This is a genomic window from Robbsia andropogonis (assembly GCF_034047095.1).
GTDB classification, from domain to species: Bacteria; Pseudomonadota; Gammaproteobacteria; order Burkholderiales; family Burkholderiaceae; genus Robbsia; species Robbsia andropogonis.
In genome coordinates, this window is record NZ_CP139170.1 from 288,358 (window position 1) to 346,028 (window position 57,671).

Here is a 57,671-nt window from a genome sequence, read left to right on the forward strand (position 1 = left end):
GATCGCCGTTGCTTTTCAACTGATTGACGATCGATTTGACGTGCTGCACATGCTGCTTGTCCGCAACCAGGATGGCGTCCGGCGTTTCGACCACGATCGTGTCGGTCAGGCCGACGCAGGCAATCAGGCGTCCATCGGAATGAGCAAAAGTGGACGTCGTGCCCTCGAACATCACGCGACCCCGGGCGACGTTGCCGTTCGTGTCCTTTTCCGATATGTCCCAGACCGCGTCCCAGGAACCAACGTCAGACCATCCGGCGTTCAACGGCACGACCACCGCCTTGATATCAGTCAGGCCGCTATCGTCGCCTAGCCGTTCCATCACTGCGTAATCGATCGAATCCGTCGGACACGCCGTAAAGGCGGTTTTATTCAAGCGATAGAAGTCGCCATCGTCCTTGCCGCGTGCGAACGCGTCCGACACCGCTGCATGAATTTCCGGCTGATAGGCGGCAATCGCGCGCAGCCATGTGGAGGCACGAACAATAAAGATGCCGCTGTTCCACCAATATTCACCGGAGGCCAGGTACTGCTCGGCCAATTCACGGTGTGGCTTTTCGACAAAGCGTTCGAGCGCATGGCCGCCGTGCTCGCCGACGTTCGCGCCGGCCTTGATGTAGCCATAGCCCGTTTCCGCACGATTCGGCACGATGCCCAGCGCCACTACTGCTCCTTCCTGTGCGTATACCGCTGCACGGGCAACCGCTTTTTCAAATGCGTCCTGGTCCGCCACGGCATGATCCGCCGGCATCACAACCATGACCGGATCATTGTTATCGGTCGTCGCGGCAAGCGCCGCAACGGTCAATGCGGGGGCCGTATTGCGCCCGATGGGTTCGAGGATGATGCGCGCCGCGCGACCGTTCGCCCGAAGTTGTTCCGCGGTCAGAAACCGATGATCCTCTCCGCACACCAGCAATGTCTCGGCTGCGACGCGATTTGTCGTGCGAAGACCGTCGATCCGGCCCAATGTCGATTCGAGCAGCGACTGCTCTCCTAACAAACCGATCAATTGCTTCGGGTAATGCTCGCGCGACAGGGGCCATAAGCGCGACCCGGAACCGCCAGCGAGGATGACCTGCTGAATGCTGGTCGTATCCCCGACAGCCGGAGCGGTCACGGAGACGGAATCGATAATCTGGTTCATGAATGCTCCAAAGCCGTTGCGCCGCCGAACACCATACGGTGCGGATCGTGCCCGCACCGGTCCCGATGATCCGGCGCGCATGCGGGCGAGGCGGCAAATAATGTATTAGACGCGACCCATCATGCTATCAGATGGATATTGTCGCGGCTGGGGAAGAAAACAACTTTTACGAATTGGTCATCCGGGCGCGCATCGCTCTTTATTTTTGGTTGGCGACCAACTGCGTGTCGATTGGGTATTTCAATGCTATCACCGTGATCATTATGGCAGCGATATTGGCACCATGACCATTGTCTTGTCAGAGGATTCCTACGTTAGCGATGTCTGCCATTTAATGACGCATGCGCCGGTTTCGGTTGTTTGCGCGGGGCAGGCGTACGCGTTCACCCAGAGCATGCTTTAATGTTTTAGCGTCATGTCGCGATGGCAGGACCCGGCACCGTATGTTCGACGCTTAGCCCATTGTCCGGCGCGGCTTTCGAACCAGGGCGATGACGTTGCCAGCCTTCGGTCCGGTGATGTATGGCGAGGGATGTGGGCGATATTCGACAGATGCCAAGGCCGGTATTTGGATGAAATGGGATACGGTGTGACGCGTACGTATGACAGGGTGATGTCGACTTTCAATATGGGGCATCGAAACGGCGCACGTACTGGTCTCGCGGATTTCAAAATGGCGTGCGATATTGAATGGTAAAAACGGTCAATCGAGGGCGAGGTAATAATCGGAAAGTGGGATTTCGAAACGTCTGGATACAAGCTGGGTGTTGAGACGACGATTTTTCGCCACTAGAATGTGTTCGGTCCTCACGCTGCGCGGCAACGATTGCCGCTGATGTTGCCGATCGCAGACCGTCTTTCGGTCATGTCGGGGTAGCAGGCAGCGGTAACGAGGCCTGAGCAACGTTGTGAGCGGTCAGTTGGACCGAACGGCGTTGTCTATCGACGCGACGGTAGCGCATTACGCCGTCGTGACATGACTGAACCGCGATGTGCCGCCAAGCGCGCCGTTTTCCAGCGGTATCGATTCCGTATGCTGTCCGTAGCGAGATGCCGGCGAGCTGACTTGGCGTTGCGGCAGCCCGGCTTTTGCCGAGTAGAAGGGGCGTGCGGGGTAAGGATCACGTTTTGTCTGCACTGCAAATCGCATGAAGACAAGGTTGTCTCCTTCATGCTCGGGTATGGCGGCAATACGTCCGCATCGCATGCCTTGACCGTCCGGTATCGCGAGGAGGGCATGCCGTGCGAGGCGAAATCGCCGCGTCGGTTTGAAAGTTTTTTGAGATGTCATGGGCTCCTCGCGTTGTCTGCGTGGGAGCCTTTGTTATCAGTGCATGCGGCACATCGTGCGTGGGCAGGGAGCTCGCGCAGCAGGATTCTCGGGGCGTTGAAAAACAAGCTATGCAGATTGCGCGTCTTCTCGTTTGTGCGACCGTGTTGTTGGGTGCCTGTTCGGCGCCGGTGACCGCTGTCTCGGATTACATCAAGTTCAAGCGCAGTTCTTCGCAGGCCTCGGTGGCGCGTACGCCCTTGACCAAAGGGTATGCCTACCTGCTGGTGACGGTGCAGGGCAAGTCGTTCCTGATGGCGCGCGGTGCGCAGGAGTCGGCGCCGGGCGGTACGGTGGATGTGTGGTACAGCGGTGCGGGCGAAGTGTTGCGTTTGCAGAATGGCCGTGTATTGGCGGCAAGTGGGACGCCGGTGGAATGGACCGACGTGCGGCTTTCCGCGCAGCCCGACTGGCAGTCGATAGGCGCGGACGCAACGCTGCAGCGCCGGCGGGATGAGTCGCCCGGTTATCACTTCGGCTTGATGGACCAGTTGACGGTTACGCCCATTGCTGCACCACATCGTAGCGGCTTCTACGGTGTGCCGGACCCGTCGCTGCATTGGTTCCGTGAAACATCGTCGGGAGAAAACGCGTTGCCCGCGTCGCGCTATGCGGTGCGTTTTGATGGACAAACCAGCGAAGTGGTTTATGGGGAGCAGTGTCTGTCGAGGAGCCTGTGCTTCTCCTGGCAGCGCTGGCCGAATTGAACATAAGGGCAAGCGTCGATGCATAAATGGGGGGCGCGGGGAGCGCATGGAGCACGTGGCGTGCGACGTACACGTGGCCAAAGCGCACGGTATCTATTGTCGTGTCTGTTGCTTTGCGGTGTGCCGATGCGGGCATGGTCGCAAGTATCGGCGACGATTGATCAGTCCACATATCTGGGTGATTGGCTCGTGCAACGTCATATTGAAGAGGCGGGGTTGGACAGCAATGGCGCGGGCGGTTCCGCACCGGCGCCGCTGTACACGCACGCCCTGATTTGGACGCGTCCGCTAGACCGATTGATCCAGGAGGCGCGCTGGCGCGCGTTGCTCACGCAGATTCGTTATCGTCCCGGCACGCGTCGCATCAAGGCAGCTACCCGTGACGGCCTGTACGCGCGATTGTCCGGCATGCAGCCTACCGGCCGACTGCCGGTGCCTTCCGGCGATGGCCGCTGGCTGCAAGTCAATCCGCCGCTCGACCCGATGCTGTCGCCGGGTGACACGGTGACGATTCCGTTACGGCCCGATACTGTTAGCGTGATCCTGGAAAATGGTGACGTTTGCACGGTGCCCTATCACCCGGATTCGGAAGCCAGCTACTACATACGTGCCTGCACGCCGCGAATCCGCGCCGAAATCGCCTGGGTAGCCCAGCCTGACGGGACCGTTGCAAAGGCCGGCATCGCGATCTGGAACGAACAAAAACAAGTTACCGTCGCGCCCGGTGCGTGGATCTGGGCACCCAGCCGCCGTAGTGGCTGGCCCGAAAGCGTGTCTGACAAGATTGCTGAATTCCTCGCGACACAGCCGCCGTCCGGCATACGTACGCCTGCCGCCGCCACGTCGTCGACAGTAGACCCGGTCATTGGCTCGGAGAACGCGACGGCGCTGAACGGCGCATCGATCCAGGCGGATACGGTGAATTCGGCGAGTGGCAATGACCGCCGTACGGCGCCCGTGGCGGTGACGACGGTTGCTCAGAATGCGGTGCCCAAAGCCGATAACGCGCGTGCCGCTGCTCCGATGACGTCGTCTGAGGCGTCCGTCACGGCGAATAGCATGGCGTTGAAGCAGTCGGCGACGCCGGACGAACTGATCAAGCCAAACGTCAGCGCAGCGAATCTGGCGGCGGCTAGCCGATGGGCCGACGACCGCGGGACCGACCTGCAAATCACCGCCAATGATTGGGGCAGCGAAGGGTTGTTGCAGACACCGTCCGCACGGATGGGACGTGCCGGTGAAGCGTCGATCAGTTTCACCGAAGTGAATCCGTATCAGCGTGTAAATGTGATGCTGCACCCCCTCGACTGGTTCGAATTCGGGTTCCGCTACACCAGCATCATGAATCACTTGTACGGCGCGGAGGCTTTGAGCGGAGACCAGTCATACAAGGACAAATCGATCGATGTGAAGGTCCGGCTGTGGAAGGAATCCGCGTATATCCCGGAATTTTCCGTCGGGGCGATGGATATTGGGGGTACCGGCCTTTTCTCTGGTGAGTATCTGGTGGCCAGCAAGCGTACTGGTGGTTTTGACTGGTCGCTGGGACTCGGGTGGGGCTATATCGGCGGACGCGGCAACCTGAGCAATCCATTGTCGATATTCAGCAGTAAATTCAACACCCGTCCGGATGGGTCCGGTTCGGGTTCATCGGAAGCGGGTGGTCTCGGTGACTCATTCTTCCGTGGCCGTACCTCTTTGTTCGGTGGCGTTCAGTACCAGCTGTCGAGCATTCCGTTGGTGTTGAAGCTGGAGTACGACGGCAATGACTATAAGCAGGAACCGTTCGGATATAACGCACACGCCAAACTGCCGATCAATGTTGGTTTTACGTATCGCTTGAATCGCAACCTCGACTTAAGCGCGGGTTTCGAGCGCGGCAATCGTTTGATGTTCGGCGCGACGCTACACGGCAACCTGTCGAACCTTGGTACCCGCAAGCTGAGCGAGGTGCCGTCGCTGCCGGTGCAGCCACAACGCCCGGCCGCCGATGCGCCACCGCCGGATTGGAAAAAGACCGCGGCGGACGTCCAGGCCCAGACCGGTTGGAAAGTGCTGGATATCCAGTCGCATGGTCATGTACTCGTCATTGTATTCGACAGTCCGCAGGCCTTCTATCGCCGCCGTTTGCTGGATCAGATCTCGGCGGTGCTGCATCGCGATGCGCCGGCCGATATCGATACGTTCCGGATCGTTACCGTTGTGCACGGACAGACGATGCGCTCCTACACAGTCCGTCGTACGGCATGGGTGCAAAGCAAGACACAGGCGGTGCCGGTCACGGATCAGACGCCGGTGATTCTCGAAGGCGCGCCGCCACCGAACGCGCAGGTGGACGAAGGCCCAACGCTTTACAAGGCCCCGATCCAGCGCTTCTATTACGCGTTCGGTCCGGGCTATTCCCAATCCCTGGGCGGTCCGAATGGCTTTGTGTTGTACAGCATTTCCGCGACGATGAATGCGGCCTTCCGGCTGCGATCGGACACGTGGATCGCGGGCGGGCTCAGCTACCGCCTGTTCGACAACTATTCGAACTTCACGTATGACGCACCCAGTTCGCTGCCACGGGTCCGCACGTATGCGCGGGAGTACATGACGACGTCCCGGTTGACGATCCCCTACCTGCAGATGACGCATGTCGGCAAGTTGACGGCGAACCAGTACTACAGCGTCTATGGCGGCCTGCTGGAGCCGATGTATGCGGGGGTCGGCGCCGAATGGCTCTATCGTCCGTCGAATAGCCCGTTGGCGGTGGGCGTGGACGTCAATGAGGTCAGGCAGCGCGCATTCAATCAGGACTTCAGCATGCGCGATTACAAAGCTTTCACCGGTCATCTGACGGCTTATTGGGATACAGGTTGGCACGACGTGCTAGTCAAGGCCAGCGTCGGCCAGTACTTGGCGAAGGATAAAGGCGTGACGCTGGATGTATCGCGACGCTTCCGTAATGGTGTGTTGATGGGCGCCTATGCAACAAAGACGAACGTCTCATCGGCGCAATTTGGAGAAGGTAGTTTTGACAAGGGTATTTATGTGCAAATCCCGTTCGATGCATTGCTCAGTCGATCGACCGGTGGTGTGGCGAACCTGAATTGGGAACCGCTGACACGGGATGGTGGTGCGAAGCTTGATCGACAGTTCCAGTTGTATGACCTGACGGATGAGCGGAGTCCGAAGAGCCTTTGGTATCAACCCGGCGTGGATGCCAATGGCCGGTGATGGTGGTCCGGCGACGGTGCGGGCGGCAATGCGATCCATCGGGAACGACATTCACGTCTGCGTTGGATTGCTCTTAGCCCCTGGGAGGAGAAAGAAAAGATGCTTCCATTAATGGCCAGGCTGATCGATATACTCGTTGTCGCGTTGAGCGGCATCGGGACGCATTTCGTTTTTGGTGGGGGGGCGCACCACCGGTGGTCGGACGTCGACTACTTCATGGTGGTCTTCAACAGTTTGGGCGTGGTACTGCTGTTTCCTGGGCTGAATATTTATCAGTCCTGGCGCGGCAAGCAAATAGGCGAGTTGCTGGTTCGCGTTATCTGTGCGTGGCTTGTAGTGATGGTGTTTGCCCTTGCAGTGGTCTTCGGCCTGCAACGGACGCATTCGCTATCCCGGGAATGGGTGGGCGCGTGGGTAGTGACGTGCGGCATCCTGCTTGTGCTGTCGAAGTCCTTCTTCTATGCGTTACTGAAGAACATCCGGCGCCAGGGCTTGAACCAGCGTGCGGTGGTAATCGTCGGTTCGGGCGGTTATTGCCGGGCTGTGTTGTCGCGCATTCGCACAGCGCCGCAGGCAGGCTTCCGCGCGGTGTGTGTGCTGGAGGAAGATCCCTCACGCGATATCTATAGTGCGGAGTTCACGCCGATCGATGCCACATATGCGACCGTGCCGGAGGCATTGCAACCACCGCAACAGATCGCGGGCGTGCCGGTGCTGTCGAGCTTCGACGAACTGGTGCGCATGGTGCGGCAGCGTCGGGTGCACGAAATCTGGCTGGCATTGCCGCTTTCGGAGGAGCGCAACATCATGCGGTACATGCGAGAGTTTCGGAATGACTTCGTCAATATCCGATTCATCCCCGATGTCCGCAGTCTCAGCTTGTTCAATCATTCGATCATCGATCTGCTTGGTCTGCCTGCCATCAACCTGACCGGCAATGAAGTGGCGGAACTACAGGTCTTGCCGAAGCTGGTCTTCGACCGCCTTTTCGCCGCGGTAGTGCTGTTGATGCTGTCGCCGCTGCTGATTTCGATTGCTATTGCAGTCAAGGTATCGTCGCGTGGGCCGGTTTTCTTCAAGCAGTGGCGCAAGGGCGTTGACGGGCGTGAGTTCGAAATATATAAGTTCCGTTCGATGAAGGTGCATACCGAGGCGGCCGGGGTCATCACGCAGGCGAAAAAGGTGGACCCTCGGATTACGAAGGTGGGCGCGTTCCTGCGTCGAACGAGCCTGGACGAACTGCCGCAGTTCATCAATGTGCTGCGCGGCGAAATGTCCGTGGTGGGGCCGCGCCCGCATGCGATCGCCCATGACGATCTCTATAAGGACCAGGTGGATGGATATATGTACCGGTATCGGATCAAACCCGGTATTACGGGGTGGGCGCAGGTCAACGGCTTTCGCGGTGAAACGGATCGCGTGGAGAAGATGGAGGCACGTGTCAAATTCGACCTGTACTATATTCAGCACTGGAGCTTTTGGTTCGATATGAAGATTGTCCTGCTGACAATCGTCAAGGGCTTTATCGGCAGCAACGCGTACTGATGTAGAACGGAGGGTCGTTGTCTTTCATGGCGCACCCTGAAAGCGTTCAACGGCCCATCCGGGTGACGTTGGCGAAGCGCCTTGCTGCCTGTGCAGCTTCGTCGAATGCACTTGCCTGATAACCGCAACACGATAGATAAAACATTATGAAAATCACCATTATTGGCACTGGTTACGTAGGCTTGGTCACGGGCGCCTGCCTGGCGGAGATCGGCAATGACGTCTTCTGCCTTGACGTGGACCCGCGCAAGATCGCGATCCTGAACGATGGTGGTGTCCCGATCCATGAGCCGGGACTGAAGGAAATCATCGCGCGCAATCGTGCCGCGGGTCGTCTGCAGTTCTCAACCGATGTCGCGGCGAGCGTGGCACATGGTGACGTGCAGTTCATCGCGGTAGGTACGCCGCCGGATGAAGATGGCTCGGCGGATTTGAAATATGTGCTGGCCGCGGCCAAGAAGATCGGCGAACACATGGAAGGCTTCAAGGTCATCGTCGACAAGTCGACGGTGCCGGTGGGCACCGCAAGCCGGGTGGCCGATACCATTCGGGCGGCATTGGCCGCGCGCGGTGTCGACAGCGAAGGCGGCAAATACGGCTTTTCCGTTGTTTCGAATCCTGAGTTCCTGAAGGAAGGCGCTGCGGTGGAGGACTTCATGCGTCCCGACCGGATCGTGCTGGGCGTCGACGATGACGCAACGGGCGAGCGCGCGCGAGAAATGATGAAGAACCTGTATGCGCCGTTCAATCGAAACCACGAACGCACCCGTTATATGGATGTGCGTTCCGCGGAGTTCACGAAGTATGCAGCGAACGCGATGTTGGCCACGCGCATTTCTTTCATGAACGAAATGGCGAACCTGGCGGATAGAGTCGGTGCGGACATCGAGGCGGTTCGTCGTGGAATCGGTTCTGATCCGCGTATCGGTTATAGCTTTCTGTATGCGGGTACCGGATACGGCGGCTCGTGTTTTCCGAAGGATGTGCAGGCGCTGATTCGCACCGGTTCCGAATACGGACATGATCTGAAGATCCTGAACGCGGTGGAGTCCGTCAACAACGCGCAAAAGAGCGTGCTGGTGGACAAGGTGACCAAACACTTCGGCGAGGACTTGGGCGGCAGGACGTTCGCGGTCTGGGGCTTGGCATTCAAGCCGAACACCGATGACATGCGCGAGGCGCCAAGCCGCCCGCTGGTGGCCGAGCTGCTGTCGCGTGGCGCGAAGGTGAAAGCGTATGATCCGGTCGCGCAGACAGAAGCCAAACGCGTGTTCGCGCTTGATTTCGAAGGCAATGCCGATGCGCAGGCCCGCCTCGAATTCGTGGATGCGCAATACGATGCGACCGAAGGCGCCGACGCGTTAATCATTGTTACAGAGTGGACCGCATTCAAAAGTCCGGACTTTGGTAAGCTGATCAAGCAACTGCACGCGCGCGCGATTTTCGACGGACGCAATTTATACGAGCCGGCGTCAATGGCGGAACTGGGCTTTCGCTATGAAGCGATCGGACGCCCTTTCATACCGGCATCTGGTGTGAAGGGTCAGTCCTCGCCAAAGACGGCCTGAACTTCAGACGATCCGACGATGTTTAATAAGATACTGATCGTTTGCCATGCGAACATTTGCCGAAGCCCCATGGCGGAGGCGCTCTTTCAAGCGAGCGAGCAGGTCCGGACGCGAGGGATCGTCGTGCATTCGGCGGGGCTGCATGCCCGTGATGGCCAGGAGGCCGATCACGTGGTGGCCCGCTTGCTCGCCGAGCGAGACATCGATGTGAGCGCGCACCGCTCACGCCGCATTACCACGGAAATGGTGCAGGACGCCCAATTGGTGCTCGTGATGGAAGAGCGGCAGATTCGGGAAGTGTCAGATCTGGACCCCTCCTCCCGTGGGAAGGTGCACTTGCTGGGCAAGTGGCTCAACGTTGAAATCTACGACCCGTACAGACAAGCAGAGTCGGTATATCGCGGCAGTGCCGAACTTGTGGAGCAGTCAGTCGAAAACTGGATCAAAAAAATATGCTAAGTCGCGCAGTGCTTATTTCTTGTCTCGGAATGGCTACGTTAGGTGGCTGCATGTGGGCGCCAGGTAGCTACCTGGACACGTCCAGCATGACGAAGGCGAACGTCGTCAACACGGAAGACGAGTCCTATCTGGTGCAGCCCATCACTCCTGAAGTGGTATTGCGGCAAGGACTGGCACAGAAACAGGCGGCAAAGGCCGCTGATGCGACGTTGGGTGTTCCCGTCGGCGTGCCCAAGCATTACGAATATAAAATCGAGCCACAGGACATTCTGGCGGTCACGGTCTGGGATCACCCTGAATTGTCGATGTCCGGCGGTAGCTCGCTGGGTTCGACGATGAGCAGTCCGACCGGGGGCACGAGCTTGGCGACACCGTTCTCGCAAACGGCGAGTGGCGGCATGCAGAACGATCCGACCGGCTATACCGTGCAGCCGAACGGCACGATCTTCTTCCCTTACGCGGGCACGGTGATGGTAGGTGACAAGACCACCGACCAGGTACAGAGAGCGCTGGAAGGCGCGCTGTCGCGCTATATCAATCATCCGCAGGTGACTGTCCGCATTCTGGCGTACCGCAGCCAGCAAGTGCAGTTGACAGGCCAGTTCAAGGCCAACGGCACGCTGCCGATCACTGACCGTCCATTGACGTTGGCCGACGCCATCGCGCGTTCCGGCGGTGCCAGCGACACGGGCGACTTGCAACGCGTGCGGTTGATTCGTGACGGCAAGACGACGATCATCAACGCCTATGCACTGCTCGACAAGGGCGATGTGTCCCAGAACGTGCTGTTGCAAGGCGGTGATGTATTGAACGTGCCGGACCAGATCGACAGTCGCGTCTTCGTGCTTGGTGAAGTCATCAAACCGACAACGCTGTATATGAACAAAGGACGCCTGACATTGGCCGACGCCGTCACCGGCGCTCAGGGCGTGGACAATACCGCGGCCAACGTGCGCGAGGTGTTCGTGTTCCGCGGCGGCCGGGACAACCCGACCGAGCCGCAGATCTACCAGTTGGACATGACGCAGCCGGGTTCGTTGTTGCTGGCGTCGCAGTTCCAGATGGATCCGCTGGACGTTGTCTATGTGGGCACGGCGAAGGGCGTACGTTTCAACCGCGTCTTGAGTCTCGTGACGCCGACCTTGTCGTCACTGTTCTACCTGAAGCAGTTGTCGAAGTAATGTCTGGCAGACTGGCACCAGTGGTTTCGGTGCCGGTTCCGTGGCACTACTTTGCGTAATGCCCATATCATGCCTCGCGCATTTTCTTGCCACCGGCTGGAGAATGCGCGCTTCGGGGCCCGTTGCAATGCAGGACGGGCGGAATGTTGAATCGACCGGCAGAGAGAATTTGAATACCCCAGCTAATAATGTCGGGCCGACGGCCCAGGGTGGCGAGCAGGAGGGTCTCGTACTAGGAGACCTGATCCGTCTGTTCATCGAGCAGATTTGGTGGATCGTTGGCATCACCGTCGTTGTCGTCGTCGCGGCCTTGGTCTATGTCGAGATCGCCACGCCGATCTATTCGGTGGACGCCCTGGTGCAGGTCGAGCAACCGGACAACACCTCGTCGCCGCTCGCGCAGCAAGCCAATGCCCTGAGCAGCCTGTCCGGCACGACGCTGCCGACGGCGGCCGAGATACAGGTGATCGAGAGCCGTGACGTGCTCGGGCCGGTCGTGCATCAGTTCAAGATGCAATTCGGCGTTGAACCAAAGACGTTCCCGGTGCTCGGCTCGCTGGCGCACCTGCTTGGCGGGAAAGGCCATCTGTCGCGTCCCTGGTTCGGCCTGAAAGGGTATGCCTGGGGCGGTGAGAGTGTCGACATCGATGACATCACGGTGCCGCAGCAGCTGGAGAACGTGCCGCTGTTGCTGACGGTGGGTGAGAACGATACGTATGAACTGCGGGACCCGAATGGCAATCTGTTGCTGAAAGGCGCGGTCGGTCAGACGGCGCATGGCAATGGCGTAACGATGTTGATCAAGCAACTGGTTGCGAATCCGGGTTGCCGTTTCACCGTGACGCGCCAGAACGAACTGGAAACGATCGAGGGATTTGGTGCCGGTGTGGCGGTTGCGGAGCAAGGCAAGCAAACCGGCGTCATTCAGATTTCGATGACCGGTGCCAGTCCGGACCGTATCACGGCACTGACGAACGCCGTGGCGGACTCGTACCTGAAGCAGCACATACAGCGCAAGCAGGAAGATGCCAGCCTGATGCTGAACTTCCTGAACGAAGAACTGCCGGGCCGCAAGGCAGAGCTGCAGGCGGCCGAGCAGCGGTTGAGCGCCTTCCAGCAAAAGTCGGGTACGTTCAAGCCGTCCGAGGAAGCGAATGTCTACTTGCAGGGGGCGATCGACTATGAACGCCAGATCGACACGCTGAAGTTGCAGGAAGCCGACCTGTTGCAGCGCTACACGCGCGAACATCCGGTCGTAAAGTCGATCGAGGAACAGATCGCGCAGATCACCGCGGCACGCGACAAGTTCCAGGAACGCTTCAAGAGCATGCCGATCGATGAGGCCAATGCATTGAGCCTGCAACGGGATGCGAAGGTTTCAGAAGACATTTATGTGCTGCTGTTGAACCGCGTTCAGGAATTGCAGATCCAGCGCGCGGGTACGACGGGGAATGTGCGGATACTGGATCGCGCCATGCCTCCGGCAACGCCGATCAAACCGAAGAAGGGGATGATTGTTGCCGCATCGGTGTTCCTCGGGATCATTCTGGGGGCCTTGTTCGTATTCGGTCGCAAGCAGATGTCTAGCGGTATCGAGGATCCGGATGTCATCGAACGGTCGATGGGATTGCCGGTCATGGGTGCAGTGCCCCTGAACGCGGTGCAGGTGCGCTGGGACGAGAGCTACAAGCGCGCTCGCGACGGCCGCCGCGCGATTCTGGCGAAGTCGCTGCCGAAGGATCCGTCGGTGGAATCGTTGCGCAGCTTCCGCACCTCGTTGCAGTTCGCGCTCGCCGATGCGCCGAACAACTTGCTGGCGATGTCGGGTCCCGTGCCGGGTACCGGCAAGAGCTTTGTCTCGGTCAACATCGCAACGCTACTTGCCGAAGCCGGCAAGCGCGTGCTGCTGGTGGACGCCGACATGCGCCGTGGTCATTTGAACGAGTACTTCAATCAGCCTCGCTTCCCAGGTTTGTCCGAAGCGTTGACAGGGACGCTGCCGGTCGAGCAGGTCGTGAACCAGACGGATATCGCCGGCCTGAGCACGATCTGGACAGGTGCGATTCCGGACAACCCTGCCGAGTTGCTGATGTCGCCGGAAACGCGCAATGTTTTTGAGACGTTGAGCAACGCATACGATATCGTCATTATCGACACGCCACCGGTGCTGGCGGTGACCGATGCCACGATCATCGGCAGCTTTGCCGGCAGTTCCTTCCTCGTGTTCCGCCATGGCATGCATGCCGAGCGCGAGGTGTCCGGTTCCATCAAGAAGCTGACGCAGTCCGGTGGCCGTGTCGTGGGCGCCATCTTCAATGCGATCCCGAGCCGCGTTGCAAAGTACGGCAAGTACGGCGGCGGCAATTACCACTACGTCTATCAGTACGATAGCGAATCGCATTGAGTGCGCCGATGAGTTCGCTCAGTTCTCCCTCCTCCCTGCCTCCGCGCCCCGCGGCCGGTTCCGCGCAAGCGGCCGGCACTGTCACGCGGCAGGGGGGCGCGCGCCGCACCAGTTCGAAGGAGTTCTGGGCGCTCCCGGTCGCGCAGATCGTCATCACGCTGTTGCTGATCGTCGCGCATCAGGGAACGCTGCTCGAATTCGCCTTTCCCGTGATGTCGGTGGGGATAGGCGCCTGGTTTCTGAAGCGCTATCCGGTCTACTACATCGGTTATTCCTTGTGGTTGTGGTTCGTCTCGTCCGAAATACGCCGATTGACCGACTTCTTCCATGGCACCTTCAATCCCACCAGTCCGATCCAGGTCGCGCCGCTGGCGGTGGCGATGCTGTCACTGTTTAGCCTGATGCGGCACGGTCGTTTCCTGGGTACGAAGAGCGGCTTGCCGTATTTACTGATGCTCGCCGGCACGATTTACAGTTTCCTGGTGGGTATTGTCACCAATGGTTTATTTTCGGCGACGTATGCTTTTTCAGGATGGCTATATCCCATCTTGATGGCCTTGCACGCGTATTCGTTATCCGAACGTTTTCCGCAGTTCCAGCGGATGATGATGCGTACATGGTTATCGGGCACGATCTTCATGGGTATCTACGGCGTGATCCAGTACGCGATCATGCCGCCATGGGATGCGCTGTGGATGACATTGTCCGGTCTGACCAGTTCGCTGGGCGATCCGGCGCCGTTCGCGTCACGGATGTTCGGACCGTTGAATTCGACCGGCCCATTCGCCGGCATGATCTCGGCGGGATTGTTGCTGTCACTGGTGCCCGGCTACAAGTGGCGCTGGCTGACCGCGTCGCTTGGCGTGATTTGCCTGGGTTTGACACTGGTGCGCTCGGCCTGGGGGGGCATGGTGTTGTCGATCCTGCTGTTGCTGACGGTGCTCGACGCAAAGACCAAGATTCGCGTGATTTTCGGTGTACTGATCGTGGCGATGTTGTCGGTTCCGGTCTTCACCAGTAGTCTGGTTTCCGATCAGTTGAGCAAGCGGGTGAACACCGTCGGCGACATCAGCAGCGACAACAGCTTTGAGGCCCGGACACAGTTTTATTCGAGTTTTCTTTCCACGGCGCTCGGCGACGTGGCCGGACAAGGAATGGGCGCGGTGGGCACCGGCGCCCGGCTGAGCGGCGGCAGTGATGGGAATGCCGCGCTGACCGCATCGTTCGACAGCGGCGTGATGGAGTTGCCCTACACGCTGGGTTGGCCCGGTGTGTTGCTGTTCCTGATCGGCCTGTTCAGTTCGCTGGCGCGGGCCACGCGGCTCGCCATCAAGTATCGGCAAGACCGTTTCGTGATGGTGTGGTACGCGATTGCCATCGGCGTGTTGGCGCAGCTCGTCTTCGTTAATACACTGGTTGCGTTGGACGGCCTGTTGTACATGACAGGCGTGACGATCCCGCTGATGGCGGCACGGTATTACGAGCGTCGTCGGGCATTGCCGCAGGTTGGCGTCCAAGGCGGTACGCCAACGCCCGACGCAAGCCGTCGCACGCGTGCTTCGGCGGAGCGCGCGGCGCCACCGCCTTCTGCTAACCCGGCACCGCGCGCGGTTACGACGCGGCGTAGCGAACCGACGCCGCCCGCAGAACCGGTGCGGCGTACCGGTACCGGGGTGATCGTCAATCGCGGTTCACGACCAATCGGCGGTGTGCATCAACGCATTATCGGGAAAAAGGGGGCGATATGAGATTAGCGGTCGTCCAGCATGTCATCCGGGAAAACGACGGACAGGGGCGCGTGAACCTCGAAGTGATCCGGGCCGCGCTGGCACGCGGCTGGAAGGTGTTGCTGTTCGCCGCGGAATTGAAGACCGATTTCGCGGATCATCCGAACCTGACCTGGATCAAGATCGACTACGGCACATTACCGACCTATATGTTGCGCTACCAGGTGTTCGCGTGGCGCAGCTTGCAGGCCATCCGAAAGCACCGAGGTGAATTCGATATCCTGCACGTGAATGGCTTCATCACGTGGGCCGCCGCGGATGTCAACGCGGTGCACTTCGTGCATCGCGGCTGGTATCGCAGCGGCTTCTATCCGTTTTCACCATTCGGTGGCCTGCGCTCGGCCTATCAGTATTTCTATACGCGCTTGAACATGTGCCTCGAACGGGTTGCATTGAAACGTGCACGGACGATCATCGCCGTGTCGAAGCGCGTTGGCGATGAGTTGAAGCAGGCCGGTATCGAAGGGGGCGCGGATGTTATCTTCAATGGCGGATCGGTGGAGAGCTTTACGGACGTGCCACGTGACCGCGCCCGGTTCAAGCTGCCGGAGGACAAGTTTCTGCTGCTGTTTGTCGGCGATATCCGGAATTCACGCAAGAACCTGGATACGGTGCTGAAGGCGTTGGCGAAACTGCCACCGGAGATCGAACTCGCGGTGGGCGGAGAGGCGCGGGGCAGCGTGCATCCGAAGATGGCGCAGGATCTCGGCATCGCCGATCGTGTCCACTTCCTGGGTCATGTAAAGGCCACGCCGCAGTTGATGGCCTCCTGTGACGCGTTTGTCTTTCCGTCGCGCTATGACCCATGGGCGTTGGTGATTCCAGAGGCGATGGCCGCGGGCCTGCCGGTGATCGCCTCGGCGCGTGCCGGTGCATCGGAATTGCTCGGCAATGCCGGCGTGGTACTGCAGGACCCCGACGACGTCGACGGCATGGTTCGGGCAGTGAAGACGATACAAGCCGACCCGTCGCTGCGCGAAGCCATGCGGGTGAGAGGCCGTGAAGCCGTCAAGCGAAATTCCTGGCAGGCGATGGCCGAGCGCTATTTGGCCGTCTATGAACGCACGCTGGCGGAGAAGCAGCGCGGCGAGCCTCAGCCCGCTCGCTGAGTAGCGATTGCAAGCAGGCGAATCAACCAGTGTCCGTGTGAGCGGGTACGTCCCCGTAGGGGCCACGGCTGGCTGAATTCGTGGACTGAACGGTCGGTCTTGACCCAAGGCTGACGTGTAACGAATCGAGAGTCCAGATGAAATCACTTCAACTTGGCATGCACTGGTTCCCGGAAAGACCGGGTGGCCTGGATCGCATGTACTACACGTTGTTCAACGCCCTGCCGGACGCGGGAGTCACCGTGCATGGCCTAGTGGCCGGCAATGGCCAGGCGGAACGCGATACCGGTGGCCGTGTTCGCAGCTTCGCCGGTAAGGACGAGTCGCTGGCGCGACGTCTGCTTGCGAGCCGTACCGCCATTCGTGAGGAAGTACGGGCATTCAAGCCGGATAACGTTGCTATCCATTTTGCGTTGTATGCGATGCCTGGCATGAAGGCGCTGGCGGACACGCCCACGGTGATGCACTTTCACGGCCCCTGGGCCAGCGAAAGTGGCTTCGAAAACCCGACCGGCCTGACGCACGGCATCAAGGCGCATCTCGAAAAATCCGTCTACAAGCGCACGCAACGGCAGATCGTGCTGTCGCGGGCGTTTGCGAAGGTGTTGGAGGAACAGTACGGGATGGCGCGCGACAAGATCGAAATCGTGCCGGGTTGCATCCATACGCAGTCGTACGAAACGGGACTGACGCAGCGGCAGGCGCGCGAGAAGCTGGGGCTGCCGACCGATCGTCCGATCATCGTCGCGGTCCGGCGCCTGGTCCGGCGCATGGGGCTGGAGGATCTCGTCGATGCCGTGGCGCAATTGCGGGAGAAATGGCCCGACCTCTTGCTGGTGATTGCCGGCAAGGGTCCCTTGTCCGACGAACTGAAGGCGCGGGCGGAGTCGAAAGGGATCGGCGCACAATTGAAACTGCTCGGCTATGTGCCCGATGCAGATCTGCCGCTGGTGTATCAATCGGCGAATTTGAGCATCGTGCCGACCGTGGCGCTGGAGGGCTTCGGCCTCATCACCATCGAGTCCCTGGCGTGCGGTACACCGGTAATGGTAACGCCCGTGGGGGGATTGCCCGATGCGGTCAGTGGTTTGTCCCCGGATCTCGTTCTGCCATCCACCGGAAGCAGCGCCATCGCCACGGCCATCGACGATGTGATGAGCGGTCGAATGACGCTTCCGGACAGTGAAGCATGTCGTACCTATGCCCGTACGCATTTCGACGTACAAGTGATTGCCCGGCGCACGCGCGAAGTATATGAACGCGCGGCTGCGTAAGCGGTGCACGCCGGCAACGGCGTCCGCGCAAGAATGAGAGAACCCTTTATGAAAGTCACGGTCCTAGTTCCCAGTTATCGCCGTCCGGCAGACCTGTTGAAGTGCCTGAATGCTTTACAGGCACAACAACGACCGGCGGACGAGGTGCTCGTGGTAGCGCGTACCGACGATCACGAGACCCGAGATGCAGTGGCCCGCACCGCATTCCCCGAGTCCTTCCCGTTGCGCATCGTCGATGTGCACGTGGGAGGCCAGGTAGCGGCGCTGAATGCCGGTCTTGCAGCCAGCCAGTTCGACATCACCTGCATCACCGACGACGATGCTACCCCGCATCCTGATTGGATTGCGCGCATTGTCGGGCATTTCACCGCGGATTCGAAGGTCGGGGGGGTGGGCGGACGGGATTGGGTCCACCATCGAGGCCAGCCGATGACCGGTACGCGTGAGCGCGTGGGGGTGGTGGAGCCCACCGGACGCGTGATCGGCAATCATCATTTGGGTGCCGGTGCCGCACGCGAGGTGGACGTGCTCAAAGGCGCGAATATGAGTTATCGCACCGCGATCATCAAGGAGATCGGTTTCGACCGTCGTCTGCGTGGCACTGGCGCGCAGGTGCATAACGACCTCGCGATGAGCCTGGCGGTGCGTCGCGCCGGATGGAAGCTGATTTACGATCCGCAGGTACAAGTCAATCACTACCCGGCCGAACGCTTCGATGAAGACGGACGGAACGCCCCCAGCGTTGTCGCGTTGACCAATGCGGCGTACAACCTGCATCGGATCATGCTAGATCATTTCGGCCCCCGTGGACCGCAAGTGTGCCAGTGGTATCGCCTGGTAGGCACGCGTGACGTGCCTGGATATGTTCAACTGGTGCGGCAGTGGCTGCGTGGAGACAAGCACATCATGACGCGCTTCCGCGCGACGCGCCAGGGCGCGGCCGATGCGATGCGCGACAACGTATCGGGGCCGACCAATCCGCCTCATGCGACGCAACAGCCGGAGGTGCCGCGTTGAAGATCGCGATCATTCATGACTGGCTGGTGGTATATGCCGGCGCCGAGAAAGTGCTGGAGCAGATGATCAACTGCTTTCCGGACGCCGATATTTTCAGTACCGTCGATCACCTTGACGACGAGAAGCGCGGTTTCCTCAAGGGAAAACGTGCGACCACGACATTCGTGCAGAATCTACCGATGTCGAAGTCGAAGTACCGCGCATACCTGCCGTTGATGCCCCTTGCCATCGAGCAATTGGATCTGTCCTCGTACGATGTCATCGTATCGAGCAGCTATGCGGTTGCCAAAGGCGTCATCACCGGGCCGGATCAGGTGCACCTGAGCTATGTGCATTCGCCGATTCGCTATGCGTGGGATCTGCAGCATCAATACCTGCGCGAGAGTGGACTCGATAAAAAGAAGAGCGGCTGGATCGCGCGTGCAATCCTGCACTACATGCGCAACTGGGATGTCCGTACCGCCAATGGCGTCGACTACTTCCTCTGCAACTCCGATTTCATTCGCCGGCGTATCTGGAAAGTGTATCGCCGAGAAGCCGACGTGCTTTATCCCCCTGTCGATGTCGATGCATTCTCGCTGCAGACGGACAAGGAACCGTTCTACCTGACGGCGTCGCGAATGGTCCCGTACAAGAAGATGGATCTGATCGTCGCTGCATTCTCGGCGATGCCGCAACGCAAGCTGAAAGTCATTGGTGATGGTCCCGATCTCGAAAAAATACGGGCACAGGCCGGACCGAATGTCGAAGTCATGGGATATCAACCGTTTAGCGAATTAAAGCGTCAGATGGGCAGTGCGCAAGCATTTGTCTTCGCGGCGGAAGAGGACTTTGGTATCACGCCGGTGGAAGCGCAGGCGTCAGGCACGCCCGTGATCGCTTTCGGCAAGGGCGGCGCGTTGGAGACCGTGGTCGATCTGGATGCGCCCGCGCCACGATTGCCTACCGGCGTGTTCTTCGATGAGCAATCGGTCGAAAGCATCGTGGCCGCGGTCGAGCGTTTCGAGACCAATCGAGAACGATTCGATCCGAACGTGTGCCGCGACAACGCGTTGCGGTTCTCGAACGATGCCTTCCGTACGCAGTTCACTGCCGCGGTGGAAGAGGCCTGGGCCGCACGGCGCGCGGCGGCCACGGCATTACGCCAGGGTGTGCCGGTGGTGTTGCAACGTTCCGCCGTGCAGGGCCATGGCGCTCCCGAGGGCAGCGCCATGATGCGCGCGGCAACCTCGACACCGGACGCGCCGGAGATCGACGCGGCGTCGACGCGGGCATCCGTCTCGAAGGAAGCATCATTGATTGCGGGACAGGAGCCGAACCACGGTGGAGGGGGCGGTAGATCCGCGACCAGCCATCCGTCGGATGCATTGGTATGAAAATCCTGATGTCGATCCATCACACGCTGGACAAGCATGCGGGTGCTGCCGGCGTCACCTGGAAGCTCGCGGAGGCGTTTCGCGAACAAGGTCACGAGGTCGACCTCTTCACGTTCGATAGCCTGGGAAAACATGCTTCGCGATTCGGTGCGATTTTATTTCCCTGGCATGTCCTGTTTCATGTGATGCGGCATCCGGAATACGAGGTGCTGGACCTCTCGTCCGGTGATGGCTGGATCGTCAATATGCTGAAGCGTTTCGGCTGGCGCAAACACACCGTCAGCGTCACGCGCAGTCACGGTCTGGAGCATGTGGTACACGAGCAATTTGTTGAAAATTGTAAAAAGGGCGAACAGAAAAAATCCTGGAAGTATCCTATCTATCATGGAGGATATCGCTTATGGGAAGTCGCGATGTCGTTCCGTCATGCGGATGCGGGGCTGTTTCTGAATCAGGCCGATCGCGAGTATGCCGTCACGAAACTGGGCGTGCGGCGCGACCGTGCGATTCTGGTGGAAAATGGCGTGGACACGGTGTTCGTGCAACGCGCCGCTGCAACGCTTACCGCATTGCAGACGAAAGCGGCGGTAACTTCGACCGCCATGCACGTGGATAGCGCCGCGTCGTCCACCGATCCGGCAATGAAGGACGTGGCACCGCGCCATATCGCCTTCATCGGCAGTAATATTTTTCGTAAAGGCATCACGTATTTCAAAGCGGCAACCTTGCAGGTGATGCAACGTTATCCAGACATACGTATTGCTTTTATCGGCACCGGTGACAAGACCGGCATCGACGGCATACTGAAAGATTACCCCGCTGCCCTTCATGCGCGAATAGCGGTTATCCCGAGGTATCAGAATCATGCGTTGCCGGAGTTATTGGATGGTTATGGCATTCTGGGACTGACGTCGATCAGCGAGGGCTTTTCCCTCGTGGGCGTGGAGGCAATGGCAAGTGGTCTGGTGCCGGTCTGCTCGCGAATACCGGGGCCTACCGAATACATCTCCGATGAACGGAATGGCTTGCTGGTGGAGGCGCGTAACGCGGCGCAGCTCGTGGCGGCATTCACCCGGCTTATAGAGGACGATGCGCTCTGGCAACGTCTCCATCTTGCAGCCCTGCAGACATGCGAGCGTTTCTCTTGGCAGCGTATAGCGGTGCAGCAGCTATCGCTGTTTGCATCATTGGCAAAAGGATTGGGACGATGAAAGACAAGCATAACGAACAGATCTTGTTGTTGACCGCGACGATCAATCCGCTGCGTGGCATCGACAACCTGCGGCACATCGATCCCGAGGCGCGCCTGCGCGAATATGCGAAGGCATTGTCGTTCTACTTGTCGCAGATGAAGTCGAACGAGCGCCTGGTGTTCTGCGAGAACTCGGGGTCCGACTTGACCGAGTTGCAGAAAGTGGTTGCCGAGCACGGCGCGCAGGACAATGTCGAGTTTCTGAGTTTCTTCGGCAACGACTTTCCACCCTCCAATGGCCGCGGCTATGGCGAGTTCAAGCTTATCCAGTACGCTATGGAGAATTCACGCTTCATTCGCGGTACCTCGCCAACGCAAACCGCCATATGGAAAATCACCGGGCGCTATATCGTCGCGAATCTGCGTCAGATCATCGACAGTGCACCGAATGAGTTCAAGGTCTATTGCAACTATCGCGACTATCCGAAGAAGGGTTGGATGGATCTGTATCTCGTGGCCTGGACGCCGCAGGGCTGGGACCAGTATCTTGATCAGGTTTATCACGAACTGATCGATAGCCCCGATGGGTTGGTGGTGGCCGAGCATCTTGTCCGCCGCCGCCTGGATGCCCGCGGCTTCAAGGGACCGTGCCGTTTGCGTGCGACCCCGGAATTGATCGGGGTACGCGGCGCCGACGCGAAGGGATATCACTCGGGCAAGAACCGCTACAAATTCATGTTGCGCAAGACGCTGCGTGTTGTGACACCGTGGTGGTGGATTTGAAGAAACCGGCGACTCGGCGACCGGCTGATGCGTCGTCGAATCACCGCGCCAGCCTGCATGGAGAAGAACCGTCTATGACGTTGCCGACACCGAAACACACGACCACGCTTCGCCGGAGCGCGTCGACGACGCGCTTTGTCGTGCCTACCCTGCTGTCCATGGCCTTGGCCACCGTCTTCGGGGTCAGCGGCATGCCGAACGCGTTTTCGCAATCCGCGGCGGGTGATGGCGCGGGCGGGACGTTGAAGGTAAAGACATCGTGGATCGGCAATACGTTTCCGGGGCGCGACGGTTGGGTGCAAAACAATATCGCCTCGATCTATGTCTCGCCGGATGGCACGGTCTATTCCAATACGATCTGGGATGAGGGTGGCAGAGAGGTGACCGCTTATCGCGATGGCCGCGTCGTGATGAGTGGGGACCATACCCATGGATCGGGTAATGCGGGCGGTATCGCGATTGCCGGAAACAGCCGCTATCTCTACACCGGCGCCGGCATCGGCAGTCCGGGGTCGGGGCCGACGCTGGGCAACTTTCCGCAGAAGGGACATTTCTGGTACGGCGTCACGCGTCGTCCGCTAAGGCAATTGAACACCGGTGCGGCGTTTGCCACTGGTCGTGGCAATCGGCTCAGCGCAATGCAGAACAGTTTTGCCTTGATCAGCGAGACGACGGATCAGAGCGGCAACGTCACCGGTCTTGCCGCAACGGAATCAACGCTGTTTGTCTCGGATGCAACCGACAACAAGATTATCGCGCTGGATGCCGAGACAATGGCGAAGCAGCGCGAGTGGCATGTCGATAGTCCGGGGCGCATTGCCGTTGATCCGTCGGACAACAGTGTCTGGGTTATCACCGAGGCTGGCAAGCAGTGGACCGGCTCGAATCCGCCACACGTGCGCCGTCCACGGATGATGGCGCTGGCGGCACGACAAAGGACGGCAGGTGATGGCGAGTCGGGTGGTGTAGCGCCGAACGCGACATCGCCGACACCGGAAGTGCTGGGTGATCCCACGGTGCTGCATTTCACTGCCGACGGGAAACCGTTGCCAACCATCCCGTCGCTGGCCGATGACGTCGAGCCGGTGGATCTGCACGTGGACCAGCAGCATCGCTTGCTGTTGGCCGACAACGGCCCGGCCCAGCAGATTCTTGTCTATGGGAAGGGAGACGACGGCAAGTATGAGGCGATGGCACCGGTCGGCGTGAAGGGCGGCATGCTGTCCGCCCCGGCCGGGCAGGCCGGCCCGTTGCGGTTCAATGGTTTGACCGGTGTATCGACTGATGCGAAAGGCAATCTCTATGTGTCGATGAACGGCCGGGGACCGGACGGTGCGGCAACGCTGGGGTCGCAACTCCAAAGCTATGCGCCATCGGGTAATGGGTGGCAGAAGCAGAACTGGCAGGTGCAAGGGCTTACCTTCGCCGACGTGGCGGTAGCCGATCCAAACGATCAGACGCACGTCTACACGCAGTCCGGGCGTTACGAGATGGACTATGACCGGCCGTCCGGGAAGGAAGGGCGCTTCGACGGCATCACCGTCGACCGTTTCAAGTACACCGATGACCCGCGCTTGCAGGCAAAGCATCCGTTCATGACCGCAATGGAAGTGGTGCGCCTCGGCGGTAAGCCCTTCCTCGCGCTGACGGACATGTACTCGTCGCAATTGTCGGTGTATCGATTGGGTCAGGACGGTGGCATCATCGCGACGCCCGCCACGGTCATTTCCCGTGGGCATGCCAACAACGGTGCGCCACCGGGTCAGCCGGCCAAGGGCTCGGGCGGCAAGAGCGGCGGCTGGATCTGGCGCGACGCGAACGGTGACGGGCATTTCAGCGCCGACGAATATCAGAGTGACCCCGGCAATGACCGCGCCGGCTGTGCCGGATGGTGGATCGACGAAAAAGGGGACGTCTGGGCGGCGATGGGGCCCGATGGTGTCCGGCGCTATGCCTACGGCGGCCTGGATGCCCATGGCGCGCCGATCTATCAATACGATCACGCGCAGAACGTGGCTGTCCCCGCACCGTTCACGCGGATTCAGCGGGTGCAGTACGACGCCGTCGGTGACACGCTGTATGTGACCGGCTACACGGCGGACAAGCCAGCCGATCCGAAGTTGTGGAAGGAAGCGGGAACCGTGTTCGCCCGGTACGACAACTGGTCGAAAGGAAATCGCAAGGCGCGTTTCACCATCGACTTGCCGTGGAGCCCCGCGGCCAAGCCGCTGGTCTCCACCATCGCGATGTCGGTGGCGGGCGATTACCTGTTCACCGCGGAATCGGTGACGGCGAAGGTGCATGTGTTCGATCTGCGCAGCGGCAAGGAAGTGGGAACGATGGGACCTGGCGCGGACGTGGGGAACGTCTCCGGCTGGGTCGACCTGACACAAGGGATCAGCGCGACGAAGCGGGCGAACGGCGAGTATGTGGTGTTTGTCGAGGAAGACGCGCGTAGCAAGGTAATGATGTATCGCTGGCACCCCTGACGCCCCTGACGGGGACGCGCGCCCGGCGCAGCAATGAGGAAACAGGACTGACGTGCGCCGCACGCGGGCATCCGGAGAATACAGAGCATGGCAGGGAATCTGAGACGCAACTCGCTGTACAACTTGATGGGAAGCGTGCTCCCCATCGCGGTCTCGTTGATCACGGTCCCAATGTATCTGCACCATGTGGGCAGCGCCCGCTATGGCTTGCTGACTATCGTCTGGATGTTGCAGGGCTATTTCGGGTTCTTTGATTTTGGCTTGTCGCGGGCAACGGCGAACCAGGTCGCGAAGCTGGGTGACGCGACCGACAAGGAGCGCGAATCGGTCTTCTGGACGGCCCTGCTGTTGAACACGCTGTTCGGATTGGTGGGGGCGGTCGTCCTTTATATCCTCGGCGAGACCTTGATGGTGCGGTTTTTCAAGATAGACCCGGAGTTGAAGAGCGAAGTGATGGCGGTGATGCCGTGGATCGCGGCATCGGTGCCGGTCACGACGATCAGCGGTGCCTTGACCGGTTGCCTGGAGGGCCGCGAACGATTCGGAGTGTTGAACGGGGTGCAGGTGTTCAATACCTTCCTGTTCCAGACCTTGCCGCTGGCGGCGTCGTTTGCCTTCGGCGTCAAGATGAACTATATGATTCCGGCGACAATCATTGCCGGGTCGACAGCCATCGTGCTGTTGTTCATCACGAACATCTTTCAATTTCCGCTGCGGTTGCGCGGTCGGCCGAGCATGAAGCTCGGGCGTGAACTGTTCGGGTATGGCGCGTGGGTGACGTTGACCAACCTGGCCAGTCCGCTGCTGGAGTCGTCTGATCGCTTCCTGATCGGCAGTTTGCTCGGCACGAAATCCGTTGCCTATTACAACGTGCCATACACGTTGGCGATTCGTTTGCGGATCATTCCCGGGGTTGTCGCACGAACGATTTTCCCGCGAATGTCGGCGCTGCAGCAGACGGATTCGGCGCGCTTTTTCGTGCAGACGGCGCAAGCCTTGTCGGCGTTCATGACGCCTTGCGTCGTGTTCGGACTGTTCGTGCTGGAGCCGTTCATGTCGGTATGGGTCAACCCGGATTTCGCGATGGCGTCGGCCCCGATCGGTCGGATCATCATGTTGGGTGTCTGGATCAACAGCCTGGCATTTATCCCGTCCACCTATCTGCAGGCAGTGGGCAGGCCGAATGTGATCGCGATTTTTCACGTGGTCGAGTTGTTGCCGTTCCTCGGTATTCTGTATGCGTTCACGCACTACTTCGGCCTGACGGGTGCCGCGACTGCATGGAGCCTGCGCGTGCTGATTGATGGGATGCTGCTGTTCTGGGCGGCAAAAACCAGTTGGGAAATGGTACGGAAGATTCTCCCGGCCATTGCATTGTTGATCGTGTCCTATGTGGTGGCGGATTTGACCGTGCATTCGTTGGTGCTGACGGCGGTAACCGGGGTGGTGTTGACCGTGATTTCGCTGGTGTGGGCCTGGTATGTCGAGGAGCGGTTGCGCACGGTGACGTCGAAGATCGCGGGTCGCCTGGGTTGGCGTGCAAGAGGCGCCGGTTGAGGGGAATGCAATGGACCAAGCAATGAACACCTTAAAGCAGACCGCCGACATTTCGGTGGCGTTGGCCGCGTACAAGGGCGAGCAGTACATTCTCGAGCAGCTTGAAAGCATCGCCCGGCAGACGATGTTGCCACGCGAGGTGGTGGTCACCGATGACAGTCCGGACGATCTGACCGGTGGCGTGGTCGCGCGGTTCGCGGAAACCGCGCCGTTCGAGGTGCGTTATGAGAAAAATGTGGCGCGGCTGGGCTATCGGGGCAACTTCTTCAAGGCGATCAGCTTGTGCCGCGGCGAGGTGATCGCGTTTTGCGACCAGGACGACGTGTGGACCGAGGACAAGCTGGCGGTAATGGCCCCGGTGTTCGACGATCCGACCGTCATGGTGGCCATGCATAATGTGGAGGTGGTGAATCAGGCGCTGGCGCCGTTGCCGGCTGCCAACGCCAGGCATTGGGCCTACGAAGGCACGTACGAGGCGATGCAGCCCGATCCCTGGTACTTGCTGTTCGGCATGTGTGCGCTGGTCCGTCGCGTGGTCTTTACCGCCTTCGACGTGACCGAGCGTCCCACCGACCATACCTGGCCGACCGAGACGATGTCACATGATGAGTGGGCCTGGGCGATGGGCACCGCGTTAGGCCGGCTGGTTGCGATCCCGCAGAAGCTGGCGCTCTATCGGCAGCATGAGACGAATACCGTTGGCGCGCCGGCGAGCCGCAACCGACGCGAAAACATGAAGCGGACATTATCGGCGGGTCAGGCGCAGTATCTGTTGATGGCCAAATGCTCGGCACAACGGGCGGCCGTGTTCGATTCCGTGACAATGCCTGAATTGCGCGATAATGCGCGACGTGCCGCCGACTATTATCGGCGGTTGTCCGCCAGTCTCACGCGTCGCGCCGCAGTTTATAGCGCCGCCGTACCGCGTTGGCAGCGATTGGCGAGCGTTGGCACGATGGTGCTGACGCGTGGCTATCGATCGAAGCAGCAAGCGGGGCTCGGTGGGCGCGCGTTTCTGAAAGACATGTATGTCTGTCTGTTTGCCGCGCACCATGCCACCGAGCCCTGAATGTGCAATGCGTGCGATGCGTGACATCGCCGCGGTCGTGGTTTTTTCTTGAATATACTAAAGCCCTTACATTAAGGATTCGCTATGCTTCTCGTCACCGGCGGAGCCGGCTTCATCGGCGCCAATTTCGTCCTTGACTGGTTCAAGGCCTCCAGCGAACCGATCGTCAACGTCGACGCGTTGACCTATGCGGGCAATCCGGCGACCTTGGCGTCGCTGCAGGACAATCCGGCGCACGTGTTCTCGCACACGGATATCCTGAATCGCGAAGCGCTGGACACGTTATTCGCCGAACACCGGCCGCGCGCGGTCGTGCATTTTGCTGCGGAAAGCCACGTGGATCGATCGATCCACGGCCCCGGCGCGTTCGTTCAGACCAATGTTGTCGGGACGTTCACGCTGCTGGAAGCGGCACGTGCGTACTGGTCCACGCTGGAAGGCGATGCCAAGACCAATTTCCGCTTCCTGCATGTGTCCACCGACGAAGTCTATGGCTCCTTGAGCCCGACGGATCCGGCGTTCACCGAAACCACGCCGTACCAGCCGAACAGTCCTTACTCGGCGTCGAAGGCCGGCTCCGATCATCTGGTGCGGGCCTACCATCATACGTACGGCATGCCCGTGTTGACGACGAACTGTTCGAACAATTACGGCCCGTATCAGTTCCCGGAGAAGCTGATCCCGCTGATCATCGCGAACGCGTTGGCCGGCAAGCCGCTGCCGATCTACGGTGACGGCAGCAACATTCGCGACTGGCTGTATGTGGGCGACCATTGTTCGGCAATCCGTGCCGTGGTGGAGAAAGGCACGCCGGGCGAGGTGTACAACGTGGGTGGCTGGAACGAGAAGACGAATCTGGATGTGGTCCAGACAATCTGCGCGTTGCTGGATAAGATCAAGCCGAAGGCGTCGGGTTCATATAAGGATCAGGTGACCTTCGTCAAGGATCGTCCGGGGCACGATCGCCGTTATGCCATTGATGCACGCAAGATCGAGCGTGAGCTGGGCTGGCGTCCGGCACAGACGTTCGAGACCGGTATCGAAGCGACCGTGCGGTGGTATCTCGACAATCAACCGTGGGTCGAGAATGTGATGTCCGGCGAGTATCGGAACTGGGTGGAAACGAACTACGCCGTCCGGTCGTGATATCGCGGCGAGGCGTCCGGCAACGGTGCCTTGCCCCGCACGCATGTAAGGCAGTAGCACCCTGCGAAACCCCATACCTACCGCGGCCGCGATCAAAGACGCGGCGCGCGGAAGCGACACAGCGCCCACAAGGAGGCCGCGATGGCACGTAAAGGCATCATTCTGGCAGGCGGCTCGGGTACCCGGCTGCACCCCATCACGCACGTCGTATCGAAGCAGTTGCTGCCGGTCTACGACAAACCGATGATCTATTATCCGTTGTCGACGCTGATGCTCGGTGGCATCCGCGACATTCTGATCATCTCGACGCCGCAAGACACACCGCGTTTCGAGGCCATGCTCGGCGACGGCAGCCAGTGGGGTCTGAACCTGCAATATGCGGTGCAGCCATCGCCGGACGGCCTGGCGCAAGCGTTCATCATCGGCAAGGATTTCATCGGCAACGACCCATCGGCGCTGATCCTGGGGGACAACATCTTCTACGGTCACGACCTGGTCAAGCAATTGGTGGCGTCGAATAAGCAGGACGACGGCGCGACGGTTTTCGCCTATCGCGTGACCGACCCGGAACGTTACGGCGTGGTCGCTTTCGACGAGCAATTCAAGGCGCTGTCGATCGAAGAGAAGCCGACGCATCCGAAGTCGAACTACGCGGTGACGGGCTTGTATTTCTACGATAACCAGGTATGCGATATCGCAGCCGATATCAAGCCATCGCCGCGCGGCGAGCTGGAAATCACCGATGTCAACTCGCGTTACCTCGCCGACGGCAAGCTGAACGTGCAGATCATGGGGCGTGGTTTTGCCTGGCTTGATACCGGTACCCACGACTCCTTGCTGGATGCCAGCGCGTTTATCGCAACGCTGCAGAAGCGGCAGGGTACGGTGGTCGCGTGTCCGGAGGAGATCGCCTTCCGTGCGAAGTGGATCGATGCTGGAAAGCTCGAAGCGCTGGCCAAGCCGTTGATGAAGAACGCGTATGGCAAGTACCTCCAATCGTTGCTGACGGAGCCATTCTGATATGCCGATCACCGTAACCCAGACCGAGATCCCGGACGTCAAGATCATCGAGCCGAAGTCGTTCGGTGATGCGCGTGGTTTTTTCTATGAGAGCTTCAATCACCGCGAGTTCGTCGAGGCGATCGGGCGTGACGTGCAGTTCGTCCAGGACAATCATTCGAAGTCGGCGCAGCATGTGCTGCGTGGCCTGCATTACCAGATTCAGCATCCGCAAGGCAAGCTGGTAAGGGTGGTGGCGGGCGAGGTATTCGATGTTGCCGTCGATATGCGTAAGGGGTCGCCGACCTTCGGCAAGTGGACTGGCGTCACGTTGTCGGCCGAGAACAAGCGGCAGCTATGGGTTCCGGAAGGTTTCGCGCATGGCTTTGTCGTGGTGTCGGAGTCGGCGGAGTTTCTATACAAGACGACCGATTACTGGTACCCGGAATTCGAACGCAGCCTGCTGTGGAGCGATGCGAGCGTGGGCGTGAAATGGCCGCTGCCGGAAGGCGTCACTCCGTTGCTGGCGGCAAAGGACCAAGCGGGCAAGGTTTTGGGCGAGGCCGAAGTATTTGCGTGATGCGCGACGTGCTGCAAGGTGATCCGACCCGCTATTGTCGCATTGCGTTGCAATAGCGGGTTTTTATTTGTACCCCCGGCAGGACGTATTGACTTAGCGGGTGATTCCTTACCCACCCAATCGGGCGACAAGGGGGCGTCTCAATTACTCCACAACGATTCGTGCCATCACTTTGATGGCACGTTTGTAGGAGGCATCGTGCCAGCCTCGCGCCTCGATATCGAAGTCCGCGGTGTAGGTTCCCGGGCGCAGGTGTTTATTGTCCGCACGTTCAAAAGCAATGGTCAGATATCCGGCTCTATTGTTGTAGCAGTTGACGGCGTTGTTGATCTCGTACCACAAGCCGGAACAGCCGATGTAACGCGACGCGCGTAGTTTCACCGATTCAGGGAGTTTGGATGCGGTTTCTGTCATCGTCACGGTGAGCGTTGTTTGCGTATTCTCATACCCCCATTTCATGGTGGATGGGCCTTGCACATGCGGTTGTGATGGAATCACGTAGGCAACATTGCCGTACGCAGCCTCCAGCGCAAGATTGGCCGTACGCTCCTCGCCGCGGGACGTCAGCATCAGCGTATCGTGCGACGCCACGCGTACCTGAGGATAGACAGTACGGATCCACTCGACATATTTCGAAGCACGCGCAGCGGTTGAGAAAATGTCATTGCCACCGTTTGTAACCCCGACGATCGCCCATCGGTTATCGTGACGCTGCCACCATGCGGAGCCGCTGTCTCCTGGCGCCAATCTCGACCAGAATTCGCCGCCTATCTTAGGATTGAAGCTCGCGCCAATGCCGTGTTCGGCCTCGAAAATTCTGTCGATCTTGGACGTGCCAGAGGCGCGACACGCATTAAGTAAACACTTGTAGCTGCCACTGCTGCCCGTTTTGCCCACGCCCCAGCTTCCATAACCAACGTACCAGATGGAATTACCTCTTTCGCTCTTCCCGTCGTAAAGTACCGGCGGCGCTACGGGCTTGCCGTCCTCACCCACGATATCCGCATGCTTTGGCAAAGCCAGCAACGCGATATCCGTCGATGCGCCGCCAAAGCCCGCTGGTTTGTTGGTGCGATAAAGCCCGAGATAGAACGTTCCCTCACCGCCCGCCGTCACCGTCCCATGACGATCGGTGAAGTTTCGGCTGATGCTTCCGGTCGCTTTTGATCGATCGCCTTCGACGCAGTGTGCGGCAGTAAGGATAAAGGAAAGGGCTTTATCCGAAGAGTCGCCAATCCAGGTAGCGGTGCAATTGCCAAGATGTCCGACGGCATCGAATTGGGCTTCTTTGCTTTTTGCAACCATCGGTGCCATCGCCGTATTGATCGTCCCGGCTATGTTGTCGAGGTGACCGCCGTTTTTTATAAAAACATCGTCGCTGATGATGATTGCTGACGCCTTTGCTGAAACCACGATAAGACCTGCAAGCATGGTCAAACGCATTGTTGGTCGCAAGAATATTTTGGCAGGGAAGATTGACATGATCGCTCCTTATTTAGGGGGGTGGTACGAATGCTAGATAAAGAGTGATGCATCGTGCGTGGTGAATAGTCTTATAAATGCGAGGCCTATTCCATTCGAAATAAGTTTCTCAAAGCAACCTGCCAGAGGGGGGGCGAGCCTGGTGCAGAGCGTGTGGGCCCTGCCTAATCGATCCCGGCCTGTGCCTTGTTAATCGATGACGATCCGTGCTATCACTTTGATCGAGCGTTTGCGTGGGGTATCGTGTTAGCCTTGCGCTTCAGCATTGAAGTCGCCAGTGTACGTTTCCGGCCGCAGTTGCGCATTATTCGCGCGTTCAAAAGCAATGGTCGGGTTATCCTGCGCTGTTGTCGCTGCAGTTGACGGCATTATTTATCTTCTCGTACTGTTTTGCAGTACTGCCGACGTAACGCGAAGCGTATGCGGTACGGCGTGCATTGATCCAATGAATGCGTAGGCATGCCACGGGTAATGGTGGCGCCTAAGAATAGGCCGCTCGTCTTTTCTTGGCTATTTCAATGACGGCTTGCTGCGAACGTGTAATGGGTCTCGCCGCATTCGTTCCATCGCCTGCCACAATGCGTTTCAGCGATCAATCGTATTTGGCGCGACCTGTGGCGCATGATGCCGGCGACCCAGGGCACGGCCGAGACGTATCATGGGTTTCTCGAACCCGTGATACGAACACAGCGCCACGATAAAGACCACGATGAGGTTGATCGGCGCCTGACCGCTCCATGTGTGGTTGTTGGGGGTCAGGAACATCTGCTGCCAGATGTAGAGGCTGTACGACAGCGCGCCGAGACCGGCTATCCATCGGAGGTTCAGGAATCGCCCCAGCGGCGTCTCGGGGCGGCGCACGACCCACAACAGCATCATGGCCACGCACAGATTCTCCAGCGACCAGCCCACGGTGAGTTGGTATTTACCTCCCAGATAAGCGGTGATGAACGGCGAGATCAGGAGCGCGTAGACGATGGCCACAATCGGCAGGCGCCAGCGAAACGCGGTTTCCAGCGCACGTTCGAACCACGCCTCGTGATAGCAGAGCGCGATGAAGCATCCCATCATCAAGCTGTCCATCCGTGTGTGGAGCATGAAATAGACGAACAGATGCAGATGGTCGAATGCCGCGTATTGCGCCACCCGGATGAACGGGCCGTTGACGATGACGGCGAGGGCGAACCATTTTGCGTGGCGGCGGTTCAACGCAAGAAAAATAAACGGCCAGATCAGGTAGAACTGTTCTTCGATGCTCAGTGACCACATATGGCCTACGAACCAATTGCCTGCTTTCAAGCGTGCATCGGCAAACAGCGAATCGTAATCCTTGAGGAAAAACAAGCCTCGTAACAGGGACGCCCAGGTGATATCGATCACATCGACGATGCGTAAAATCGCCACGACAGCGATATATAGCAATGCCACGGGCGCGATGCGGAAAAAACGACGGCGATAGAAATCGCTCATTGACACATGGCCTCGATCATCTTCCGCGATCAGCAGGCGCGTGATCAGGAAGCCGCTGATCACGAAAAACACCAGCACACCGAAACCATCGTTACCGAATAGCCGCGTGAATAGGCGGATGAATGCGCCGTCCGCTTGCACCGTGCCCATGAAATGACTAATCAGGACAAGGCAGATCGAGATGGCGCGGAGACCGTCCAGCGAAGGGATGCGGGCACCTGCGGAGGCCACCTTTACCGGGGCGGCGTCGGAGATCGTGTGCTTGCGCGTGGTGGCGGGGCGGGCGGCCGGTCCGGTGTCACCGTGTATGGCGCTGTGGGCGCCTGCCTGACTCGGCACGATGGCGCACTGGCGCTGCGTCAGCGGTCGCCGTATCCATCGCGTGAGTCCGATCATCGCCGAATAGCGGCCTTGGCCGCATTGACCGGCGTCGTGCCTGTTCCGGCGGCATTGACCGCTTGCGTGGCTGGCCGTGCCGGCTGCCCGCCATTGGGTGCAAAGGTCGCGCGGTGCAACGTGGCGCCCTCCGTCGCGAAGGGGGGCGACGACGACTGTGCCGCGGACGCGGCATGGGCCGCCTGTGCGGCCACGGATGTCGCCGCTGGCAACGGGTCTTCAGGTAGCAGAAAGCCTCCGACCACTTCCAGCTTTTTCATGACATTCCGGCAATACACATCGGGATCAAATCGCGCGCGTGCGCTGGTATAGGCCCGGGCGACCAGGTCGTGGGACAGTTCCGGCGCCGTGCGAAGCTTTTCGATCTGCTCGGCGAGCAGGTCGGCGCGATTGGGTTCTATCAGGATGCCGTCCTGACCCTGGGTAAGGATCTCGAGCGCCCCTCCCGCGGCTGCGGCCACGATCGGCCGCCGCGCCAACATCGCTTCGACGATCACACGGCCAAACGGCTCCGGTGCAATCGAGGTATGCGCAATGACGTCCATTGCACTCATCAGTGCCGGTACGTCGCGCTGGAAACCGAGGAAGTGCACGCGGTCGGCAATGCCAAGACGTTGCGCTTGTGCCTTTAACTGGGCTTCGTACGCATCTTCACCGAAAAGCGCGGCGCCGACGAGCACGGCGTGTGCATTCGGCGTGCGTGCCACCGCGTCAAGCAGCACATGCTGCCCCTTCCACTGTGCCAATCGGCTGAACGTGCCTACCAGGAACGCATCCGGGGGCAGGTTGAAGCGTGCGCGCAATTCCGCACGCGGCGTGGCGTCGACGGTGTCAAACGGCGCGGCATCGATGCCGTTATAAACCACGCTGACGCGGTCGCGCGGCAGCTTCGTCAAGGCAAGCCAGGCGTCGGCGGAGGCTTTGGAATTGGCGATCACATGCGTCAGGAACAGCTTTGAGCACAGTTGAATCACGCGCAGTCGGTCAGGGCCGAAATGATCGGCCGAGACGATATCGCGCAGATGCCAAACCACCGGGCGACGCGCGAGGAAGCCCACCACCGCACCGATGACCATGGCTTTTTGCGTGTTTGCGTACACGAGCTGACGCGTGCGTGCCTGCTTGACCAATTGCCAGGAAAGGCGCAATGCCGACTTGACGGTGCCAAATGACAACGCGCGGCCGCCTTCCTTTTTCATATTGTTCAGCGTGCTGTCACCCAGGATCGAGACGCTGACGCCCACTTCTTGAAGCCGTTCGCGGAATGGACCATCGGCGAACAGTACGACATCGCATGCGCTACGCACGCGTTTGCAGACTTCGAGTAGTGACAATTCGGCCCCGCCCATGACGCCGCTCTGGTCAAGTACCAATATTTTCTTGCGATCGTCGTCCGATGGGGCGTTTGGTGTCTTCGGCATAGTAGGCATCGTCAATTGTCCGTTGGATCCGGTGTCACGGCTGCATCGATGCGCCCGGATGGGTCGATATATCTTTGTCTTAAAAAAATATAACAAAGAAACAGAATCGGGGTTTTTACCGAATGTAAGCAGGCGCGCGAGAAAAGCGGCACCGGGTGACGGGCCAGTTATAGAGGGGCAATCGGCCGTTACAGCGTGCGGCGTGAAGGCGTCGGGCTCCCGTCGCGGCGCAATGCGAGAGCATAAGATGATACGGTTCGAGAAGGGGCCGTTTCGCCGGTCACGGGTCAAGCGCGGCATCTTCAGGAAAACGCCGTTGCGGATCGTCGCGTCAGCCGCCTTTCGTGGGAGCAAAAACCTGATGTCGTCCGCCCCTGTTTTCGATACCGATCGAGGTTGTACGACGTCATGTCCGGACATTGCGCGCCGACACAACTGCGACCGATCCAGAGACGATCGGATAGCATTTTCCGTTTAGTGCATCACCTCAAAAACAAACGTTTGTATATGCATTTGTGCCGGGCAGATTTCGTGCCAGAAAAGCGCTTTCGCTTCAACGTGCGTGAGACATGCTGTCTGAAGATACGGAAAAATCGGCCGATTCCCATGGCTTTTTACTTGTAATACGGTTTGGTATTACCGCTTTGTCGCACAAACATGATTTGTTGCAGCTGATACATATCGTGACAAAAATACTAATTGGTACGAAAGTGTGATCAATTGTATAAACAAACGCATGTATCAGGGCGCTTCCCCATGAATGTACTAGGGTTTTCAATGGTCAAAAGCACTAGTCATTCATTTCTTTTGATTTGTAAGTGTATCGAAGTCGTTACAATTTATCGGTTGGCAATTATTAACTATTTGATAGAATTTTTAAACTTATGCGGACGATTGATCGGGAATAATTCCCTGTCTTATTACATGATCCGCCATCGCCTCGGGTTTTTTTTTCCGGTGCGGATGACATTGTTGGGTTTTGCGTGAAAAGAGTTCGGAACACCTCGCGGTAGTGCGTTCCTAAGCAAGAAGCATCGTGTTTCGTGCATGGGCAACGGGCGAGAAAACCGGACCGCACGGCAGGGTATGCGCCGTGAAAATGGCCAAGGAGTAACGGGTTGGGAATGCTTGCCGCCAACGCGCCGCCGTGCGCTCGCGGCATATCCAGATACTGGTCGAACCGGGAACCATTTTCGGGTGGGACATAGCCATTGCCGTCATGACATTTAAATACGGAGAACGGTGATGATTGATGTTATTGGGCGATTGGCGGCTTTGGTCGTAATGACCTATGTTGTGGTTTCGGTGTGCTCGGCGTTGCGGATGTACTTTGTACATAGCCGCTATGTGCATGTGGAATTTGCCGGCAAGAAGTGGCGCAGCTTTGGGGAATGGGCGCCGCGACAATATCGTCGCTTGATTGGCTTGCGGTGGGCGGCAGTGGCAGGGCTGGTGGTATGGATGGCAATCGTATTCGTTCCGCCTTTGTATCAATGACATATCAATAAATAATCGATTTCTGTAGTTTGCGCGGCAATACGCAAGAACCACACGACAATCGGGCCGAGGAAATGCCGCGCATGGGGGCATGGCGTGCATTTGCCGGAAAACAAGCGGGGGGCGCCGTGGAGTTCGTTCAGAGCTTGGCAGTGCTGGTGATCTTGCTGTACGCGATGTACTCGTTTGGCATGGCGGCTTTCGCGCATCGTCGCGGCGAGCCGTTTGTTCTGCAGGAGGCGGGCACGCCGTTGTTGCGGTCGTTCGGCGACTGGGCGCCACGTAGCCTGCGGTTATTGATGTTGCTGCGGCGTGTAGCGCTCGCCGCGGCGCTCGTCCTAGGCGCATCCATGGTCTACGCCTTGTTTATTTGACCCAGCCCTCCTCATGGAGAGGGCTTCAAACGCGCGGAGCGTCGCATGGAGCACATGCTTGCCATGGCTGCCTGGATATCACTTGCCGCGCGTTTGTTGACGGGCATCGCCTGCCTGTTGCCCACATCGTTCTTTCGTCGCGTCAGCGACGCGCGCAGATCGGTGCACCGCCGTCGCGATGATGCGTTGCTGCTGACCAATCTTTGGATGGTGGTCGCCTTCGGCACCTGGGTCGCCGACGTAATCATTCAGGCATGACGGACGCCCCCGCTCCGACGCCTCTCCCTCCTTTAAGCGGATAGCAACGGTTCGACAGCGCGCGATCACGCGATGCAACGCCGCTACCGATCTGCCGTTCTGACTTGCTATCATGTGGCGCGGTGGATGGCACGATGGTCTGGCCCAATCTTCCCGATATGGTCTGGGATCTCGATTACCATGGGGAGAATCCTGGCATCCGCGCTGCCGATGACGTCGTATTTCTGATTTGCCGAACGAAAACTCAATGACAACCGCCTTCGATCCCAAGACGCCTATTGCCGAACTGGCAAATGCGCTTGCACGTGGTGACACCACGAGCCGCGCACTGACCGAAATCGCCTTGGAACGCATTGCCGCCGCAGGCGGCAACGGTGCCCATGCCTTTGTCTCCGTGGATGCGGACGGCGCCCGCGCGCAAGCCGATGCCATCGATACGCAGCGCAAGGCCGGTCGGTTGCTGTCGCCCCTCGCGGGCTTGCCCGTATCGGTCAAGGACCTGTTCGACGTTGCGGGTCAGCCTACACGCGCCGGTTCGGCGGTGTTGGCCGATGCGGCACCGGCCACGAGCGATGCGGAGGTCGTCTCGCGGCTGCGTGCGGCCGGGGCCGTGTTGATCGGCCGCTCGAACATGAGCGAGTTCGCTTTTTCGGGGCTGGGCATGAATCCGCACTTCGGTTCACCGGCATCGCCCTGGCGTCCGCATGAGCGACGCGTTTCCGGCGGATCGTCCTCCGGGGCGGCCGTGTCTGTCGCGGAAGGGATGGCTGCCTATGGATTAGGCACTGATACGGGGGGCTCGCTGCGCATTCCGGCGGCGTTCTGTGGTGTGACCGGCTTCAAGCCGAGTGCGAACCGCATTCCGGGGCAAGGCGCTATCCCGCTGTCGATGACACTGGATTCGTTTGGCGCGATTGCCCCCACGGTGCAATGCTGCGCGATTATCGATCAGGTATTGGCTGGTGCGCCCGAGCGGGCAGCCGCGCTGGCATTGCAGGAGCCCATCCCGTCGGGGAAAAAGCGCGGCAATGCGGGGGCGCGCGCCGCGGACATCGCGGGTCGTCGTTTTGCGATCGTAACGAATGTCGTCATGGAAGGCGTCGAGCCTGAGGTCGAGCGGGCGTTCGAAGCTGCGCTCGCGCGCTTGAGCAATCTCGGCGCGGACTTGGTGGATATGCGCTTTGACGCACTGGACCGGCTGACATCGATCAACAAGTTTGGTTTTTCGCCGATAGAGGCCTGGTGGTATCACCGCGACTGGGTGGCCACGCGGGCGGCGTCCTATGATGCACGCGTCTTAGCGCGTATCCGCATTGGTGAGACGGCGAGTGCCGCCGACTACCTCGATCTGCTGGCGGCGCGACGGGCGGTGATCGCCGAGGCGGCGCAGGCGTTCGCGGGGTACGATGCGATCCTGATGCCGACGGCGCCGATGCTGCCACCGCAGATCGATGACCTGAAGTCGGACGCGGCGTTTTTCGCGGCGAACGGTCGCGCGCTGCGCAATCCGAGCATCATCAATTTCATCGATGGTTGCGCGTTATCGATTCCGGCCCCGGCGTATGACGATGCACCGGTGGGTCTGATGGTGGCAGGCCTGCACGGGCAGGATGCCGAGATCCTGGCTGTCGGCGAATCGATAGAAGCGGGCTTGAACAGCTGAGGCACCCTGTCGCATCCGCATTTACATCAGGCCGCCGCCGGTCCATTGGATCGGCGTGCCGTATGAACCGGCCTGTGCCGTACGTCAGTCGATGCCGTGGAACACCGCGTCGTCCACGCCGATATACGGCGGCGACTGCCAGTTCGCATCGCGCATGGACCGTCCCACCAGATTCTCCACGCCCATCAACGTCGCGAAGATTGCCATCCGTACCGGGATGCCGTTATCGGTTTGACGGAAGATCGCCAGACGCGAATCATGATTCAGGTCCGTGCTCAGATCATTGGCGCCCGGCCGGCCATCGCGAGGCAGGGGGTGCATGATCATGGTATCCGGCCCGCAGACGGCGTCGACCAGTGCCTGATTGATCTGGAAGTCCGGTGTATAACCTTCGAACGATTCGTCGGTGAAGCGCTCTTTTTGAATGCGTGTGGCGTACACGACATCAACGCCACGCAGTCCCTCGCGCAAGTTGTTGGTCTGCACCACGGTGTGATCGCGTTGGCCCAGTTTCTCGACGATATAGGCTGGCATTTCCAGCGTCTGCGGCGAGATCAGCGTGAAGCGCAGATTCTTGTATAGCGCCAGCAGCTTGCTCAGCGAGTGTACGGTGCGGCCGTATTTCAAGTCGCCGACCATTGCGATGTGCGCACCATCCACGATTTTCCCGATGCGCGAAAACTCGCGCTGGATCGTGTACAAATCCAGCAACGCCTGGCTTGGATGCTCGCCGGGACCATCTCCGGCATTGATCACCGGAATGTTGGTTGCGCGCGCGAACTCTTCCACCGAGCCGCGTTCCGGATGGCGTACCACCATCGCGTCGACATAACCCGCCATCACCCGGCTGGTGTCATAGATCGACTCGCCCTTTGCCATCGACGAAAACGTGAAGCCGGTCGTGTCGCATACCGAGCCGCCCAGCCGGGCGAATGCAGCGCCGAAGCTGACGCGGGTTCGGGTACTGGCTTCGAAGAACAAATTCCCCAGCACGGCGCCTTCCAGCACGCGGCTGATCTTCTGGCGGCGCGCGATGGGTTGCATGATGTCCGCGAGACGGAAGAGGTCCTCGACGGTGTCGCGCGAGAACTGATCGACCGACAGCAATTGCGGCCGCCCCTCGAACTGGATCGGGCAACCTGGGGTCTGTCCAGGGTATGCGCTTTGCGCAGCCAGGCCATCGGCTGGCCGGGTCAGGATTTCATTGACGAAACGTTCGACGATTTCCGGCATGCCGCGCGACTCCGCCGATTCGGCCGGCAATAACCAGGTATCCAACGCGCGACGAGAAACACCGATACGGCTGGCGAATGCCTCGCGCGTCATGTTCAGGCGGCGCATGGCATCGCGCAGGAAGGTTTGTTGCGGCACGCTCATGAAGGTCTCCGATCGTCTGTACGCGATGCGTATATTAATCGATGGAGATGAAACGTCAAGTATCAGATGCCGAAATCGTTCGAGAAAGTCGTTACAGCAGTTTGCCGGGGTTCATGATGCCGTTCGGGTCGAACAACGTCTTGATATCCCGCATGAGCCGCTGTTCCAATGCCGACTTGTGCCGCAGGAAGTGCGACCGCTTCAATTGGCCGATCCCATGTTCGGCACTGATGCTGCCGTTGAAACGGGCCACTTCGTCGAGCACGGCATCGGTAACGAAATCCCCTTTGCTATCCGGCCGTGTGCTGTTGGTGCTACCTGTGGCGGCGTCGGCAGGCGAGTCGGCCGGCGCTGTCTGTGTAAAGAAGTCCGACGGCGCACCGGCCGGTCGCGACACGTTGTAGTGCAGATTGCCATCACCAAAGTGGCCGAAGACGAACAGACGCAGGTCGGGCACCGTGTGTGACAGGCGTGCGCCAACTGCGTCGAGGAAGGCGGGAAGCGCTTCGATGGGCACCGACACATCATGTTTCAGGTGCGGACCGTCGCGCTTTTGCGCTTCCGAAATCTCCTCGCGCAAGCGCCAGAACGCAGCCAACTGCGCCAGCGTGGCGGACATCGCGGCGTCCCGGCACAAGCCGTCTTCCAGCGCCTGGCCGACCACATCCTCGACCAATGCGATCAGCGCGCCTTCATCGGCGGTATCGGCAAGTTCGAGCAGCACATAGCCATCATGGGCTTCACTGAAGGGCGCGCGCAGGCCATCGACCTCGCGCAGCACCAGTTCGAGGCAGGCATGCGTGAAATATTCAAACGCCTGGACACGCTGGCCACAGCGTTTGAACACCAGCGAATACAGGTCCAGCGCCTGTTGTGGCGCCTCGACCGCGGCCAGGACCACCGTGCGAACGCCATTGCGTGGATACAGTCGCAGCGACGCCGCCGTGATGATGCCGAGGGTGCCTTCGGCGCCGATCAGCAACTGTTTCAGGTCATAGCCCGTGTTGTCCTTGCGCAGTGTGCGCAGGCCTTCGAATATCTCGCCATTCGGCAGGACCGCTTCCACGCCGAGGACCAGTTCACGCGTCATCCCATAGCGGACCACGTTGACCCCACCCGCATTCGTCGACAGGTTACCGCCGAGCTGGCAGGAGCCTTCGGCCGCCAGGCTTAACGGCAACAAGCGCTCGGCCTCCGAGGCAACGCGCTGCAGGTCCGCCAGAATGCAGCCGGCCTCCGCCGTGATGACGTTGGCGATCGTATCCACGCCGCGCACGGCATTCATCCGGTCCAGGCTTAGGATCACGCTGAGCTGGCGACCGCCCGCACCGGCCTTGGCCGCGCTTTCCGGCGTGGCCCCGCCGCAAAGGCCGGTATTGCCGCCACGTGGCACGACCGGGACCTGCGCCGCGTTGCACAGACGCAGGCAGGTGGAGACTTCCGCCGTCGTGCGTGGGCGCACGAGTGCTTGCGCCGTGCCACGGTAGAGGCCACGCCAGTCGCTTTGCCAAGGTTCCAGCAATGCAGGATCGGTCGTGACGACATCGCTGCCCAGGGCGTCGACGAGGCAGGTCAGAAAACCGATGTTCGGTTCCGCGAGATGCGACGCGGCATCGATGGGCGTGGTGTGCGGGGCAGCGGAGGAAGGCATGCGTGAATCGTTCATGACGACATCAGGACAATAGGCGAAAGACCACGGCGGACCGGTCGACCGGGCAAGCGATCGGTGGCGTCGATCGGCCGGCTCCCGCGCGCCGGTGGGGAGTTGGCACCGTGCGCGCACGCGGCGCGGGCCGACTCATGGTGGTCCGTCAGGGGTTTTGATTGTACGCCGTTGGCGATCGAACGCCGCAAGGACCCGGGATACCGGCATCAGACCGCGCCAATACCGTTCTTTCAATTTGGTGATGGGCAGAAACGGCATGGGTAGGACCACGACGTTATAGGCACCCTGCCTCGAATACGGGTGCGCGCGGGTGTCGTTGCCGCTGCCGGCACCAGGCGCGTCGCTGGCGGTGACGTCGGCACTGCCAGCGCGATCGGCATCAGGCTGGTCCCCGGCCTCTGTCCGGATAGCAACCCGTATAGGGTTTTGCCGATGACGGCGCGGATGCCAGCGCTGCGCGAGACCTTTGCGTGGGAACACCGACACCGTCGGGATGTCGAGTGCCGAGGCAAGATGGCCGATGCCCGAATCATTGCCAATAAACCAGCCGGACGTGTATAGGAAAGCCGCCAGATCCGGCAGTGCGGCAAAAGCGACGACATCGATGCCCGGTGCGCGTTGATGCCATGCGCTCGCTTCGTCGGGTGGTACGGCGAGGCATGGCTGCAATCCACGGTGACGCAGGCCATGCGCAAGACGCACGAATTTGGCGGCATCCCATGTCTTGAACGTATTGCTCGCCACCGGATGGATCACCACGCGTTTGTCGTGCTCGCGATGCAGCAGCGGGGACGGTGGCCGCATGCCATTGTCGAGTGGCACATCGCTTTCGCTGGCATGCAAACCAAGATGCTGCCTTCCTGCCGCCATCAGCGCGTGCAGCACATGCGCGCGATTATAGAAGCCGGGCAAGTCGACCAGCCGCAATAAGCGGGGAGCCACCAGCGGGTCGTCGGCCAGCAAGCGGTCCGCCATTGGTCGCGGAAACATCTGCACGATCTGATCGAAGCCGCGCAGCAGCGCCTCGCGTGCCGCGTGGTCACAGGGGTCCGGAACCCAGCGCGCGACAGGCACCTCGGGGAACCATGCCCGCAGGGGATAAATCACGCCGCCGATCAGCGTCAAATCGTCGCCCTGCCGCAACAGCGCCCGCAGCAGCACCATCAGGTACATCGAATCTCCGATCGCGTGAGGCATCACGATCCCGATAGCTTTATTTCTTGGCATGCTGGTGTGCAAATGATTGGGCGGCAACGAGTTTATCGTGGTATCGGCCCGCGCAAGCGAAACGGTTCGCATGACCGTTTCGCACGGGCGGTCGACAATTTCCGTCAAATCGATGTCAACGGGTTTTTGCCACGGCGCGTTGTGCGGGCAGAAATTTTGAGATTATGCGGATAGCCCATTTAAGACGCCGCCTACCTCAGTGTCGGCAGTGGGCGGCCGGACGAGGTCCGCCATCATTTTTTCCATCGAAAACGTCATGTCTGAAGAGTATGAGATTCACGGGCCGCATGATCATGCGGTCCAACACGCCGGTCATGGGCACGCCGGGGGGCACGAGCCGGATAATGGCGCGGCATGGATGGCGGTCATGACGGCGGTGCTCGCCAGCATTGGGGCGATTTTTTCGTATCAAAGCGGCGCGAATGAAAACCAGGCGTTGTATTTCAAGAACGAAGCCGCGATCCGCAAGACCGAAGCCGCGAACCAGTGGGCGTATTACCAGGCGAAGGGCGAGAAACAAAATCTCGCCGAACTGGGCGCGGCCCTGATGACGACGAATCCGCAGATGCAGGCAAAGTTCGAGTCCGATGTGCAGAAATACCGTGCCGAAAAGCAGCCTATCCGCGCAAACGCGGAAGCGATCGAGAAGGTCGTGAAGCTCGACGACGAGAAGAGCGAGGCCTTGATGCATCAGCATCATCGTTGGGCGCAGGCGACCACGGCGGTGCAGATTTCAATCGGTCTGGCCGCGGTCGCGCTGCTGACGCGCCGGCGCTGGATGCGGATCATGTCGGTGGGCGTCGCGCTGCTGGGTGTCGCAACCGGCTGTATCGCCATACTGGGGCATTGATGGCCGTCACGTCGGCGTGCGCTCGATCAATTCGTTGGAAGGCAGATCCTCGTTGACGATCTTCCGGGCGCACTCGATGCCCGCCACCGGCTGCGCATCGGCCGTCATCCGGCCGATCTGCACCAGCACGCTCGCCTGATCCCAGTACGTCTGCAGCCGATGAATCTTTTCGCCGCGAAACGTGGCAACGCAGACAAGGGGAATTTCGATATAGCGGTGCGTCGGTGCGACGCCGGGCAGCAGCCAGTCGATCACATTGCTATGGGTGAAGGACAGCAGGGCTTCCTCGACCAGTTGCGTTGCTCCCACCGTCCGTGACAATGGCAGCAAACGCGTATCCGGCGGCATTTGGCCGATGAAATGGTCGCGATAAAACGCCGCCACCTTTTCCTTGCCCGCACCGCCGGTCCGGGTGGGCACGTGGTTGAGATAGGGGGCCTCCACCAGCCCCTTCATGATGGCATCGACGTTTTTATCGGCCATCGTATGCATCAAGTGGGTATCCCACAGGCGCGATAGATCGAAGTACGGCCCCATCTCACGTTTCAACGCACCGAGCGTGCGCTGGTAGGCAATCGTTGCCGCCGGCCGATTGTAGGAGTCCGTGCCGCGTCGTGCGAAGCCCCGCTCGGCACGGGGGTAGCGGTAAACCTCCACATTTCGCGATTCCGCAAAATGTGACGCGATGGCTTCCCGCCCCGTTTCCGGAACGAATTTGTCGTTCTCGGGCAGATGGACGACCAAGCGCCCCGACAGGTGATTCGCTTCGTCGAGATGGTCTTCGATCCCGGTCCCGTAATAGGACACACCGCAGCTTACGCCTTCCAACCGGCATGCCGCCAGATAGGCCAGACGGCCTCCAAGCGAAAAGCCGACCACCGACAAGCCGCCGGGCGCTTCTCGTTCGCTCGGCCCTGTCAGTCCGGCATCATGGGGGCCCTCCCGGCTGCCCAGGCCCGCGCCCCCGCTCTCCTTGGCGCTGCGTCGTCCGCGCCAGAATACTCCGCCGGCGCCACCAAAGAGGCCGCGGCCCGGTTCACGCGGTGCCGAGACCGGGGTATCGGGCCGCTCGCGGCGTCCGGCCATCGAGGCGGTGGTCTCCGTGCGCACCTCCGGTCTTTCACGCAATGCATCCAGCGTCGCGCCCACGTCCTCGACGCCGAGGTCGAAGTCAAACGCCTCGCCCAGACGATAGGCGTGTTGCCAGTCGCTACTGGTGTAGTCGAATTCGAGTCCCGGCTCTTCGCGCCAGTACAGATCCGGGACCGCCACGACATAGCCTTCTTCCGCGTAGATGTGTGCCAGTTCACGCATGGTGGCGTTGGCGCCGAAGATTTCATGGCAGAGTACGAGGCCTGGGCCGATTCCGCGCGGCGGCAGCGCGAGATAGGCGCGGAAATGGCCGCTGTCCTTCGACTGGATCGTGATGTACTCGGAGGCCATCAGGCTTCTCCCTCTCGCTTTGATGGATCGCGGGGTCTCACTGCGAGACGCCGATGATGTCGCGGATCACGCGATGTTGTTGATCGACGGTTCAATATCGCGCAATCGGACCGGTGCGGCCATCCCCGTCCCGAGGCGCATCCAGCGGGTCGGCGAGGGGCGGCTCACGTAATTCACGCGCCACGCGGTCCTTCCTCAGATCGGCCAGCATGTTACAGAACAACGCCCCTTGCTCTATCGCGTCATCCAGCGCGACATGTGTATGCGGCAGATCGTCGAACCAGTGGCGTGGAAAGCGCGGCTTGATGCTTTTCCGGAATGGCAGACCGGTCATCGCGAACGCAAGTGTCTTGATGTCGAGTGCGGACCAGGAAAACGGGCACCGATCCACAAAGCGCATCATGTACCAAAACATGTACGTAAAGTCGAAGCCCGCCGGGAATGCGACGAATACCGGTTTTCCGGGCAGCGCTTCGACCCATTCTACATAGGCCGGCATGACGTCTTCGGGCTTGCGCAGATCGGTCCGGCACGCGGCCCAGGCATCCGGCTGGGTTTTCCACCAGGCCGCCTGCGTCGGGTGGGCGTCGGCTCCGGGCAAGGTCTCAAGGTTCGCGGAAAACGTGGCGATCAGTTGCTTATCGGCTGTGTAAGCGGCCGACGCGAAGCTCAGCATCGAGTGCGGGCCGGGAATGGGACCGTCCGCCTCCACGTCGGTGCTGACATAGATCTCTTCGCTCATCGGCAATGCTCCATCGGTTGCGGTTCTCAAAGTGACCGCGGGGTTTACCGCATCTTTCAAAAATAGCGGGAACTGCAAATCATTGTAACGACAACACGAGACCTGACCCGACTGCCTTAAAGTAGGGCCTTCGATCGTTGCCAGAATGGCCCGATATCCGCGCGCACGCGGGAAGAATGGTACAAACAACGGTTATTTGTGGAAATTTTTGCTATTTTTGCTATTTTTGCTGCATTTGTGGCAAATAAGCGGGTAACAATTGCCAGATTAGAGCGGAATCAGTGGCCAAAAGCGACTGAAAAAGCAGATCGGGTATAATCAGTGCACACGCTGCGTGCGTGTTTCCTTTTTGTCCTGCATCCGGCGCGAACGAGCGTGCCGGATGGTGGTCAGCCAAGCATCAGTTGCCGTCGGGCAGACGGATACCGTTTCGGCCTGCTGTCGCGTTTGTAGCCTAGCGACATTAGGCAGATTCGGTCTCCAGCACTACTGCCGATGGCAATGAATATCCCGTACCGGCCTTGGGCTGGTGCAACACGTTCCGCCCGGACTCGTCGCATCGTTGCATGCGTGTTGAGGATCGGCGAGAGATATCGTGCCTACCAGGCACGTCCTCCGGGGGAGCCAAGCGTTGTCGCTGATGCGGCGGCGGCTGAGTGCGGCATGCGTCTTTTCAAGGCGCTCGTTCGCGGCTTGCGTCAGCCGGTTGTCCGTGCCGCCAGGGGGAGTCGAGGGTCGCGTAGGCCGCGCCGCCGCGGTTTCCCTGGAGACAACGCGTTGGAGTCTGGTGATAACGACCGAATGCGGTTGCGCCAGACGTGAAATTAACCGGGTGGAGACGGTATTGCGCCGTTCCCGGTGCTTCAGCAGAGAAGTCGAACGTGCATGGCATGCCTTCCCGGCGCATTGCGTCACATTGGTAAAGCATTGTCTTGTCTGCGGCGCGCTCCTTCGTGGCGCGCGTCGTGCGTTTGCTGGCCGTGGCGGTCTCGTCCATCCTATTCCGGACGTATCGCCCCGGTTTTCTGTTGTCGTGCCGGCCACCCTGGACGTCCCGCCCTAGCTTCGCGGACCGTCCAGCCATAGGTGAACAGCACGTCTATGAACGCACGACTGACCCGCCGCGCCGGCATGTCCCCTTGGGTACAGGTCGCCGCGGGCACGCTGGTGACCCTATTGGTTGCCGGTTGCGCCACGCAGCACGATGGCGACACGATCAGCCAGAATTCGCTCCGGCTGGATGCGACTCGCACGGATCATGCCGCAATTGCCGCGCCAGCCGCCGGTACGCGCGCCGCGCTGCTGTCGGATTCGCTACGCCGTTCGCTGGCTGATATGAAGATGGCGCCGATGACCGCAGGCATGAAAGCGCGATATGCGATGACGTCATGCGTCTCCACCGTCGATCAGCCCGCACGCCGCCCTCATCCCAACTGTGCCGTGCCCGGCCAGCAGGCATCCATTGCAGAGCAATTAGCGGACCTGGCCGATTCGGCGAAGCGTGCGAACAGCGACGACGACGATGAAGACCTGGTCACCGCGTCCGACGATACGGCGCAGACCGACGGCGCGTTGTCCCACGCGGCACCGATCACGGCCGACATTCCGGATACGTCGAATTTCCATCAAAGCGGCAATGCGTCATGGTATGGCATGCGGTTCCACGGTCGCCGGACGGCCAGCGGCGAACGCTATGACATGCACGAATTCACTGCGGCGCATCGTAGCCTGCCGCTGATGAGCTACGTTCGTGTCGTCAATACGCAGAACCACCGTGCGGTAATCGTCAAGATCAACGATCGCGGCCCGTTCAGTGGGCGCCGCGTACTGGATCTGTCGGCGGCGGCGGCAAAGGCGCTCGGTATGCGCGATCGCGGCACGCAGCATGTGGAGATCATCGGTATGTCTCCATCCGAAGCGCGCGCGGCATTGTCGCAATCGGTACTGGCATCGAACAATTGATCGCGTAGCGTCGGATACCGGAACGCAAAGGTCCGTGATACCGCGGGAGGTGCAACAGCATCGCTCGCGATATCACGGACCTTTTTTTGCGTGCACAGTGACTTAACCGGCCGAGCCCGCTGCCTCGTCTCTTTCTTCTTCGTCTTCCCCCGCGTCCCCGGCCCAGGACAGCGCCCGTGTGTATAACGCGGTCCGCGATGCGCCGGTGATCTTGGCGGCAACGCGCGCCGCGGCGCTGACCGGTAATGCCTCGAGCAGTGCGCGCAGTAATGGATCGTGTGTCTCCACGCCAGTCGCGCCGTCGCTCGCCGGGGCACCTTCGATGACCAGCACGAACTCGCCGCGACGTCGATTCGGATCGGCGGCGATCCACTCCGGCCCTTCGGCCAGGGTGCACTGGTGCACGCTCTCATGTAGTTTTGTCAGTTCGCGGCCGATCAATACGCGGCGGTTGCCTCCCAGCGCTTCCCGGGCGGCAGCGAGCGTGTCGTCAATGCGGTGCGGTGCTTCGTAGCAAACCAGGGCGTGCATATGACCAGCCAGTGCTTGCAGGGCCGTCGCGCGTTGTTTGGGCTTGGATGGCAGGAACCCGATGAAGGTGAACGTTTCCGCCCAGGCGCCGGCGGCACTGAGCGCGGTGATGGCCGCACTGGGGCCGGGCAGTGGCACGATCGGATAGCCTGCGGCACGTGCCGCGTCGACGAGGCGGGCGCCGGGGTCCGAGATGCCGGGGGTGCCGGCATCCGAAACGAAAGCCACGCGTTCCCCGGCCGCGAGATGGGACAGGATGCGTTCGGCTGCTTCGTGCTCGTTGTGCTGGTGTGCGGGGATCAGCGGTTTGCTGATGCCGTAGCGGGTCAGTAGCTGTCCCGTGTTGCGCGTGTCTTCTGCGGCAATGCGATCGCACAGTCCTAGCAGGTAATGCGCGCGGAAAGTGATGTCGGCCGCATTGCCGATCGGCGTCGCCACGATATACAGCGCCGGCGCGGGGTAGTCCTGGCCCTGCGCCAAGCGGCTCACGTCGGACAGCGACGCGGACGGCGTGGGAGCGGCACGCTGGGCGTCGCCTCCGGCCGAGTCGCCGAGTGCCGTCGTATTCGTGGGTGCCGCGGGGTCGCCGGATGAGCGTGTGTGAGCCGTCCCGGGGGCTGTCGCGCCGACGGTCTCTTGTGGGGCGGGGTGGTGGGAAGCGGATTGGCGGAGATCGGGCACCGGGGTGGATTCCTGTGGGGCGCGTGGGCGCGAGTGCGATATTGCCTGCGTATTGTCGCATGGCGTTGCGGGCGGACGGTGGGTTCGACAGGGAGCGATGAATGGACGACAAGGGCGGGCAATCGATCGAGGTAACGGTAACGGCAGCGATCAAGGGGACCGCATCCACAAGAGCCGGGCCGGTGGCCGGGTTGTCAAGGGCAGAGGCGGCGGCGGAGGTGCTGAAGCAGGCGGAGGCTGCAGCCGTGGCGCGCGCCAAGGCCCGCGCGGGCGCTACCGAGGTGCCGATGTCGAAAACGGCGCGCGGGACAATGTTCGAGACACGGGCGTGTGATCATTTGACTGCCCGGGGTCTACGCCTCTTGGCCCGCAACGTCCGGCTGTGCGGTGGTGAAATCGACCTGATCATGGCCGACGATCGGCGCGGCGAGGTGGTGTTCGTCGAGGTACGTGCGCGGGCGAGCATGCGTTTTGGCGGCGCGGCGGCCAGCATCGATTGGCGCAAGCGGCAGCGGATTCGGCGTGCCGCCGCCGCGTGGATGATGCGCTGGCCGACCAGCACGCCGCCCTGCCGTTTCGACGTCGTCGCAATCGATGCGGATCGGGTGCAGTGGCTGGCGGCCGCATTTGACGAAACTGATTGAACAGGTGCGGTACACTCACGGGGCGTGTGTATCGGCGGCTGCGGGATGGGGGACGTGTTCGGATGCGTGTTCTCCAGCGCGCTTCCGGTGCGGTCGTACAGCTGCGGGCGGCGCCCCTGGTTACGGGCTGATACAAAACAGCGCGCAAAGTTTCGTAAAAATTGGCGCTCGGTCTGCGCGCGGCATGAATGCATGCAGTATGCTGCGCCGTATCCCCGTGACGCGGGACATAACCGATGCAACGTTGCATCGGACAAGAAACGCACGGCGAATGCCCGGGGCGCGGCGCGTATGCATGGCGCGGCGACTTGCGGAATACGACGGTTCGAATCCGAGGGGGGCGCGGACGTGATGGCGCGGGTGGCGGAAGTCGCCCGGACACGTCAACGTTGCCGCCGGAAGCAGGACCGCGCACGTGTGCTATGCGGGAATTGTGGCGGCATGTCGATAGAAAGCATACAGAATCAATTCAGTGAAAGCGCGACTGCGCAGCGGGCGGCGCTGGACGTGTTGGCGCACGGCATTTGCGCTGCCGTCGACACACTGTTTACAGCACTGGTCAACAGCCATAAGGTGCTGGTGTGCGGTGACGGCGGATCGGCCGCGCTGGCGGACCATTTCGCGCGGCAACTGGTGGACCGCTATGAGCGCGAGCGCCCCGGCCTGGCCGCGCTGTCGTTGTCGACCAGTGCGTCATTGCTGCAGACGGTGGGCGGGCTGAGCGACATCGATCAACTGTTCGCCAAGCAGGTGCAGGCGCTCGGGCAGCCGGGGGACGTGCTGTTGGCGATCAGTGCGGACGGTAACGCGGACAGCGTGATGGCATCGGTCGTGGCGGCACATGAGCGTGGCATGCTGGTGGTGGCATTGACCGGCTGCGACGGTGGCGCGATGCTGGACTTGTTGAGCGACACCGATATTCATCTGAGCGTCAGTACGCAGCGGCTTGCCCGCGTGCACGAGATACATTTGCTGACGATCCACTGCCTGTGCGACGGTATTGACGAGATGCTGTTGGGCGAGGCGTGATTCTGCGGGTTCTGACGCGGTAGTGTCGGATGGCATCAGGCAATGGGATACACAAACGAAACGGGAGTAATGCACAGATGACGGCAACACGCGGCAGACGCGGATGGGTGGTTCGAGGGGTGGCAAGTGCGTTCGTCGCGTTCGGTATCGCCGCGACTTTGCAGGGATGCCCGCTGTTGTTGATCGGCGCGGCGGCTGGTGCTGGCGGTGGCGCGTTGGTGGCAACGGACCGTAGAACGGTGGGAACGCAGGCCGACGATCGTGAAATCCAGATCCGGTCGGCAGCCCAGTTGGCCGGTGACTTGCCGCAAGGTTCGCATGTCGACGTCGCGGTGTTCAATCGTCGCGTACTGGTCGTGGGTGAAGTGCCCACGCCTGAGGCCAAGGACTATGCGACGGCCATTATTCGCAATGTTGCCGATGTCGAAAGTATCGTGAACGAACTGTCGGTGCAGCCGGCCAGCACGGTCAGCGTGCGCTCGAACGATACATTCATCACGAGCAAGGTGAAGTCATCCCTGATCGCGGACAAGCATCTGTCGGCGAATAATTTCAAGGTGGTGACCGAGCGCGGGGTCGTTTATCTGATGGGGTTGGTCACGCGGGCCGAGGGTGCCCGCGCCGCGGATATCGCGAGCCGCGTACCGGGCGTGGTGCAGGTGGTGAAGACGTATCAATACATATTGCCGTCGAAGACCACCGACGATGCGTTCATGGCAACCTCGCCGGAACGTAACGCCAGTCCGGACAGTACGTCAGCGACCCCAGGCGGGGATCCGAGTGCCGGTGTGGGCAACGCCGATACGGCGGGCGTGACCACCGGGGCGATTCCGAGCGCCGGTGTGACGTCGGAGCAACTACAATCGCCGGCCCCAGTGGGGGACGCACATTCTCCAGTTGCGGGTAATCCAAAGTCGACCAAGTTACCGTAAAAGAAGTCGCGTCCTGGCAAGATTACCGTTACGTAATTGTGACGGCAATCTTGCCATGAGACACACGCCCTGCCGTTGCCCCCTATAAATTCAGAATCAGTCGGCCATGAAGAAGATGCTTGTGAAATGGATCGCCGCCGCGGGTGTGGTGATGGCGGCGATGCCGGCGATGGCTGCAGCGAATGCCAGTACCGCGATGATGTTGGCAATGGCGAACTCGTGCATGGGGTGCCATGCTATCGATCGGAAGCTTGTCGGGCCGTCTTTCAAAGACATCGCGAAGAAGTATCAAGGCGATGCCTCGGCCGAGGACAAACTGGTCACCAAGGTGATCAAGGGCGGGGCGGGGGTGTGGGGTATGGTGCCGATGCCTTCCCATCCTGGGCTGAGTCAGGCCGATGCCCATACGATCGTGCAATGGGTGCTGGAAGGGGCGCCGAGTAAGTGATGTTCCAGAGGGACGGCGTGTGATTGGCAATGGGCCGTTCGCCGGGAGGATTGACTTGATTGCCTTGGCGAGAAGGTTTGTATGACGGGTATCCAACGGCTGATTTTGCGGTGCGCTACGTGCCCGTCGCTTACTTGAAATGGATAAGCGTTGTGCTAAACTGATTGCCTGCTTGGGGGGGTAGCTCAGCTGGGAGAGCGCCGCGTTCGCAATGCGGAGGTCGGGAGTTCGATCCTCCTCCTCTCCACCAAAATACCTCGTTGAATTCACTCGAAATTCAACAAATTCAATGACATGTGAAACGATTGTGGCCGGTGTAACTTACACCCGTTCAATTTTTGCATGCCATGTATAACTACTTTATCTCGCGTAAAGGGGACGTACTGTTATCGGTACACCCATCTCCTTGGTTCCAGTTGTTCAGACGACCAAGGCTAACAGCTTGCCGAAAAGGTTAACAGCCCCCTGGCGGTCTTTTTGAAACGGTCTCTTAAGAGATTTGCGACGAGCACAGCGCTTCCTTTCGAATTTCGGCCCGATTCGACAGCATTTTGCTCTGAAACGACACCTGATTTGTGCAGCCGAACATCGTCGCGAGCTTACGCTCCGATTGGAATCGTGGCATCACTTGACGCTCCAGGGCCAAAATCCGTCTGCGTTTTAAACAATGGCCGTGAAGCGCCTCTTTTTCGCTCAATCATCATCAACGTGACAATGCCATTTTCCAGGCTCTCACGTAACTCCCGCACTTGTAACACGCGCCCATTCGCTGGCGTAATGTGTTTCCAGGCTCAACCGGGGGTGCGCCGCACGATCGTGCAAAAAACAAGGGCCAAATTATCAGGACACCGCGTCGAAGCCACGCAGGGCGACGCTAGCAATGACCACGATTGCGCTTAATTGCCAGTTTTTATGAGTGGCGAGAAAATACAAATTGGCTGGCCCGTTCGAGTTACTGGGCTGCTGGCTTGTCGAATGGCTTGATGGATTGGCCCGAGGTTGTTGGCGATCTGACACGACCCGACACCGGATTCTCCATTATTCAATGACCCTCTCCAGTGCGGCCGCCGCAGCTCGCAATGGCGCCAGGAATCGATCCCCCAACTGCGTTGGCTTCAACGCGCGGGTAATCGCGACAACGTTCACGCAAGCTACTACCGCACCATGTCTGCTCATCACCGGAACGGCGATTGCCGCTACTTTCCTGTCGTCCTGCCATTCACCATAGTTAGAACCATAGCCGTCCGCCTGGGTCTTGTTCAATATCTGTCGGAACGTCGCGAGAGACATCATCGGGACTTCCCCCTGCTCATATTTTGCAGCGATCAGAGACAGGGTGTGCTCGCGTGTCGTTTTCTTCGAGAAGGCAAGGTATGCACGGCCCATTGAGGTCATCAACATCGGCAGCCGGCGGCCAAGCGCGCCGCGATGAAAGGACAGCGGGCTCTGGCTGTGAGTCGACTGCCGGATCACCATGCAGTCCTCATCCGGCGTAGCCAACGCACAGGGCCAGGTCACCTCTGCCGAGAGATCACGAAGGATCGGTTCGGCCGCTTCGGCCACCTTGTCGTAGACGCTAAACCCGTCAGCCAAGCGCTTTATCTTGAGGGTCAACTGAAACATACCGTCTTCTGTTGAGCGTTCGACAAAGCCCTCAAGCCGCAAGGTTTCCAGCAGGCGACGTACCGTGGTTCGGTGCAAGTCGGTTGCCGCACTGATGTCAGCCAGAGGCGCTCGCCCATGAGAACTGTCGCTCAACGCCTTCAGGACCGCCAACCCTCGGGACAGACCCTGCACCTGCTTGTAGGTCGAAGAATCTGCTTCCAACATGGGTCTCCGTCGTTTGTCTAGCCAGACATCATTTTTCGGTACTGTGCACTCTGTGCACAGTACCGAAAAATAGGTAGGCCGCCAAGCGCAGACTCGCGCACACTGAGCGCCAGATTACTTCGGCACTTACTCGTGACCTTGGCAGACAACAAGCATTCGGGCCTTTCGAGTGCGTGCGCTGATTTATTGTGGAAGGACATATCACCCTTTCGAAGTGGGCTCTTTGTCCTGAGCCGAATCGAATCTCCCGAAGGAGCATCGTGTCTGATACAGCTTTTGAGCGCCCCTTCACCGAGGCGAGATTGCGTCGCCTGATGGATGCAGCCCGTCGCCTCGCCGCTGGGAATGCGGACGTGAAGCCTCTTAACCCGGAATGGGATCGGCGATTCCTGGAACGGGTGAGCGGACAGCGCTGGGCCGAGCTGGAGCAGAGCGACGACGACTACATCAGCCAGGTAGCGGGCAATTCCGCACACGAGGTACGGGCTTGGGTCGCCGGATTTGGTATCGCCTTGGCTGACAGTACTGACGGCGTAGGCTTGTGAGTCACCTGCGCTCCATCTCGCGAGGTGAGTTCCTCGAGGCGAATGCCCATGCAATCGGTACCAATACGTTCGGCCCGGACTGTGACGACAAAACCCTTCTGGCCTCGGAAACATCAGAGGTTGGTAAGGAATACAGGCTGTTGCACCTGTCCGGACGTACGGCGCATATCAACGAAGTGCTCGCGACGATCATCCGGCGGTACGGTGACAAATCAAGGCTCAGCACCCGCGACTGGTACGTCGCCAATGGGCGCTATACAGCGCAGTAAATATCAACATGGAGTTTCCCCGTGACCTCAACCAGCCTTAAAGACAAACGTGTTCTCGTCATCGGTGGTAGCGCCGGTATCGGCTTCGACGTAGCGCGAATCGCCCAGGATCTTGGCGCATCGGTCTTCATTGCCTCGCGTGGCAAAACGCCAGTGAACGCTGAGCTACCCGGCGCGACATACCTGGCCACCGACGCAAAATCGGAAGCGTCATTGGTCGAGCTTTTCAACGCCGTTGGAAAGGTTGACCATGTCGCGATCACGGTGCATGAGTCGGCCGCGCGACTGGGCATCGATACTACAGCAGACAAGATGAGTCTCGATGCGGTCATCGAGTACTTCAACGGCAAATATCTGAGCCAGTACCGAATCATCAAGGCGGCGCTTCCGCACCTGGCAGAAGACGGTACCCTCACACTGACCTCCGGGGTTGCGAGCCGCGGAACCATGGCCAACCATTCGGTGATTTCATCCGTCAATGCCGCAATCGAGGCCTGTGCGCGGCAACTGGCCAGCGAGCTTGCTCCACGGCGGATCAATGTGGTGGCACCCGGAGTTACCGCAACCACCACTTACGATGCCATGCAACCCGAGCTCAAGTCGCAGTTCGTGCAGCGCATTGCGGCGGTCGTGCCGCTGAAGCGAATTGCCGGGCCTGAGGAAATTGCGCTCGCGTACATCTTCGCGATGCAGTGCGGCTATCTGACGGGAACCGTGCTTGATGCGAGCGGTGGTCAACTGATTGCTTGAGTAGAACCATGTCAACTACACAGAAGACGACCGTGCTTCGCACGGTCCACACCGGTCTCACCGTGTCGTCTCTTGACGATGCAATTGCGTTCTGGTGCGGCGCACTGGACTTCGAGTTCACGGCACGGAAGACGCTTGGAGCAGGTCCCTCGATCGAGAACGTCGTCGGCGTACCCGGTGCCGATATCGAAATCGCTATCGTTACCGCTCCGGACGGGCATCAGATTGAATTGCTCGAGTACAGGGGACCGGTCGATCGCAAGATCCACCAGCCTCGCAGTTGTGACGTCGGGTCGGCACACCTTACCTTCGCGGTCTCGGACCTGGACGAGACGCTTCGCCGCGTCGAGGACGCAGGATGGATGCGACTTGGCGCGCCGCAAACCATGCCCAATGGAATGCGAGTGGTCTATGTTCGCGGGCCTGAAGGGCACACCGTCGAGTTCATGAAGTTGCCCGATTGACCAGTAGCACGCAGGCGGGCGCAACTGCAGCCAGCCAATCGATGACGCCGGACGACTTCGAGTCCTTTCGGCGCTTTTGCGGCGTCTTGGTCGGCCTCTGGATCGCAATGTCGGATACCGATCAAGAGGTCACTATCCACCATACGGCGATCCCTTCATGGCGATATCGATAGAGTCACGCCAGATCGGCGGGACAGGACTGGCAGTCACCGCGCTCGGCGTCGGCGACGCACCATTCGAAAACCTTCTCCGGTCAATGGCGCTTTCGGATGGGCATTGTCACGTTGTCGAGGCGTTCGGGTAAGCTTGACACATGAAAACCTCGTCTATTTACGGCGGCCATCGTTTCCCACCTACCGTCATCAGCCTCGCGGTGCGATGGTACTTTCGCTTTTCGCTGCGCTTGCGCGACATCGAAGAATTATTGATCGAGCGAGACGTGATCGTCAGCTACGAATCAATACGGCGGTGGTGCGATAAATTCGGGGCCCTGTTTGCCGCACATGCAAAGATCACCGGCCGTATCGCCAAAACCTGGCCCGAGAGCGGGAGCGCCGCATGCGTGGCTCAAGACCTTGGTTCCACTTGTTCAGACGACCGAGGTTAACCGTTTGCCGAAAAGGTTAACAGCCCCCTGGCGGTCTTTTTGAAACGATCTCTAAGAACGAATAACGACCATGACGATTTCCGAAAACCTTAGCATTGCACTCGTCGGCCCAGGGGCGATCGGCGTCACCGTAGCGGCAGCGCTCCACGAGGTTGGACGCACGCCGGTGATCTGCGGGCGCACGGCCCATGAGCAGTTGATCCTTCGCTTCGACAGCGAACGCGTCGTTATCCCCGGACCTGTGCTGACCGATCCGGCAAACGTAAAGACCCGATTTGATCTGGTCTTCATTGCAGTCAAAGCCACGCAAATCGACGCGGCTGCCGCTTGGCTTCCCGCATTGTGTCACGCCGATACAGTTGTCTGCGTATTGCAAAATGGTGTGGAGCAGACGGCGCTTTTTCACGCGCGTTTGCCTCGCAATCCCATCGTGCCATCTGTCGTTTGGTTCCCTGCGCAACGCGAATCTGATGGATCTGTATGGCTAAGGAATGCACCGCGACTGGTTGTGCCAGACGATCCGGCAGCAGCGATCGTACGTGCGGCGTTGCATGGGACACGATGCGCTGTCGAGGCGGTTTCCGACTTCCCGACTGTAGCGTGGCGCAAGCTGCTGCAAAACGCGGTCGCTGGCTTGATGGTTCTAACTGGGAGGCGAGCCGGGATGTTCTCTCGACCAGACATCGCGGCATTAGCGCTCGCTTACGCACGAGAATGCCTTGAGGTTGCACAAGCGGCAGGTGCAAAGTTAAGCGATCAAACCGCGCAAGAAGTGGTGGAGGGGTTCCGAAACGCGCCTCCTGACTTGGGGACGTCGATCCTGGCCGACCGGCTGGCCGGGCGTCCTCTCGAATGGGACATCCGAAACAACATCATTCGGCGGGTCGGGCAAACGCACGGCGTGCCGACGCCAATCAGCGATGTGATCGTGCCTTTGTTGGCCGCGGGAAGTGATGGCCCAGGATGATCGTCGACATCGAGATGAACCGATATGGACTCGGGATTATCAAGGAAAATGATGTCGGCGGCACGTTTTCAGGCGGATGTTCGGCCGGCATAGCCTAAATCGCCGGTTCGGATGCATGGGCAACGCATCCGAACCGGCTTGCCTTCTATCGTCTGCGGTCACTGGAAATTCGACAGCGCGACCACATTGATATCGTGATGAAAGAGGC

50 protein-coding genes, 1 tRNA gene and 3 pseudogenes (1 of these 54 running past the window's edge) are annotated in these 57,671 nt (G+C 59.9%); 40 read left to right on the top strand and 14 right to left on the bottom strand.

The window, feature by feature from the left end; genetic code table 11:
• Positions 1 to 1,147, bottom strand: the 5' portion of a protein-coding gene (locus tag SJQ66_RS14830; protein ID WP_024903624.1) for a mannose-1-phosphate guanylyltransferase/mannose-6-phosphate isomerase. The gene continues 356 nt to the left of window position 1, outside the view; the window shows 1,147 of its 1,503 coding nt (coding positions 1–1,147); the start codon lies at positions 1,145 to 1,147; its stop codon lies beyond the left edge, outside the window.
• A 121-nt stretch (positions 1,148 to 1,268) separates the two neighbouring features.
• Between SJQ66_RS14830 and SJQ66_RS14835 the strand changes: the two genes are divergently transcribed.
• The gene (locus SJQ66_RS14835; RefSeq protein WP_157685037.1) at positions 1,269 to 1,550 is read left to right on the top strand and encodes a hypothetical protein; all 282 of its coding nucleotides are present in this window, start codon (positions 1,269 to 1,271) and stop codon (positions 1,548 to 1,550) included.
• Positions 1,551 to 2,108: 558 nt separating this feature from the next.
• Here the strand turns inward: SJQ66_RS14835 and SJQ66_RS14840 are convergent.
• Complete coding sequence (locus SJQ66_RS14840) at positions 2,109 to 2,438, bottom strand: hypothetical protein (protein WP_024903623.1); 330 nt, start codon at positions 2,436 to 2,438, stop codon at positions 2,109 to 2,111.
• A gap of 110 nt (positions 2,439 to 2,548) precedes the next feature.
• Here SJQ66_RS14840 and SJQ66_RS14845 point away from each other — a divergent pair, with 110 nt between their 5' ends.
• The 20 genes and pseudogenes from SJQ66_RS14845 to rfbC all read left to right on the top strand — a co-directional run bounded on the left by SJQ66_RS14845 (position 2,549) and on the right by rfbC (position 29,938).
• Positions 2,549 to 3,184 (top strand): hypothetical protein, encoded by a 636-nt coding sequence (locus tag SJQ66_RS14845; RefSeq protein WP_024903622.1) that lies wholly within the window; start codon positions 2,549 to 2,551, stop codon positions 3,182 to 3,184.
• Between the two features lie 60 nt (positions 3,185 to 3,244).
• Positions 3,245 to 6,403, top strand: a complete 3,159-nt coding sequence (locus SJQ66_RS14850) for a YjbH domain-containing protein (RefSeq protein WP_162199035.1) — start codon at positions 3,245 to 3,247, stop codon at positions 6,401 to 6,403.
• A 99-nt stretch (positions 6,404 to 6,502) separates the two neighbouring features.
• Positions 6,503 to 7,948 carry an undecaprenyl-phosphate glucose phosphotransferase gene (locus tag SJQ66_RS14855; RefSeq protein ID WP_024903620.1) on the top strand — a complete coding sequence of 482 codons (1,446 nt, stop codon included), beginning with the start codon at positions 6,503 to 6,505 and terminating at the stop codon, positions 7,946 to 7,948.
• Positions 7,949 to 8,094: 146 nt separating this feature from the next.
• Complete coding sequence (locus SJQ66_RS14860; RefSeq protein WP_320534952.1) at positions 8,095 to 9,516, top strand: UDP-glucose dehydrogenase family protein; 1,422 nt, start codon at positions 8,095 to 8,097, stop codon at positions 9,514 to 9,516.
• Positions 9,517 to 9,534: 18 nt separating this feature from the next.
• Positions 9,535 to 9,975 carry a low molecular weight protein-tyrosine-phosphatase gene (locus SJQ66_RS14865; RefSeq protein WP_024903618.1) on the top strand — a complete coding sequence of 147 codons (441 nt, stop codon included), beginning with the start codon at positions 9,535 to 9,537 and terminating at the stop codon, positions 9,973 to 9,975.
• A complete protein-coding gene (locus SJQ66_RS14870) occupies positions 9,969 to 11,156 on the top strand; it encodes a polysaccharide biosynthesis/export family protein (RefSeq protein ID WP_024903617.1) in 1,188 nt (395 codons plus the stop codon). The genes SJQ66_RS14865 and SJQ66_RS14870 overlap by 7 nt, the downstream gene beginning before the upstream one ends.
• 169 nt (positions 11,157 to 11,325) lie before the next feature.
• Positions 11,326 to 13,560 carry a polysaccharide biosynthesis tyrosine autokinase gene (locus tag SJQ66_RS14875; protein WP_051504423.1) on the top strand — a complete coding sequence of 745 codons (2,235 nt, stop codon included), beginning with the start codon at positions 11,326 to 11,328 and terminating at the stop codon, positions 13,558 to 13,560.
• A gap of 8 nt (positions 13,561 to 13,568) precedes the next feature.
• Complete coding sequence (locus SJQ66_RS14880; RefSeq protein ID WP_320534953.1) at positions 13,569 to 15,308, top strand: O-antigen ligase family protein; 1,740 nt, start codon at positions 13,569 to 13,571, stop codon at positions 15,306 to 15,308.
• A complete protein-coding gene (locus SJQ66_RS14885) occupies positions 15,305 to 16,456 on the top strand; it encodes a glycosyltransferase family 4 protein (RefSeq protein WP_320534954.1) in 1,152 nt (383 codons plus the stop codon). The genes SJQ66_RS14880 and SJQ66_RS14885 overlap by 4 nt, the downstream gene beginning before the upstream one ends.
• Before the next feature lie 137 nt (positions 16,457 to 16,593).
• Complete coding sequence (locus SJQ66_RS14890; RefSeq protein WP_046152282.1) at positions 16,594 to 17,730, top strand: glycosyltransferase family 4 protein; 1,137 nt, start codon at positions 16,594 to 16,596, stop codon at positions 17,728 to 17,730.
• 48 nt (positions 17,731 to 17,778) lie between these two features.
• Positions 17,779 to 18,747 carry a glycosyltransferase family 2 protein gene (locus SJQ66_RS14895; protein WP_024903612.1) on the top strand — a complete coding sequence of 323 codons (969 nt, stop codon included), beginning with the start codon at positions 17,779 to 17,781 and terminating at the stop codon, positions 18,745 to 18,747.
• Positions 18,741 to 19,934, top strand: a pseudogene (locus SJQ66_RS14900) (glycosyltransferase family 4 protein); the annotation flags it as partial. The gene SJQ66_RS14895 and the pseudogene SJQ66_RS14900, both read left to right, overlap by 7 nt.
• A 185-nt stretch (positions 19,935 to 20,119) precedes the next feature.
• Entirely contained in the window at positions 20,120 to 21,334 is a 1,215-nt protein-coding gene (locus SJQ66_RS14905; protein ID WP_320534955.1) for a glycosyltransferase family 4 protein, read from the top strand.
• Entirely contained in the window at positions 21,331 to 22,098 is a 768-nt protein-coding gene (locus SJQ66_RS14910) for a hypothetical protein (protein ID WP_024903609.1), read from the top strand. Before SJQ66_RS14905 ends, SJQ66_RS14910 begins: the two co-directional genes overlap by 4 nt.
• 74 nt (positions 22,099 to 22,172) lie before the next feature.
• Positions 22,173 to 24,587 carry an NHL repeat-containing protein gene (locus SJQ66_RS14915; protein ID WP_052738170.1) on the top strand — a complete coding sequence of 805 codons (2,415 nt, stop codon included), beginning with the start codon at positions 22,173 to 22,175 and terminating at the stop codon, positions 24,585 to 24,587.
• An 87-nt stretch (positions 24,588 to 24,674) separates the two neighbouring features.
• Positions 24,675 to 26,144 carry a flippase gene (locus SJQ66_RS14920; protein ID WP_052738169.1) on the top strand — a complete coding sequence of 490 codons (1,470 nt, stop codon included), beginning with the start codon at positions 24,675 to 24,677 and terminating at the stop codon, positions 26,142 to 26,144.
• Positions 26,145 to 26,166: 22 nt separating this feature from the next.
• The gene (locus SJQ66_RS14925) at positions 26,167 to 27,213 is read left to right on the top strand and encodes a glycosyltransferase (RefSeq protein WP_253463656.1); all 1,047 of its coding nucleotides are present in this window, start codon (positions 26,167 to 26,169) and stop codon (positions 27,211 to 27,213) included.
• Between the two features lie 84 nt (positions 27,214 to 27,297).
• Positions 27,298 to 28,359, top strand: coding sequence for a dTDP-glucose 4,6-dehydratase (gene rfbB, locus SJQ66_RS14930; protein WP_253463654.1), 1,062 nt, complete (start codon positions 27,298 to 27,300; stop codon positions 28,357 to 28,359).
• Positions 28,360 to 28,500: 141 nt separating this feature from the next.
• Entirely contained in the window at positions 28,501 to 29,379 is an 879-nt protein-coding gene (gene rfbA, locus SJQ66_RS14935) for a glucose-1-phosphate thymidylyltransferase RfbA (RefSeq protein WP_253463652.1), read from the top strand.
• A 1-nt stretch (position 29,380) separates the two neighbouring features.
• Positions 29,381 to 29,938, top strand: a complete 558-nt coding sequence (gene rfbC, locus SJQ66_RS14940) for a dTDP-4-dehydrorhamnose 3,5-epimerase (RefSeq protein ID WP_320534956.1) — start codon at positions 29,381 to 29,383, stop codon at positions 29,936 to 29,938.
• A 144-nt stretch (positions 29,939 to 30,082) separates the two neighbouring features.
• Here rfbC and SJQ66_RS14945 read toward each other — a convergent pair whose 3' ends face one another.
• The 4 genes from SJQ66_RS14945 to SJQ66_RS14960 form a co-directional block, all read right to left on the bottom strand.
• A complete protein-coding gene (locus SJQ66_RS14945; protein WP_320534957.1) occupies positions 30,083 to 31,420 on the bottom strand; it encodes a trypsin-like serine peptidase in 1,338 nt (445 codons plus the stop codon).
• A 246-nt stretch (positions 31,421 to 31,666) separates the two neighbouring features.
• The gene (locus SJQ66_RS14950; protein ID WP_320534958.1) at positions 31,667 to 31,789 is read right to left on the bottom strand and encodes a hypothetical protein; all 123 of its coding nucleotides are present in this window, start codon (positions 31,787 to 31,789) and stop codon (positions 31,667 to 31,669) included.
• Positions 31,790 to 32,005: 216 nt separating this feature from the next.
• Positions 32,006 to 33,286, bottom strand: a complete 1,281-nt coding sequence (locus tag SJQ66_RS14955; RefSeq protein WP_320534959.1) for an acyltransferase family protein — start codon at positions 33,284 to 33,286, stop codon at positions 32,006 to 32,008.
• A complete protein-coding gene (locus SJQ66_RS14960) occupies positions 33,283 to 34,707 on the bottom strand; it encodes a glycosyltransferase family 4 protein (protein ID WP_320534960.1) in 1,425 nt (474 codons plus the stop codon). The genes SJQ66_RS14955 and SJQ66_RS14960 overlap by 4 nt, the downstream gene beginning before the upstream one ends.
• 1,245 nt (positions 34,708 to 35,952) lie before the next feature.
• Here SJQ66_RS14960 and SJQ66_RS14965 point away from each other — a divergent pair.
• The 4 genes from SJQ66_RS14965 (at position 35,953) to SJQ66_RS14980 (ending at position 38,499) form a co-directional block, all read left to right on the top strand.
• On the top strand, positions 35,953 to 36,204 hold the full coding sequence (locus SJQ66_RS14965; protein WP_024903599.1) for a hypothetical protein: 252 nt from the start codon (positions 35,953 to 35,955) through the stop codon (positions 36,202 to 36,204).
• An 83-nt stretch (positions 36,205 to 36,287) separates the two neighbouring features.
• Positions 36,288 to 36,578, top strand: coding sequence for a hypothetical protein (locus tag SJQ66_RS14970; RefSeq protein WP_320534961.1), 291 nt, complete (start codon positions 36,288 to 36,290; stop codon positions 36,576 to 36,578).
• Between the two features lie 45 nt (positions 36,579 to 36,623).
• A complete protein-coding gene (locus tag SJQ66_RS14975) occupies positions 36,624 to 36,836 on the top strand; it encodes a hypothetical protein (RefSeq protein ID WP_320534962.1) in 213 nt (70 codons plus the stop codon).
• Between the two features lie 247 nt (positions 36,837 to 37,083).
• On the top strand, positions 37,084 to 38,499 hold the full coding sequence (locus SJQ66_RS14980; RefSeq protein ID WP_024903596.1) for an amidase: 1,416 nt from the start codon (positions 37,084 to 37,086) through the stop codon (positions 38,497 to 38,499).
• Positions 38,500 to 38,583: 84 nt separating this feature from the next.
• Here the strand turns inward: SJQ66_RS14980 and SJQ66_RS14985 are convergent, their stop codons facing one another.
• From SJQ66_RS14985 to SJQ66_RS14995, 3 genes are all read right to left on the bottom strand, one after another.
• Positions 38,584 to 39,876, bottom strand: coding sequence for an aspartate carbamoyltransferase (locus SJQ66_RS14985; RefSeq protein ID WP_024903595.1), 1,293 nt, complete (start codon positions 39,874 to 39,876; stop codon positions 38,584 to 38,586).
• A gap of 91 nt (positions 39,877 to 39,967) precedes the next feature.
• Complete coding sequence (locus SJQ66_RS14990; protein ID WP_320534963.1) at positions 39,968 to 41,527, bottom strand: FAD-binding oxidoreductase; 1,560 nt, start codon at positions 41,525 to 41,527, stop codon at positions 39,968 to 39,970.
• A 147-nt stretch (positions 41,528 to 41,674) separates the two neighbouring features.
• Positions 41,675 to 42,715: a glycosyltransferase family 9 protein gene (locus SJQ66_RS14995; RefSeq protein WP_320534964.1), complete on the bottom strand. Its 1,041-nt coding sequence runs from the start codon at positions 42,713 to 42,715 to the stop codon at positions 41,675 to 41,677.
• A gap of 310 nt (positions 42,716 to 43,025) precedes the next feature.
• Between SJQ66_RS14995 and SJQ66_RS15000 the strand changes: the two genes are divergently transcribed.
• On the top strand, positions 43,026 to 43,619 hold the full coding sequence (locus tag SJQ66_RS15000) for a DUF4337 domain-containing protein (RefSeq protein ID WP_024903592.1): 594 nt from the start codon (positions 43,026 to 43,028) through the stop codon (positions 43,617 to 43,619).
• Positions 43,620 to 43,625: 6 nt separating this feature from the next.
• Here SJQ66_RS15000 and SJQ66_RS15005 read toward each other — a convergent pair whose 3' ends face one another.
• From SJQ66_RS15005 to SJQ66_RS15015, 3 genes are all read right to left on the bottom strand, one after another.
• Positions 43,626 to 45,062, bottom strand: a complete 1,437-nt coding sequence (locus SJQ66_RS15005) for a dienelactone hydrolase family protein (RefSeq protein ID WP_024903591.1) — start codon at positions 45,060 to 45,062, stop codon at positions 43,626 to 43,628.
• A gap of 91 nt (positions 45,063 to 45,153) precedes the next feature.
• Positions 45,154 to 45,804, bottom strand: coding sequence for a 3'-5' exonuclease family protein (locus SJQ66_RS15010; protein WP_024903590.1), 651 nt, complete (start codon positions 45,802 to 45,804; stop codon positions 45,154 to 45,156).
• A gap of 673 nt (positions 45,805 to 46,477) precedes the next feature.
• On the bottom strand, positions 46,478 to 46,801 hold the full coding sequence (locus tag SJQ66_RS15015) for a hypothetical protein (protein ID WP_320534965.1): 324 nt from the start codon (positions 46,799 to 46,801) through the stop codon (positions 46,478 to 46,480).
• 383 nt (positions 46,802 to 47,184) lie between these two features.
• On the opposite strand from SJQ66_RS15015, the gene SJQ66_RS15020 reads away from it, so the two are divergent.
• The gene (locus SJQ66_RS15020) at positions 47,185 to 47,766 is read left to right on the top strand and encodes a septal ring lytic transglycosylase RlpA family protein (protein WP_320535330.1); all 582 of its coding nucleotides are present in this window, start codon (positions 47,185 to 47,187) and stop codon (positions 47,764 to 47,766) included.
• Positions 47,767 to 47,868: 102 nt separating this feature from the next.
• Here SJQ66_RS15020 and rsmI read toward each other — a convergent pair whose 3' ends face one another.
• On the bottom strand, positions 47,869 to 48,795 hold the full coding sequence (gene rsmI / locus SJQ66_RS15025) for a 16S rRNA (cytidine(1402)-2'-O)-methyltransferase (protein WP_024903587.1): 927 nt from the start codon (positions 48,793 to 48,795) through the stop codon (positions 47,869 to 47,871).
• Positions 48,796 to 49,265: 470 nt separating this feature from the next.
• Here rsmI and SJQ66_RS15030 point away from each other — a divergent pair, with 470 nt between their 5' ends.
• From SJQ66_RS15030 to SJQ66_RS29900, 6 genes and pseudogenes are all read left to right on the top strand, one after another.
• The gene (locus SJQ66_RS15030; RefSeq protein ID WP_024903586.1) at positions 49,266 to 49,622 is read left to right on the top strand and encodes a YraN family protein; all 357 of its coding nucleotides are present in this window, start codon (positions 49,266 to 49,268) and stop codon (positions 49,620 to 49,622) included.
• Between the two features lie 441 nt (positions 49,623 to 50,063).
• Positions 50,064 to 50,651 (top strand): SIS domain-containing protein, encoded by a 588-nt coding sequence (locus tag SJQ66_RS15035; protein WP_024903585.1) that lies wholly within the window; start codon positions 50,064 to 50,066, stop codon positions 50,649 to 50,651.
• Between the two features lie 77 nt (positions 50,652 to 50,728).
• Positions 50,729 to 51,583, top strand: a complete 855-nt coding sequence (locus SJQ66_RS15040) for a BON domain-containing protein (RefSeq protein ID WP_024903584.1) — start codon at positions 50,729 to 50,731, stop codon at positions 51,581 to 51,583.
• A 106-nt stretch (positions 51,584 to 51,689) separates the two neighbouring features.
• Complete coding sequence (locus SJQ66_RS15045; protein WP_036009865.1) at positions 51,690 to 52,031, top strand: c-type cytochrome; 342 nt, start codon at positions 51,690 to 51,692, stop codon at positions 52,029 to 52,031.
• Between the two features lie 174 nt (positions 52,032 to 52,205).
• A tRNA-Ala gene (locus SJQ66_RS15050) sits at positions 52,206 to 52,281 on the top strand.
• Between the two features lie 243 nt (positions 52,282 to 52,524).
• Positions 52,525 to 52,695, top strand: a pseudogene (locus SJQ66_RS29900) (IS6 family transposase); the annotation flags it as partial.
• 374 nt (positions 52,696 to 53,069) lie between these two features.
• Here the strand turns inward: SJQ66_RS29900 and SJQ66_RS15055 are convergent.
• Entirely contained in the window at positions 53,070 to 53,861 is a 792-nt protein-coding gene (locus tag SJQ66_RS15055) for a DNA-binding transcriptional regulator (protein ID WP_024903582.1), read from the bottom strand.
• A 260-nt stretch (positions 53,862 to 54,121) separates the two neighbouring features.
• Between SJQ66_RS15055 and SJQ66_RS15060 the strand changes: the two genes are divergently transcribed.
• The 7 genes and pseudogenes from SJQ66_RS15060 to SJQ66_RS15090 all read left to right on the top strand — a co-directional run bounded on the left by SJQ66_RS15060 (position 54,122) and on the right by SJQ66_RS15090 (position 57,463).
• On the top strand, positions 54,122 to 54,406 hold the full coding sequence (locus SJQ66_RS15060) for a class III extradiol ring-cleavage dioxygenase family protein (RefSeq protein ID WP_046152278.1): 285 nt from the start codon (positions 54,122 to 54,124) through the stop codon (positions 54,404 to 54,406).
• Entirely contained in the window at positions 54,403 to 54,675 is a 273-nt protein-coding gene (locus tag SJQ66_RS15065; protein ID WP_024903580.1) for a hypothetical protein, read from the top strand. Before SJQ66_RS15060 ends, SJQ66_RS15065 begins: the two co-directional genes overlap by 4 nt.
• Before the next feature lie 21 nt (positions 54,676 to 54,696).
• Positions 54,697 to 55,425, top strand: a complete 729-nt coding sequence (locus tag SJQ66_RS15070) for an SDR family oxidoreductase (RefSeq protein WP_320534966.1) — start codon at positions 54,697 to 54,699, stop codon at positions 55,423 to 55,425.
• Between the two features lie 8 nt (positions 55,426 to 55,433).
• The gene (locus tag SJQ66_RS15075) at positions 55,434 to 55,889 is read left to right on the top strand and encodes a VOC family protein (RefSeq protein WP_253463641.1); all 456 of its coding nucleotides are present in this window, start codon (positions 55,434 to 55,436) and stop codon (positions 55,887 to 55,889) included.
• 157 nt (positions 55,890 to 56,046) lie between these two features.
• Entirely contained in the window at positions 56,047 to 56,193 is a 147-nt protein-coding gene (locus tag SJQ66_RS15080; RefSeq protein ID WP_157685027.1) for a hypothetical protein, read from the top strand.
• Positions 56,194 to 56,202: 9 nt separating this feature from the next.
• Positions 56,203 to 56,427 (top strand): annotated as a pseudogene (locus tag SJQ66_RS15085) (IS6 family transposase); the annotation flags it as partial.
• Positions 56,428 to 56,566: 139 nt separating this feature from the next.
• Complete coding sequence (locus tag SJQ66_RS15090; RefSeq protein ID WP_024903576.1) at positions 56,567 to 57,463, top strand: oxidoreductase; 897 nt, start codon at positions 56,567 to 56,569, stop codon at positions 57,461 to 57,463.
• Positions 57,464 to 57,671 lie beyond the last annotated feature (208 nt).

Coding starts and splice junctions, on each gene's coding strand:
- SJQ66_RS14835 (WP_157685037.1), top strand. CDS start 1,269: ATGCTATCAGATGGATATTGTCGCGGCTGGGGAAGAAAACAACTTTTA.
- SJQ66_RS14970 (WP_320534961.1), top strand. CDS start 36,288: ATGGGGGCATGGCGTGCATTTGCCGGAAAACAAGCGGGGGGCGCCGTG.
- SJQ66_RS14975 (WP_320534962.1), top strand. CDS start 36,624: ATGGAGCACATGCTTGCCATGGCTGCCTGGATATCACTTGCCGCGCGT.
- SJQ66_RS14895 (WP_024903612.1), top strand. CDS start 17,779: ATGAAAGTCACGGTCCTAGTTCCCAGTTATCGCCGTCCGGCAGACCTG.
- SJQ66_RS14925 (WP_253463656.1), top strand. CDS start 26,167: ATGAACACCTTAAAGCAGACCGCCGACATTTCGGTGGCGTTGGCCGCG.
- SJQ66_RS14865 (WP_024903618.1), top strand. CDS start 9,535: ATGTTTAATAAGATACTGATCGTTTGCCATGCGAACATTTGCCGAAGC.
- SJQ66_RS14920 (WP_052738169.1), top strand. CDS start 24,675: ATGGCAGGGAATCTGAGACGCAACTCGCTGTACAACTTGATGGGAAGC.
- SJQ66_RS15055 (WP_024903582.1), bottom strand. CDS start 53,861: ATGTTGGAAGCAGATTCTTCGACCTACAAGCAGGTGCAGGGTCTGTCC.
- SJQ66_RS15030 (WP_024903586.1), top strand. CDS start 49,266: ATGTCGAAAACGGCGCGCGGGACAATGTTCGAGACACGGGCGTGTGAT.
- SJQ66_RS14890 (WP_046152282.1), top strand. CDS start 16,594: ATGAAATCACTTCAACTTGGCATGCACTGGTTCCCGGAAAGACCGGGT.
- SJQ66_RS15015 (WP_320534965.1), bottom strand. CDS start 46,801: ATGGACGAGACCGCCACGGCCAGCAAACGCACGACGCGCGCCACGAAG.
- SJQ66_RS14960 (WP_320534960.1), bottom strand. CDS start 34,707: ATGCCGAAGACACCAAACGCCCCATCGGACGACGATCGCAAGAAAATA.
- SJQ66_RS14995 (WP_320534964.1), bottom strand. CDS start 42,715: ATGTACCTGATGGTGCTGCTGCGGGCGCTGTTGCGGCAGGGCGACGAT.
- SJQ66_RS14985 (WP_024903595.1), bottom strand. CDS start 39,876: ATGAGCGTGCCGCAACAAACCTTCCTGCGCGATGCCATGCGCCGCCTG.
- SJQ66_RS14945 (WP_320534957.1), bottom strand. CDS start 31,420: ATGTCAATCTTCCCTGCCAAAATATTCTTGCGACCAACAATGCGTTTG.
- SJQ66_RS14910 (WP_024903609.1), top strand. CDS start 21,331: ATGAAAGACAAGCATAACGAACAGATCTTGTTGTTGACCGCGACGATC.
- SJQ66_RS14915 (WP_052738170.1), top strand. CDS start 22,173: ATGACGTTGCCGACACCGAAACACACGACCACGCTTCGCCGGAGCGCG.
- SJQ66_RS14990 (WP_320534963.1), bottom strand. CDS start 41,527: ATGCCTTCCTCCGCTGCCCCGCACACCACGCCCATCGATGCCGCGTCG.
- SJQ66_RS15045 (WP_036009865.1), top strand. CDS start 51,690: ATGAAGAAGATGCTTGTGAAATGGATCGCCGCCGCGGGTGTGGTGATG.
- SJQ66_RS14870 (WP_024903617.1), top strand. CDS start 9,969: ATGCTAAGTCGCGCAGTGCTTATTTCTTGTCTCGGAATGGCTACGTTA.
- SJQ66_RS15035 (WP_024903585.1), top strand. CDS start 50,064: ATGTCGATAGAAAGCATACAGAATCAATTCAGTGAAAGCGCGACTGCG.
- SJQ66_RS14885 (WP_320534954.1), top strand. CDS start 15,305: ATGAGATTAGCGGTCGTCCAGCATGTCATCCGGGAAAACGACGGACAG.
- SJQ66_RS14950 (WP_320534958.1), bottom strand. CDS start 31,789: ATGCCGTCAACTGCAGCGACAACAGCGCAGGATAACCCGACCATTGCT.
- SJQ66_RS15090 (WP_024903576.1), top strand. CDS start 56,567: ATGACGATTTCCGAAAACCTTAGCATTGCACTCGTCGGCCCAGGGGCG.
- SJQ66_RS15010 (WP_024903590.1), bottom strand. CDS start 45,804: ATGAGCGAAGAGATCTATGTCAGCACCGACGTGGAGGCGGACGGTCCC.
- SJQ66_RS14860 (WP_320534952.1), top strand. CDS start 8,095: ATGAAAATCACCATTATTGGCACTGGTTACGTAGGCTTGGTCACGGGC.
- SJQ66_RS15020 (WP_320535330.1), top strand. CDS start 47,185: ATGACGTCATGCGTCTCCACCGTCGATCAGCCCGCACGCCGCCCTCAT.
- SJQ66_RS14980 (WP_024903596.1), top strand. CDS start 37,084: ATGACAACCGCCTTCGATCCCAAGACGCCTATTGCCGAACTGGCAAAT.
- SJQ66_RS14855 (WP_024903620.1), top strand. CDS start 6,503: ATGCTTCCATTAATGGCCAGGCTGATCGATATACTCGTTGTCGCGTTG.
- rfbB (WP_253463654.1), top strand. CDS start 27,298: ATGCTTCTCGTCACCGGCGGAGCCGGCTTCATCGGCGCCAATTTCGTC.
- SJQ66_RS15080 (WP_157685027.1), top strand. CDS start 56,047: ATGGCGATATCGATAGAGTCACGCCAGATCGGCGGGACAGGACTGGCA.
- SJQ66_RS14905 (WP_320534955.1), top strand. CDS start 20,120: ATGAAAATCCTGATGTCGATCCATCACACGCTGGACAAGCATGCGGGT.
- rfbC (WP_320534956.1), top strand. CDS start 29,381: ATGCCGATCACCGTAACCCAGACCGAGATCCCGGACGTCAAGATCATC.
- SJQ66_RS14845 (WP_024903622.1), top strand. CDS start 2,549: ATGCAGATTGCGCGTCTTCTCGTTTGTGCGACCGTGTTGTTGGGTGCC.
- SJQ66_RS14880 (WP_320534953.1), top strand. CDS start 13,569: ATGAGTTCGCTCAGTTCTCCCTCCTCCCTGCCTCCGCGCCCCGCGGCC.
- SJQ66_RS14965 (WP_024903599.1), top strand. CDS start 35,953: ATGATTGATGTTATTGGGCGATTGGCGGCTTTGGTCGTAATGACCTAT.
- SJQ66_RS14840 (WP_024903623.1), bottom strand. CDS start 2,438: ATGACATCTCAAAAAACTTTCAAACCGACGCGGCGATTTCGCCTCGCA.
- SJQ66_RS15075 (WP_253463641.1), top strand. CDS start 55,434: ATGTCAACTACACAGAAGACGACCGTGCTTCGCACGGTCCACACCGGT.
- SJQ66_RS15040 (WP_024903584.1), top strand. CDS start 50,729: ATGACGGCAACACGCGGCAGACGCGGATGGGTGGTTCGAGGGGTGGCA.
- rfbA (WP_253463652.1), top strand. CDS start 28,501: ATGGCACGTAAAGGCATCATTCTGGCAGGCGGCTCGGGTACCCGGCTG.
- SJQ66_RS15005 (WP_024903591.1), bottom strand. CDS start 45,062: ATGGCCTCCGAGTACATCACGATCCAGTCGAAGGACAGCGGCCATTTC.
- SJQ66_RS14955 (WP_320534959.1), bottom strand. CDS start 33,286: ATGATCGGACTCACGCGATGGATACGGCGACCGCTGACGCAGCGCCAG.
- SJQ66_RS15000 (WP_024903592.1), top strand. CDS start 43,026: ATGTCTGAAGAGTATGAGATTCACGGGCCGCATGATCATGCGGTCCAA.